Here is a 57,671-nt window from a genome sequence, read left to right as displayed (position 1 = left end):
GTCTCTCCCGCGTTAAAAACCGAACTCGAAGAAAGACCGCCGGCACGCACGCTTCACTTTGCCGCTAACCGCGATTGCTTTTTTCTGCATGCTGAGCCGCAGTCATGAACCGAGTCCCCACAATCCAGCCCTTGAGGTCGCGAGCCAACTCTTGCGCGGCGCACATGCCGCGATCAATTACAGACGCCAACGACTCGTCATCCGCAGCGACAATCGGGGAGTGCCACACTTCGTCGACAATTTCCTCGCCCAATACATCATTGAATTCGTACCTGCCGATGTTCACTTCGAGCGTATCCCAATTGAGCGTGGGACAAAACCGTATTGCCAATCTATTTTCCACTCGGCGCTCGAAAACTAGAGATAACTGGTGGTGGTGTGCGATGACTACGTCAATTGCACCTGGGACGTATCGATATTCGGATGGTAGCTCTCGAGCCGATACTGCAAGATAGAGGTCCGATTTGAGACGGCTCTCGGCTTGGTGCGCCTCGTTCAAGTCCTGTTCTGTGACCCGACTGTTGTATGTCTCGTTCGGATCGCGACGAAACAGGGCCTGCGGAAAACAGGCTTCATACGCCCGCATCCAATCCAAAGCCGGAAGATGAGCGAGTTCCATCGGATAGCCGTTGGACTCGTCTTCGGCATGCGAACCGCGTGAGGTCGGGAGGGCACCGGCTCTGTCGCGTGTGTTCATGTCGGCGGCAAGCGCATTCCAGTCCGCGTAGCCGAACATTCTTGCAACGCCTTCTTGTGCTACCGACAGTCGGACGTTCATCCCCATTGAGTCGAGATATTTGCGGAGAACCACGGCGGCTTGGCTCGGTGCAGGTCGGACAACCTTCATTTCCCACTCCTTGTCTTTGCGCAAGGCGGAAAGCCATGCTGTCCTCATTGCACGCTTGGTCCTCGCGCTCAGTTGGGAAGTAAGTTGGCGGACACAGAAAGCTTGCCCCGTTTCACCAGACCCTTTCGTTAGGGTTGAGGACGGCGCGCTGGGGCGGCGCGTAGGGAATTATAACTTCCGAAAACGTCGAGTCGACGCTTTGGGGCGCCGTGGCTCAAACTCTAGGCACATACTTATCCATCGCTTCGCCGCTGCCATCCTTTTGCCCTGTGACGATCACGGTCGAATGTATTTGACCGAGCGCGGATTCGGCGTCAGGAGATGACAGTCGCCGAGCTGCGATCACATTTTCGATTTCAGGCGCCTGTCCGCCGCGAGCACATAACCGAGCGAACCTTGGGAGACCTTTCGAAAACCTCATTTGGAAGTGTCCGCGGGAGCTGTAGGGCGCTGGAGGGCGCCATGGGGTGGGCGCAAGACTCCCAAGGGTGCCAACGAGCTCAGACCGCCCCGAGCCCAACTAGATGAAACCCGACTAAACCCAACTCAAACCGTTTGACATGGCACCGGATCCGCTGATATAAACCAGCGGCCCGTACACTCGGGGGCATTATACGCAGGCACCCCCTCATCGTTTGGAGAGGTCCTGAATGGACGACCGGTGGCTTTCAGTAGAAGAGATCGCAGAACATCTCGGAGTCAGCAAGGACACCATCTACACTTGGGTCTCCTCCAAGTGCATGCCGGGCCACCGCGTCGGGCGCCTATGGAAGTTCAAGAAGGAAGAGATAGACGAGTGGGTCCGAGCAGGCGGAGCAGCTAGCGTAAGCACCGGAGCCGGTGAGGAGGGGCAGCAGTGATTACAACGCCGACACTTGATATCTTTTCCCTCCGAGACTCAGTGGTCGACGAGTACAAGCACTTCGCCACTTCGTTTACCGCCATCCATGCTCAGGACATCAAGGAGCAGGTCGAAGCCATCTACGCGAAGAATCGATACTGGCCCGAACCGCTTATCCAGATCAATCCTAGCTACAAGCGCTCCACCGACGTCCGCTGCTTGGTTGAAGCAGGCGTGCTTGAACCTGCCTGCGCTGACATTTTTCAGGTCAAGGGCGAACCGCTAACGCTCTACAAGCACCAGGAACAGGCAATTGCCGTGGCTGCAGCAGGCGAGAGCTACGTCGTTACAACGGGAACTGGCTCCGGCAAGTCGTTGTGTTTCTTTATCCCCATCGTCCACCACGTTCTGGCAGAGAAGCGTAATAAGTCTCGAGCACGCACTCGCGCGATCATCATTTACCCAATGAATGCCTTAGCGAACTCGCAACTCGAGGAATTCAGCAAGTTCGTCAGCAACGTCGCAGGGACGCCACCGATTTCCTTCGCACGCTACACGGGCCAAGAAGACGCCGAAGAGCGGGAGCGAATCGCTGACAATCCGCCCGACGTACTCCTGACCAACTTCATGATGCTCGAACTGCTCATGACTCGGCAGGAAAAGGTTGACCGGCGCGTCATGGATAACTGCGCAGGGCTTCGCTTCCTGGTGCTTGACGAGCTACATACATACCGCGGGCGCCAAGGGGCGGACGTCGCTCTACTTGTTCGCCGTGTGCGAGAACGACTCCGTCCCGAAAACCTTCAATGCGTGGGAACTTCGGCCACAATGGCTAGTGAGGGGTCGCTCGAGGATAAGAGCCGAGTGGTGGCGCGAGCTGCCTCAAAGCTGTTCTCAGTGCCGATCCCGGAAAGCAACGTCATCGTCGAGACCTTGGAGCGGATCACCGATCCGTCGGGGAGCGCGACCTCGGTTGGCCCCGTGCTAGGACCTGCGATCGATACTGGCATCTCGTCAACGATCACCAATGCCGAACTCGCTTATCATCCGCTGTCCGTGTGGGTGGAGACGCGTCTCGGCGTATCCTTTTCCGAGGTGGATCAGCGCTGGATACGCGCGCGTCCGATGACCGTAACCGAAGCAGTGCGGGCGCTTTCGGCGGACGCGTTACGTTCTGAGGAGGCCTGTCTCACAGCCCTCCGCGATCTCCTCCTTGTATCCAGTGTCCCAGAGCGTGACCGGACCGGACGCGGGACCGATAGCGGGCGAAGCTTCTTCGCGTTCAAGCTACATCAGTTCATCTCCGGCGCCGGCCATGCCTATTCGACGCTCGAGCCTGCGGGTCGGCGAACCGTCACGGTGGAGGGGCAGCAGTTCCTGCCGGGCCAACCCGACAAGCGCTTGTACCCTGTGCACTTCTGCCGCGAATGTGGACAGGAATACCATCCAGTTCGGCTCGTCGACGAGGACGGGCAGCCCCTCGTGCTGCCCCGCAGCATCGACGACGCCCCGCCCTCACTAGACGACGAGAAAGCCTCCGACGGAGACTCGGTCGACGGCGAGCAGTTCGGTTTCGTCACCCTAAACCCGCCCGACACGGATTTTACCTTCGACGACCGCGAGGAGGACTACCCTGAGACGTGGCTGGAGCACGACGCAGCGGGTAACCCAAGGCTCAAGCCGTATTACCGCGGCGCGCGCGCGCGGAAGTTCAGTGTTACCTCGGACGGTAAGATCGGCTCGGGCGCACGCGCTTGGTTCCTGCCAGGTAAGTTCCGCTTTTGCCTCCGCTGCGGTAACACCCAGGGCGGCGCTTCGCGCGACCGCACGCGACTCGCTTCGCTGTCCGCAGAGGGACGAAGCTCAGCGACCACGGTGCTTGTCGCGAGCGTCCTGCGCTGGATGCACGGCGAGCAGTCCGGCGTGCAACCGTTCACCCGAAAGCTACTCGGGTTTACCGACAACCGACAGGACGCCGCCCTCCAGGCGGGTCACTTCAACGACTTTCTGTTCGTAAGCCTCATTCGGGCGGGGTTCCTCGGGGCGTTGCGGGCAGCCGGCGACAAAGGGCTCCGCAGCGAGGAACTGGGCGCCGCTCAGCAGAAGGTGCTCGGCTTCGACCGCCCGAATGCCGCGATTCGCGCGGAGTGGCTCCAAGAGCCAAGCTTGAAAGGCTTCAACCTGCAGGAAGCAGAGGCGACGCTGCGTCAAGTTTTGACGTACCGGGTCTGGTTCGACCAACGCCGTGGCTGGCGTTACACGAACCCCAATCTCGAGCAGCTCGGCTTGGTGGCAGTCGAGTATCAAGGCATCGACGCCTTGGCGGCCGATGACGAGGAGTTCGCCGACGCTCACCCGCTGCTGAAGAGTGCGAGCGCCGAGGTCCGCGCTAATCTGTACAGGGAACTCCTCGACCATCTGCGGAAGTGGATGGCAATCAAGAGCCAGGTACTCGATCCGACCGTCATCGAGCAAATGGTCGCTCGATCGCACAGCCGCATCCGCTCCCCTTGGGGCTTCGGTAACGACGAGAAGCCACACGGCGCAAGGTGGCTGATGGTAGCGGCACCAAGGCGCCGGGAGAGTTCTCTGCGCGACATGGATCTCGTCGTGCGTGGCGGCTCTCGTAGCGCGCTCGGCAAGGCACTCCGGCAAAGGAAGCTTTGGAATGGGGACGGTGCCGCGCGAAATCTGAAGTCGAAGGAGTTCGACAGCCTCATCAATGACCTGCTACGCGCGGCGTCGGTGCACGGCCTCGTCTCGGAGGAAAACACACCCTTTGATCAGCCGGGCTGGCGACTCAGCGACGCCTGCGTGCTGTTTCGCTTGGGTCAATCGCGCAGCGCTGCACATCGCACCACCGAGAACGCTTTCTTTCGTGACCTCTACGCCAATCTCGCGGCTATGCTCACCGCGCCCATCCACCCGCTGTTCGGCTTCGAAGCTCGCGAGCACACTGCCCAGGTGGACGGCGAGCGCCGGGAGGTGCGCGAAAAGCGCTTCCGCTACGGCGAGAAGGAACGGGAGAATCTTGCGAGAGAGGAAAAACGCCTCCGCGAGATCGGTGAGGCCAACCGCTTCCTCCCGGTACTCTTTTGTTCGCCCACGATGGAGCTCGGAGTTGATATCTCTGCGCTCAATGTCGTACACATGCGTAACGTGCCCCCGACGCCAGCGAACTACGCCCAGCGGAGTGGTCGTGCTGGCCGGAGCGGGCAGGCGGCGCTCGTCGTCACTTACGCGTCGTCCCAGAGCCCGCATGACCAATACTTCTTTCGCGATCCACGCGCAATGGTGCATGGCGAGGTGAAAGCGCCTCTGCTCGACCTCGCCAATCGAGATCTTGTCGACAGCCACCTCCAAGCGGTTTGGCTCTCCTGCGTTGAGGAGGCTCTTGATCCGAGTATCGCCGAGATGCTTGTGCTCGCCGACCCGCAGCGTCCGCTGGTGGACCACCTCATCACCGCGATGCGAGAGGAGCAGGTCGCTCGGGCGTCTACCGAGCATATCCGCCGCGTGCTCGACTTGGTGGCCGACGATCTGACACCCGAACTCGCACCTTGGTACACCAGCCGCGAAGCTTACGCGGACGAAATCGTAGCGGCGGCAATCGACCGTTTCAGCAAAGCATTCGACCGTTGGCGCGACCTTTTTGCCGCAGGCGAAGAGCAGCGCGACGCCGCGCGGCGAACGATGGACGACTACTCGGCGCCCTACCAAGAGAAGCGGGCCGCGCAGGTCCGGCACGCGCAGGCGATCGATCAACTCAACCTCCTTCAGCGCGGTACAAGTAGCATGTCGAGCGACTTCTACACGTACCGCTACCTAGCAACCGAGGGCTTCCTGCCCGGATACAACTTTCCGCGGCTACCGCTAATGGCCTACGTCCCAGCCACATCTGATGGGCGCGGGAAGCAAACCTATCTCCAGCGACCGCGCTTTCTCGCGCTATCGGAGTTCGGGCCACGCAGCCTCGTTTACCACGAGGGCCGCGCCTATCGGGTCGTTCGCGCGTTGCTCTCGCTGGGCCAGCGCGACGCCGCGACGCCCGACGTCCAGCTCCCTACCAAGTCCGTTCGCATCTGCGCACACTGTGGGGCGGGTCACTTCGAGGACCAAACGTCCGTCTGCCATGCTTGCGGCGCTTCGCTTGGCACCGCCGAGATCGTGAACCACGTCTACCGCATCGAGAACGTGGCCACGCAACCTGCGGAGCGTATTACCGCGAACGACGAAGAGCGTCAGCGACAGGGCTTTGAGCTGCAGACGACCTTCGAGTGGGCGATCCGCGAGCACGACCTCGACGTGCGGCGTGCCACTGCGTCCGACGCTGGGGGCAACGTGGCACGTCTCGCCTATGGACCGGGAGCCAACATCACCCGATTGAACAAGGGACTGCGGCGTCGCGCCGACAAGAAGACGCTCGGTTTCCTCATCGACCCGGTGTCTGGCTACTGGGCGAAGAATGAGAACGAGGACGACAACTTCGACCCAACGGCGTCTCCGCGCCAATGGATCGTGCCATGCGTCCAGGACCGGAAGAATGCGCTGCTGTTCACGCTCACCGACTCGACGCTTACGCAGGCTGGAGTCACGACAATTCAGCATGCGCTGCTTCGCGGAATAGAGGCTGTGTTCCAGCTCGAGGAGGGAGAAATCCTCGCCGAACCGATGCCTACCCGAGAGGTTCGCAATGGCTTTTTGCTTTACGAGGCAACAGAGGGCGGCGCGGGCGTGCTTGTCCGCCTGGTCGCCGAGCCCGACAGCCTCGCTTCCGTCGCACGAAAGGCACTGCAGGTCATGCATTTCAACATCCCTGACGATCAACCACTACCTCAAGATCCGGCGTCGCTTGCAGATCAGCCTGGCACCGCTTGTGTCGCCGCCTGCTACCGATGCATCATGTCGTACTACAACCAACCGGACCATGAGCTCATTGACCGACGGGACGAAGGTGCCCGGTGGGCACTGCTGCGACTTGCGGGCGCCCGCACGGATGTTCAACAGATCGCACCGCCCGAAGATCGGATCGACTCAATTGGAGCGCGGCCTCACGAAATGTGGTTGACCGAGGCGATGCGCCAGGGGATCCCGCCGCCGGACGGAGAGCCATTAGTGGTTGCCGACCGGAGCGTACCGCTTGTTTGGCGGAAGTACTACGTCGTCGCTGTGTTGACGGGGGATAGCGACGCCGCGACCGATGCACTTGGGGACCTCGGTTTCGAAGTTGTTCGCTTTGACGATGCAGCAGTCTGGGACGTCGGCTTCCGGCGGCTCGCCGCAATGCTCGGGAGGGCATCGTGAGCGAAGCAAAGTTTAGCCCCGGGACCCTAGTGTCGGCACGAGGCCGAGGGTGGATTGTGCTCGCAGGCAGCACGGACGACACGTTACGGGTTAGGCCTATCTCTGGCTCTGAAGAGGACCAAACACTCCTCTACCTGCCGCTCGAGCCTGAACCTGTCCGCCCGGACTATTTCCCGGCCCCTGATCCCCGACAGCTCGGCGGACACGACGCGGCGTTACTTCTCCGCGACGCGCTGCTGCTCTCCCTTCGTCGCGGTGCCGGCCCTTTCCGCAGCTTCGGCCAGATCGCCGTAGAACCTCGCGCCTATCAACTCGTGCCGCTGCTCATGGCACTCAAGCTCGACCCAGTGCGGTTGCTCATTGCGGATGACGTTGGCGTCGGCAAGACAATCGAGGCAGCTCTCATCTTGCGTGAGTTGCTCGACCGCGGCGACGTCGATCGGAGCGTTGTTTTGTGCCCACCGCACCTCGTTGCTCAGTGGGTGACCGAGCTGGAGGCGCGCTTCAACCTCCAGGCAGTTGCTGTGACGGCCTCGAGCGCGAAGCGGCTCGAGCGGGGCATTCCGCCAGGCATGAGTCTCTTCCAAGTCTACGCACACACCGTGGTGAGCCTCGACTACATTAAGAGCCAAGATCGCCGAGCACATTTTCTTCATCATTGTCCTAACTTCATTATCGTGGACGAGGCGCATACCTGTGCCGGCAACGGACAGGGCCGTCATCAGCGCTATGAGCTGCTTCGTGCACTTGCCGACGAGCCGAATCGACACCTTGTGATGCTGACCGCCACACCGCACAGTGGCGATGACGCGTCGTTTTACCGACTTCTCGGCCTTCTTGACCGCGACTTCGAACGATTAGAGGACGCGGCGGGCGCTGATCGCGATCGGTTGAGAAACCGGCTCGGAAACCACTTCGTCCAGCGTCGCCGACCCGATATCTCCGAGTGGCAGGAGTCTGATCTATTCCCGAGGCGCGAAACGAAGGAGCTAACGTACTTGCTCACCGGCGACTGGGAGGTGTTCTTCAACTCGGTGCTCGACTACTGCGCTCAGATTGTGGCAAGCGGCGAGGGGGATGCTGAACGGCAGAGGTTGAACTTCTGGGGCACGCTTGCTCTGCTACGGTGTGCAGCATCGAGTCCAATGGCGGCCGTTTTGGCGCTGCGCACGCGAGCAGGCGAGGAGCTCGGACCCGACGAGCGGACCCAGATCCTCGACCGCCTTTTCGATGGCGACGCGGATGGCTTAGTCGACGACGATGTCGAGCCGCCCGTGGCGACCGGTGATTCTGCGCTCGCCGCACTCGTTACCCAGGCTGAGCGTCTCGCCGGCCAGGCAGGGGACCCGAAGCTAAAGGTTGTATCTGACCACGTGGCCGATCTGCTGAGGGACGACTTCCATCCCGTGGTGTTCTGCCGCTACATCGCCACCGCGCATTACCTCGCCCGCCACCTCGCGAAGAGGCTGCCTACCGCCGCGGTCGAAGTCATCACAGGCGAGCTTCCACCTGAAGAGCGGGAGGCTTGCGTGGCACGGCTCGGTGACGTGGAGGGGCCGCGCGTTCTTATCGCTACCGACTGCTTGTCTGAGGGCATCAACCTTCAGGAGCACCTCGATGCCGTCGTGCACTATGATCTCTCGTGGAACCCGACGCGGCATGAACAACGGGAAGGGCGCGTAGACCGCTTCGGCCAGTCGAGGAGCGTCGTGCGGGCAACGCTGATGTACGGCGTCAATAACCCGGTCGATGGAGCGGTGCTCGAAGTGATCCTCCGAAAGGCGGAGCGCATTCGAAAAGAACTGGGCGTGCCGGTCCCGGTACCCGACCAGGGCCACACGTTGACGCAGGCACTGCTCAAGGCCGTCTTACTCCGTCGTCGGGGTGCGCCTGCGAACGCCGAGGGCAAGCAGCTCGACTTGTTCGAAGCCGAGTGGAATAGCGCTGAGGAGAAGGCCAAAGCCAACCGCACCATGTTCGCTCAGCGGCGTCTGAAACCCGACGATGTGCTGCCCGAGTGGCACAAAAGTCTCGCTGCCATCGGTAGTCAAGAGGATGTTCGCCGTTTCACAGACCGCGCTCTGACTCGACTGGGATCGGGGCTCGAGCCCATGCGCCGCGGATTCAAGGCGGCCACTGCGTCGCTGCCGGAGGATCTCCGGGAACGACTCGAATCCGTGGGTCTTACCGGTACCCTCCGGATTGACTTCCGTTACCCGGCCCCTCCGCCTTGCCGGCCGGTGCAGCGCAGCCATCCCCTTGTGACTGTCCTCGCCGAGACGCTCTTGGAGCGGAGCTTGACCAGTGCTGTCGCCGACACCGGCGACCCATCCGTCCTTGGACGCGTGGGATGCTGGGTCTCGGCTGCCGTGCGCGCGAGGACGACACTCGCGCTTGTGCGGCTCCGCCACCAACTCGTGACACGGCAGGGACGCCGTGAAAACACCCTCCTGGTTGAAGAGGCGACCGGCATTGCTTGGGTCGGCCAGATCGGTGAGCGCATGTCCAGCCCAGAAGCCTTGGCGTTGCTCGCTTCCCCGCCGATCGACGACGTCCCACCTCACGTGAGGGAGCGCGAGGTGACTCGGGCACTGACTTGGCTAGCAGACCAGGAGAGCCAGCTCGAGCAGTTCGCGGCCGAGCGCGCGAACGCTTTGCTCGACGACCACATTCGGGTGCGGGCCGCAGCCTTTCGCGACGAGAAATCCGATACGCGCGAGCGTAGTACCCGCGTAGATGCGTTTCTACGGCCGGACGTCATCGGCGTCTTCGTGCTGTTACCGAAGGTGAGCTGACGATGGCGATCAGTACGCTACGCAACATCCGCGGCGCCGAACTCGCCTTCGACGCCATCTCCATCGAAGGTGGGTTGCTCGCCGCTGACTGGCTTACCCGCGTGGCCCAGCTCCGCGCATCCCATCAGGACCCGAGTGACTACGGCATCCACAAGGGCCTCGAACTGCGCGACGAGATCGGGCGCTATTGGCGCATCGCTCAGGCACACTGGTCGGACTTTATCGCCGGACGAGAAGCGAAAGCCGAGCCCTTCGCGGTGGCGCGGCGCTTCACCGTGGCGCTGCTTCGTGATGCCTTTGGCTTCACGGATCTCGCGGAACTGGCACCATCGTTGGAAGTCGCGTTGGTGCCCGGTGTCGCCGACGTCAGAGCCCGAGAAGCCGTGCTGCTCGGTGGCCACATATGGCCGCTGGCTGGGATCGACTCGGCGGGCAGGGTGCCGCTGGTCTGTGCGCCGGCCGGGGCCGGCCTCGACACGCCCCACCACGCCTTCGGTGACGGACACCGGAAGCGGAGTGCATTTGGGCTCGTCCAGGAGTTCCTGAACACCTCCGATGATGCGTTGTGGGGCGTCTGTGCTGACGGACTCACGCTGCGGCTCGTGCGTGATAATGCGAGCCTCACCCGACCTGCGTGGGTGGAGTTCGATCTCGGACGGATCTTCACCGAGGATCTCTATCCCGACTTCGCAGCCGCTTGGCTGCTCCTCCACCGTTCACGCTTCGGGCGTGCGGCGGACGAGCCCGAATCATGCCCGCTCGAAGTGTGGCGCTCGGCCGCTCGAGAAGAGGGTACCCTCGCGCGCGCTCGTCTCCGAGAAGGGTTCGAGGAGGCTTTACTCCTGCTCGGTCAGGGCTTTCTCGCACACTCGGCAAACCAAGCGCTCCGCAAGGCGCTCCACGATGGCACGCTAAAGAAACAAGACTATTTCGGCCAACTGCTTCGGCTGGTTTACAGACTGATCTTCCTGCTTGCGGTTGAGGAGCGCGGCTTACTGCATTCGAAGGACGCATCTAAGGATGTCAAGGAGCGTTACGCTATTGGATACAGCCTGCAGCGTTTGCGGGACCGGTCCGCGCGACGAGCAGCCCACGACCGCCACAGCGACGTGTGGACGGCGGTCAAAATTGTGTTTGGCGGACTCGCAACGGGCGAGCCGGGCCTTGGATTGCCCGCCCTCGCGGGCCTGTTCGTGCCCTCCCAGTGCCCCGACCTAGACGCGGCTCGACTCGAAAACCGGGCTCTGCTCGGAGCACTGTTCCGGTTGTGCTGGTTGCGCGAGCCGACAGGTCTCGCTCGCGTCAATTGGCGCGACATGGGTTCCGACGAGCTCGGGTATGTCTATGAAGGGCTGCTCGAGCTCGTCCCGCAGATCACACAGGACGGCCGTACCTTCAGCTTCGCAGGCCGAGACGAGAGTCGCGGCAACAACCGAAAAACCACGGGCAGCTACTACACGCCTGACAGCTTGGTCGATATCCTTCTCGACAGCGCGCTCGACCCCGTCATCGCCGCGACGGTAGCACGTAATCCTGATCGGCCGATCGAGGCGTTGCTGTCCCTTGCGATTGTCGACCCTGCCTGCGGGTCGGGCCACTTCCTGCTCGCCGCTGCTCGCCGCCTTGCAGAACGTGTCGCCCGTTTGAAATCCAACGGCACGCCGACGCCCGAAGACTATCGACACGCCCTGCGGCAAGTCGTCGGACGGTGCATCTACGGCGTCGACCTTAACCCTCTCGCGGTGGAGCTCTGTAAGGTCGCCCTTTGGATGGAAGCGGTGGATCCGGGTTTGCCACTGACGTTCCTCGATTCGCACATCCGCCAGGGCAACGCCCTACTCGGCACCAGCCACGCACTCATGAGTGACGGCGTCCCCGATGAGGCGTGGGTGGCGCTGGAAGGGGATGAGCTAAAGGTCGCTAACTCCCTGAAGAGGAGAAACAGGGCGGAACGAGGTGGACAACGCCTCCTACCGCTCGGCACCGGAACGGAGGAAGGCAGCGTCCGGGAGGCGGTCAATGAGCTCGAATCGACACCCGACACTGACACGGCGTGGCTCGCTCAGAAGGAGGCTCGTTGGAAGCAGCTCCTTGAGTCCGAGCCATGGCGTCATACGAAGCTGGTTTACGACGCGTGGTGCGCTGCCTTCCTATGGCCGAAGACCGAGGCCGGTTCTTTCACTGAAGCTGCACCTACCGCCGCTACGTGGCGGACACTTGCCGACGGTGAACGCCCTTCGAAGCCGCTAGTCGAAACCATCGACTTCCTTGCGCGCGACTATGCGTTCTTTCATTGGGAGTTGGCGTTTCCTGGAGTCTTCGAGCGCGGCGGCTTCGACGTCGTTCTTGGTAATCCACCTTGGGAGCGGGTCAAGCTGCAGGAGCTGGAATTTTTCGCCTCCCGCGATGACGCTATCGCGGGCGCACTCAACGCGGCCGAGCGCAAGAAGGTCATCGCCGAGCTGCCGGTACGCGACCCCGATCTCTGGGAGGAGTGGAGCCGCGCAAGCCGCGTAGCCCAAGGCACCAGCCATTTCGTGCGGCAGTCCGGACGTTACCCACTTTGTGGTAAGGGTGACGTGAACACTTACGCGCTGTTCGCGGAGCACAACTGGCACCTGCTCGGGCCACGAGGCCGGGCAGGCTTTATCGTGCCGAGCGGCATCGCAACCGACGATACGACCAAGGACTACTTCCAGGCGGTCGTGCGCACCCGTGCACTGCACGCGATGTGGGAGTTCGAGAATGAGGGCTTTTTCACCGCGGGCAAGGGCCACATGTTGCGCTTCGCCCTGACCACGCTTTCGGGGCGGGAGGAGCCCTCGGAGGTGGCTGACTTCATGTTCCAAGGGCAGTCGGTGGACGACCTCGACGACCCGCTGCGCCACTTCGCGTTGAGTGCCGAGGACATCGAGACCATCAACCCAAACACTGGCACTTGCCCGATCTTCCGCACCCAGCGCGATGCACACCTCTCGCTGTCCATGTATCGTCGGGCCGGGGTGCTTTGGCGAGAGGGCGATCCGGACGGCAACCCGTGGGGCCTACGCTTCATGACCATGTTCCACATGGCCAACGACTCCGGATTGTTTCGCACCCGCGGGGAGCTGGCGCAGGCGGGTTGGGATCTAGAGGGCAACCGCTTCATGAAGGACGGGCAGGTTATGCTGCCGCTGTACGAAGCAAAAATGGCATATCTCCACACGCATCGTAGCGGGACGTTCGAGGCCGCTGCGCCAGGCGAACGGCCGCATCGACTTCCAGTCCCGTCTGATGCGCAGCTTGAGGATCCGTACTATGCGCCACTGCCGTTCTACTGGGTGCGTGACGCGGATGTAAAAACTCGGCTGGACGCTAACTGGGATCGCGAATGGCTGCTCGGCTGGCGTGACGTCACCGATGCTCGTGCTAGCGTTCGTGCGGTAATTGCCTTCGTCTTGCCGAAAACGGCCGTTGGGCATACAACCCCGCTTTTCTTGCCAAGCCACTCACCTCGGCTTTGTGCAACATTTCTTGCAAACCTTTCGTCTATTCCGCTAGATTTCGCGGCTCGTCAGAAGATTGGTGGATTGCATCTCACCTATAGCTACCTCCGGCAGTTTCCAGTCCTAAAAGCGGGTGAGTACGCCGATCCGGCAAACTGGGACAGATCCCAGTCACTCCAGGATTGGATCGCGCTCCGGTTCGTTGAGCTCGCCTACACCGCTTGGGACCTCCAACCCTTCGCCCGCGACTGCGGCTACAACGGGGCGCCTTACATCTGGGACCCCATCCGCCGTTTTCAGCTCCAGTGCGAGCTCGACGCCGCCTTTTTTCACCTGTATGGCATTTCGCGGGACGATGCCGAGTACATCCTCGGCACCTTCGACGTGCTGGAGCGGGCCGACCTGCGCGTCCACAAAGAGTTCCGGACGCGTCGCGTAGTGCTGGAGTGCTACGACGCGTTGGCATATGCCGCCGCGACCGGCCAGCCCTACATCTCACCCCTAGCACCGCCGAAGAGGGCCGAATGTCAGAATTTTGGTTAAGACACCTCCACCTCGAGCAGTACCGGTGCTTCGAAGCGCTGGACCTCGATCTCGAGCCTAATCTCACCGTGCTGTTCGCCGAGAACGGCGGCGGCAAGTCCGGGGTGCTGAATGCGCTCGCCATGGGACTGACCGCGTTTCAGTCGGGGGTACCCCGAGGCTTGAGGCTCGACCCGCAGCGTGATGCGCGCAAGGTCTCCCTCGATGAGCGCGGGCGCCGCGAGCCGGCGGGAACGTGTACCGTGAAATGGACAGCTCAAATCGGGGCCCTGTCGCCCGTTTGCTGGTCCAGCACTGCGAATCCCGCCTCGAATCGCAAGTCGGCCGATCATCGACAAGTACTCGACGCGATGGAGCAAGTGCGCGTGCCTGGCGCGCGCTGGCCTTTGTTCGCGTTCTACGGCGCAGACCGCATGGGGCGCGCCAAGGCATCGACGAAGCCCGCGCCAATCCGGCCCGACCGCTGGGAGGGTTACGCGGGCTCGCTCAATCCGTCGCAGGACGACTCGGCGCTCCTTACCTGGCTATTGGAGGAAATCCTCGCAGACACGGTGCGCCGACAGGAAGGTGAGGTTGAAAGTTTCCTTGCAACAGCCGTCATGGACACTGTCGCCAAGGCTACCCCGGGCGTTTCGCGGGCGTGGTACGATCCGCGGGAACGAAGCCCGGTAGTGCGCTTCGAGACCGGCCATGTCGCGCCCTGGCAAGAGCTATCCGATGGCTTCCATGTCTACCTCGCGCTGGTCGCTGACATAGCGCGTCGAGCGGTAATGCTCAACGAGCAGGACGGTGGCGAAGCACCGGCGCTTGTTGAAGGCGTCGTGATGATCGACGAGATCGACCTGCACCTGCACCCGCGTTGGCAGCGCGTCGTGCTGGACTGCCTCCGCGAGACCTTCCCGCGACTTCAATTCATCGTAACGACGCACTCGCCGCAGGTGCTGAGCAGTGTCGAGAACCGACAGGTCCGGCGCTTGGTCATGGGCAAGTTGCAGGAGCAAGGCCTGTTCGTCGAGGGCCGCGACAGCAACGCCATCCTCCGAGAGCTGATGGGCACCAACGACCGCGACGCCGAAGGCCAAGCGAAGTTGCGCGCACTCCACGACGCCATCGACCAGGGCGCGAAGGAGCAGGCCGAAGCGCTATATGCCGAGCTCCTCGCCCTATGGGGAGACCTCGACCCCGCCCTCATTCGTGCGCGTGGGCTGATGGAGTGGGACGACTAATGCGGGGCCTGAGAAAGCCGTGGCCACCCAGCAACGTATCGCCGGACGACCAGCAGCCACGGACCATGCAAAAGGCCGAGACTGACCTCCTCGCAGCCCTGCCCCCTGCGGCGGACAAAGCTGCTGCATTCGCCCGCCTGGCCTTCGATTGTCTGGATAAGCGAAAGCTGCGAGCAACGCTTTACGACGAACAGGGGGCGCTCTGTGTATACTGCGAGCGTCGCGTCGCCGAGGGACATCCATCCCCACGCATCGACCATTGGCGGCCGCTCGCTGCGAATCCAGATCTCGCGCTGCATTGGCGCAATCTCTATCTGTCCTGCGCGAGCGAAACAACGTGCGACTGCCGTAAACACGATAGCCCTTTCCGAGCTGACGACCGAGATCCCGATCTTCCGTGGCCGGTCGAACACCCTTACGAGCGGTGCGTGGGCTTCACGAGTCTGGGCGAGATCTATGTCCGGTCGGATGCGCCCCTCGACGACGCGCAGCGCCAAGCGCTTAAGGTTGCCGTCGGCGTCCCGCACGACAAAGAGACGAACGACAATGGCACCCTCAACCTGAACCACCCGGCAATCGTGGCTGCGCGTGCGGCCGCCGTGGACAGCGAGCGTAGCCGCTTGAGGCGTGACTATAAAGACGCAAGAGCTAGCCAAGCAGATCGGGACGATCGCTCCGAGCAGTTGCTCAGAGAGAGGCCACTGAAGGAGTTCGTGAGTATCCGGGTTCGCTGGCTTACACAATCCCTTGGAAAGGCAAGATGATGCAGTTGCCGACCGTTTGGACGCGCCTCGAGAAGGCGGCCGTTGACAACGGCTTCGACCTCGAAGGCGCGCAAATAGATGAATGGCGAACTTTCGCGAGCAGCCAGACCAACCTCCGCTTGTGGTTGAACTCCCCAAGTGAATCGCTCTACATTGTCGCGTTCTCTCGATGGGACGTCTTCGAGTCCCTGGCCGATCTGGGCGTTCCATGGGAAAACCCGCCACCACCGGATTCTGTTGCGGCGCGGAATGTCGGCGACGTCGCATCGCTCCACCGACTCATCCGCCGTGCCTTTCAGCTATCGCGGGCACTCCCTGATGAGCCATTAAGGGTCTTTCTTAAGCAGGTTGCATCCCTACCGAGAACGACAGAGGCGGAGCGACTAATCGTGCAGCGGGTTGGGCAGGACGTCTTTCGTAACGGTCTGATGGACTACTGGCAAGGCACCTGCGCGGTGACCGGCCTCGCGCTTGCGGAGCTCTTACGGGCGAGCCACATTAAGCCTTGGGCCGACTGCGAGACCGATGCCGAGCGACTGGACGTGTTCAATGGCTTCCTGCTCGCGCCGCATCTCGACGCAGCGTTCGATCGAGGTTTCATCAGCATCGGTGACGCCGGCCAGGTCGTCGTGTCGGACAACCTCGGCGCCGCCGCTCGATCCGCGCTGAATCTCCAAGCACCATTGCGGGTGAGCCGGCTCGACGACAGGCACCGCGTGTTCCTTAAGTGGCATCGTGAGCGTGTTTTCCGCAGGACTGCAGATTAAGTGGCAGCGGGCGGCATGCGTTCAGTGTGATGTCGGGGAAATTTTTTACCACCTTCTGCTAACTTCAGCAACTAACTTTTGGGGGTAACTTTGGGGGTATGTTGCCAATACGCAATCGAAGAAGCCTTACTGGGCATGGTTTTTCAGGAATTGTTTTGTAGCCCTCCTCACCAACAAGGTTTCTAGCAACATCAAAGTTTTACCAGAAACCCCGCCGAGCTTGGCTCCGTGGGTTTTTTTGTTGCTGTCAATGCCCAGATTTCCCCGGTGACAACAACTAAAAGTGGGGGCGCGCTTCGGGGTATCTTGCTTACCCCATATGTGATACCCCATGGCGCTTACTGAGATTGCTGTCAGAAATGCAAAGCCCACCGGCAAGCAGTTGAAGCTATTCGACGGCCGCGGCATGTTCATGCTCGTGACCCCGGCCGGCCAGAAATACTGGCGGCTCAAATTTCGGTTTGCGGGTAAGGAGAAGCTCCTGCCGCTCGGCGTCTACCCGGAGATTGGCCTGAAACAGGCGCGAATCCGGCGGGACGGGACCATCGAGCGCGCCGCTAACAGTTTTGAGGCGGTGGCGAGGGAGTGGTTTACGCGGCAAGCGCCGGACTGGGCAGCCAGCCACGCCGACAACATCATGTGCCGCCTTGAGAACGACGTGTTCCCGTGGCTTGGGGGCCGGGCGATCGCGGATTTAAAAGCGCCAGAACTACTGCGCTGGCGCGCGGTGCGCGAGGAGCGCGTGCTCGCCGAACAACTCCACAGCTATACCGGCTACATGGCGCGCGTGCGCTTTCGCTTCGTTCCTTTCGTCTGGTAGACGCAACAGCCCTGCACTTTGCGGGGCCTGCATCAACCTGTCTAGACATAACGCGCCGTTCGAAGCATCCCGCCTCGCTGCCGGAATGCGCACAGTCGTGCGCAACCATCTCCACGAGCCGCGTCGTACAGCCACATCTAGGGGCTTACCCGATAATCGATGCAATTTTTCGCGAATCCGCTTGCGACAGCTTTTTGACTCATGCAGTCTTGTCTATACAAATTGGCGACGGTTAAACATTCGACTCGACGGTTTCCTCAATTAAGGAGTTTCGACGTGAAAATGAAATGCACCACGGCAGCAACAGCATTGATCGGCGCCCTGCTTGGCGCCGCGGCGATTTTCGCGGCACCGGCACCGGCGCAGGCAAGGGACTGGAAGACGGTGACGATCGCGCTCGAAGGCGGCTACGCACCGTGGAACCTGACTTTGCCGGGCGGCAAGCTCGGCGGCTTCGAACCGGAACTGGTCGCCAACCTCTGCGAGCGCATCAAGCTGCAATGCAATCTGGTTGCGCAAGACTGGGACGGCATGATTCCGGGCCTGCAAGCGGGCAAGTTCGACGTGCTGATGGACGCGATCTCGATCACGCCGGAGCGCGAAAAGATCATCGCGTTTTCGAAGCCGTATGCGGCCACGCCGGCCACGTTCGCCGTTTCCGACGCGAAAGTGCTGCCCAAGGCGGCGTCCGGCGCCGCCGTCGTCAGACTCTCGGGCGACCCGAAGGCCGATCAGCCGACTGTCGACGCGTTGCGCAAGCAGTTGAAGGGCAAGACCATCGGCATTCAGTCGGGCACCGTCTATACGAAGTTCATCAACGACGGCTTCAAGGACGTTGCCACGATCCGCGTCTACAAGACCTCGCCGGAGCGCGATCTCGATCTGGCGAACGGCCGCATCGACGCTTCGTTCGACGATGTCACGTACTACGCCGCGAACATCGACAAGAAGGAAACCGCGTCGATCGCGATGGCGGGTCCGAAGATCGGCGGCCCGATCTGGGGCCCGGGCGAAGGCCTCGCGTTCCGCAAGCAGGACGCCGACCTGAAGGCCAAGTTCGACGCGGCGATCAGCGCGGCGCTCGCCGACGGCACCGTCAAGAAGCTGTCCGCCAAGTGGTTCAAGACCGACGTGACGCCTTGATTCGCGAGGCGTTGAACGAATGCGGCACGTGCGGGGCGAGTTCGCGCGTGCAGCCGTTTCATCGGCCGTGATGAATGAGAGGTAAGGAATGGCTCTGATACAGATGCTCGGCTTCGGGCGGGAAGGCTGGGGCGGCGTAGTGCTGCTCGCGGCGTTGATGACCGTCGCGCTCACGCTGGCCGCGCTCGCGCTCGGCGCGGTGTTCGGCGCGCTGGTCGCGGCGGCCAAACTGTCGCGCCTGCGCACGCTGCGCGTGATCGGCGATATCTATACGACGGTGTTTCGCGGCGTGCCCGAACTGCTCGTCATCTATCTCTTCTACTTCGGTGGCTCGACGCTCGTGACCACGGTCGGCCAGTGGTTCGGCGCCGAGGGTTTCGTCGGCGTGCCGCCATTCGTGATCGGCGCGCTCGCGGTCGGTATGATTTCCGGTGCGTATCAGGCTGAGGTGTATCGCTCGGCGGTGCTCGCGGTGTCGCGCGGGGAACTGGAAGCAGCCCGTTCCATCGGCATGCCGACCTTGACCATGGCGCGTCGCATCCTCATTCCGCAAGTGCTGCGTTTCGCGCTGCCCGGCATCGGCAACGTATGGCAATTGAGCCTGAAGGACTCCGCGCTGATTTCGGTCACGGGTCTCGCCGAACTTTTGCGCACGAGCCAGGTGGCGGCGAGCTCTACGCATCAGTACTTCACGTTCTTCGTGGTCGGCGGCGCGCTGTATCTGCTGATGACCAGCATCTCGAACCGCGTTTTCAACCACGCCGAGGCGCGCGTGGGCAGGTCCTTCAAGCGCAACTTCGCGCGCAACTGACGGCGACGGCATCATGAACTTCGACTTCGACTTTCTGTTCGATACGGTCAAGCAGCTGCTCGCCGCCGTGCCGACCACGCTTGGCCTCTTCTTTTGTTCGCTGATTCTCGGCGGTCTGCTCTCGCTCGTGATCGTCACGATGCGCGTGTCGCCGCACTGGCTGCCGAACCGCTTCGCACGCGCGTATATCCTCGTATTTCGCGGCTCGCCGCTGTTGATCCAGATGTTCCTCGTGTACTACGGCATGGGCCAGTTCGGCGTGATTCGCGAGAGCTTTCTGTGGCCGGTACTGCGCGAGCCTTATATGTGCGCCGTCTTATCGCTTGCGCTGTGCACCGCCGGCTACACCGCGGAGATTATTCGCGGCGGCTTGATGGCGGTGCCCGTCGGGCAGATCGAGGCCGGCTATTCGATCGGCCTGTCGGGTTTCGCGCTCCTGCGCCGCGTGATCGGCCCGATTGCAGTGCGTCAGTGCCTGCCCGCTTATTCGACGGAAGCCGTGCTGCTCGTCAAGTCGACGGCGCTCGCGAGTCTCGTTACCGTGTGGGAAGTGACCGGCGTCGCGCAGCAGATCATTCAGCAAACATATCGCACGACGGAAGTGTTTATCTGCGCCGCGCTGATCTATCTGTTTCTGAACTTCATTATCGTGCGCGCCCTGGGCCTGCTAGAGACGCGTCTGTCGCGGCATCTGCGCGCGGCGCCGAAGTCGTCCGCGCAGAGCCGCCGGGCGTCCGCCACTACCGAAGCACGCCGCGCCGCGCCCTGAGCGCCGGCCATTTCGGATGAACTGGAGAATTCCATGAACGCTACGGCACCCGTTGCACTGTCGGTCAAGAACATTCATAAATCGTTCGGCGATCATCACGTGCTCAAAGGCATTTCGCTCGACGCCCATCAAGGCGACGTGATCTCGGTTCTCGGCGCGAGCGGCTCGGGCAAGAGCACGTTCCTGCGCTGCCTGAATCTGCTCGAAACGCCGGACGACGGTTCGGTCGCGCTCGCCGGCGAAGAGCTGAAAATGAAACGTCGCGGAGACGGCAAGCTGCAACCGAGCGACCGCCGCCAGGTGGACCGCATTCGCTCGCAACTCGGCATGGTGTTCCAGAACTTCAACCTCTGGTCGCATATGACGGTGCTCGAAAACCTGATCGAAGGGCCGATGCGCGTGCAGAAACGCAGCCGCGCGGAGTCGGTTGAAGAAGCCGAGGCGCTGCTCGCGAAAGTCGGTCTCGCGGAAAAGCGCGGCCACTATCCGGCGCACCTGTCAGGTGGCCAGCAACAGCGCGTGGCGATTGCGCGCGCGCTGGCCATGCATCCGAAAGTGATGCTGTTCGACGAACCGACTTCGGCGCTCGATCCCGAACTGGTCGGCGAAGTGCTGCGCGTGATGCGCTCGCTTGCGGAGGAAGGCCGCACGATGCTGGTCGTCACGCACGAAATGGGTTTTGCGCGTCACGTGTCGAATCGCGTGATGTTCCTGCATCAGGGCCAGGTGGAAGCGGATGGTACGCCCGACGAAGTCTTCGTCGAGTGCAAGTCGGAGCGCTTCCGGCAATTCGTGTCGAGTCACCAGGACCGCACGACGAACTGACGCGCGCAAAGACGCTGCGTCGCCACCTCACATCACGTTACTTACCGCGCAGAGCACTATCATGGCCGTGATCCGTTCCGATCGTCCTCTCAACTGGGCACAGGTGGCGGCGGTCGCCGCCGGCGAGCCGCTCGAACTTTCCGCCGACGCCCGCGCGCGCATCGCAGCGGCACGCGTGCTCGTCGAACAGATCGTCGAGCGCCGCATTCGCGCGTATGGCGTGAATACCGGAGTCGGCGCATTGTGCGACGTGATCGTGTCGCCGACCGAGCAGCGCACGCTGTCGCGCAACATTCTGATGAGTCATGCGGTCGGCGTCGGCGCACCGCTCGGTGTCGCCGAGACGCGCGCGATCATGGCCGCTGCAGTGAACAATTTCGCGCATGGGCATTCGGGCATCCGTCTCGAAGTCGCGGATCAACTCGTAGACTTACTTAACGCCGATTGCTTGCCCGAAGTGCCGGCGTTCGGCTCGGTCGGTTATCTGAGCCATATGGCGCATATCGCGCTGGTGTGCATCGGCGAAGGATATGTGCGGTATCGCGGCGAGCGTCTGAAGGGTCGCGAAGCACTGCGCATGCTTGGCCGCGAACCGCTCGTGCTTGAAGCGAAGGAAGGGCTCAGCCTCATCAACGGCACGCCATGCGTGACCGGACTTGCCGCGTTGGCGCTGGCGCGCGCGGTGCGTCTGCTCGATTGGACCGATGTGGTCGCGGCGATGAGCTTCGAGAATCTGCGCGGCCAACTCGCCGCATTCGACGAAGACTCGCTCGCGTTGCGCATTTCACCGGGCCTCAACCTGGTCGGTGAACGCATGCGCACCGCGCTCGCCGACAGCGGCATTCTCGCGGCAGTGGTCGGCCAGCGCACGCAGGACCCGCTCTCCATGCGCACCATCCCGCATGTACACGGCGCCGCGCGCGATGTGCTCGCCGCGACCGCAGACGTGGTCAACCGCGAACTGGCGTCGATTACCGATAACCCGATCGTCGCCGGCACGCCGGAAGATCCGCGCGTCTATTCCCAGGCGCATGCGGTGGGCGCATCCATCGCGCTGGCCATGGACAGCCTCGCCACCGCGATCGCCCAGGTGGCCGCGATGGCCGAGCGGCGGCTCGACCGTCTCGTCAATCCGCTCGTGAGCGGCTTGCCCGCGTTTCTCGCGGAGCCGGGCGGCACGTGTTCCGGCTTCATGATCGCGCAGTACACGGCCGCCTCGCTCGTCGCGCAGAACCGGCGCCTCGCGCTGCCCGCCAGTCTGGATGGCGGCATCACGTCGGGCTTGCAGGAGGACCACCTGTGCCACGCGACCCCCGCCGCGCTGAAGGCGCTGGAGATCGTCGACAACGCGGGGCGCATCGTCGCGATCGAACTGTTGGCCGCGGCGCAGGCCTACGATCTGCAAGCCACGGACGCGCCGCGCGCGCCGCATACGCAGGCACTGTGGCAACGCGTGCGGCAGATCGTGCCGACTTATCGCGACGACCGTCCGCTCGCCGACGACATGAGCGTCGCCTTCCGGATGATCGCGGGCGAGGCGCCGCCGCTGTTGCCGCGCCCCGGTAAGATGAGGCCGCGCGACGCGACGCCGGGCAGCGGCGCGGAGTTTGGTGCGGGTGCATCCACTGCGAGCCTGGCGGCTGCGGACAAATTTCCTGCAGCCGCGAACAGCGCGAGCAACACACTGGGCGCAGCGCGCGTGGCCTGAGGCAGACATAGCCGGTGCGCGGGCCGCAACCCACCCACGAGGTCGGAATGAACACAATTACAGATAATCAAAAACAAGGGCAAATGCAGGCGCAACCCGGCGCGCAAAGCGCCGGCACCGCGGAGCGCGCCGCTTGCAAGGAGACCCCGGCGAGAGCAATGCCCGCTTACGAGCAGATCAAGCGCTACGTGATCCGGCGCATCAGCGAGGGCGATTGGAAGCCGGGCGGTCTGATCCCATCAGAAGCAGAACTGGTGAAAGAGTTCGGCGTCGCGCGCATGACGGTCTCACGCGCGCTGCGCGAATTGACCGCTGAACGCGTGCTGGCGCGAGTGCAGGGTTCCGGTACGTTTGTCGCGCCGCAGCGGTACGAATCCACCGTGCTCGAAATCCGCAATATCGCCGATGAAATCGCCGCGCGCGGTCATCGTCATTCGGCGCGCGTGTTGACGCTCGAACCGAGCGGCGATCCGCAGGCGCTCGAAGCGCTCGGTCTCTCGAGCGGTCCGGCCTTTCACTCGTGCATCGTGCATAGCGAGGAGGGCGAGCCGATTCAGTACGAGGACCGATACGTCAATCCCAAGGTGTTCCGCGAGTATCTGCAACAAGACTTCACCGTCGAGACGCCGAATCACTACATGGTGCGTCTCGCGCCGATTCAACGCGCGGAGTTCCGCATCTACGCTCAAAAGCCGGATGCGTATGTGCGGCGTCATCTGTCGATGGAAATCGGCGAGCCGTGCTTGCAACTATGGCGCCGTACCTGGGTGGGCGACGACGTCGCGACGTCCGTGCAGTTGTGGCATCCGGCGTCGCGTTTTCATCTGGCGGGGAAAGTCTAGCGGGGAATGCGCAACCAGTACGCGGCGGAAGCCCTTCTCAATGCGAGCGCAACAGCGACTTGTCGGAGGACAACATTTCATTCATCCGCCCGCAGCGCCCACGGTTGATGTAGTCTTAGCGAACCCCACAAATGTCCCCGTTTTGCGCCCCGATGAACGGCCTTGGGGCGCGCATCCTCGGTACTTCGCTTTCTACGTATGCGATCAACTTCGGACCCCGGCAATCGCGATCTCCGCGCCGCATTAAGCGACCTCGACGGCGCGCGCGACTGGATGGCCTCCATCTGCGGCCCGCACGGGCTGCAGGTCAGTCATCCGGAGCGGCTGCGGTTTCATCAGTCCGGCACGGTGCTGCGTTCGATGGCGACGACGATCGGCTACGTCGAGTACGGCACCGACGTGACGGTCGCGGTGAGCGAGAACAGCCCGCTGAACTGCTACAGCGTGAGCCTGCCGATGGTCGGTCAGCAGGAACTCGCCGTGCATGGCAAGAGGTGGTTATCGGATCAGGATCGCGGTTTGATCGTGAGTCCGCAGCAATCGCAGGATCTCGCGATCACCGGCAATTGCCGCAAGCTGCACGTCGCGATTCCGCGCTCCGCGCTTCAACAGGTGCTGCAGACGATGCTGCAACGCCAGCTCGAAGCGCCGCTCGTGTTCCAGCCCGACATGGATGCGGCCGCCGGCGACCAGGCCTCGTGGTGGCGCATGGTCAAGTTCCTGGCCGGCGAAATGGAACGCTCGGGACCGTCGCTGGGGCAGCTCTACATGTCCAGCGAACTCGAACTGACGTTGCTCAAAGGATTGCTGCTGTCGCAGCCGCACAACTACTCGGAGCTGCTGGCCAACGCGTCCGCGCCGACGCCACCGCATTATCTGACCCGCGCGCGCCAGTTCATTCACGACAACGCGCGCGAGCCCATCACGCTCGAAGACATCGAGCGCGCCTCAGGTGTGTCGCGCTTCAAGCTGTTCGATGGATTCCGGCAGTACTTCGGCTGTGCGCCCATCGCGTATCTGAAACGCTATCGGCTCGAATCGGTGCGGCGCGATATTCTCGAAGACCGCTCGGTGCGCAATATTTCGTCGGTGGCGCTGGGCTGGGGAGTGTCGCATCTCGGCCGTTTCTCGACCGAGTACAAGGCGTTGTTCGGCGAGTCGCCATCCGAGACGCTGAAGCGCACGGCGCGGCGTTAGAACGTCCTATCGAGCGTTGCTTTCGCCGAACTTCTCGTAAAACAACCGGTAGTCCTGAATACCTTGCTCGGTGAGCCAGGTCTTGATTGCTTCGACCATCGGCGGCGGTCCGCACGCGTACATGTCAAAGCCGTTCGATTCGAGCAACAAGCGGTCGAAATGCTCGGGAATCAGTCCGGTCTTGCCGGACCATTGCGGCGCCGGATTCATCACGACCGTCTCGACCGCGAATTCTTCGATGCTCGCCTTGTAGCCGTTGATGCGCTCGGTCTCGCATAGATCCGCCGCGTTCGTGACGCCGTAGTACAGATGCACCGGATGCGCGACATTGCGTTTCGCCGAGATGTCGTCGAGCATGCCGAGGAAGGCGGAGAGTCCCGTGCCGCCCGCGACCATCACGACCGGTCGTTCGACCTGGCGCAGATAGAACGCGCCGAGTGGCGCCTCGAACTCGACCGTGTCGCCGACCTTGCAACGCTCGCGCAGATAGTTGCTCATCACGCCGTCGGGCAGCAGGCGGATCAGGAATTGCAGCGCGTTGCGCGCGTTCGGATGATTCGCGAACGAATACGATCGCCATTCTTCGGTGCCCGGCACTTTCACGCGCGCATACTGGCCCGGCAGAAAATCGAGCTGACGGGCATGCGCGCTCGCATCGATACGCAGGATCGCGGTCGTCGCCGACACCAGCTCGACGCCGGCCACGCTCGCGGACACGGTGTTCGTGCCGGCACCTTCACACAGCGTCGAGTCGAAGTCGAAATAGAACGACGCGTCCGACTTCACGCGGGTCTGGCACGACAGGATCTTGCGCTGCGCGAGGTCTTCTTCGCTGAGCGTTTCCTCGTCGACGTAATCGAGCGTGTAGTCGCCCGATTCGCAGCGCCCTTGGCAGGTGCCGCACACGCCTTCCCGGCAGTCGAGCGGAATGTTGACGCCGTTGCGCAGTGCCGCATCGAGCAGCAGCTCGTTCGGGCTCACATCGACAAACGCGGTTTTGCCATCGGCAAAGCTCAACGCGACTTTATGTTTCATCGCCGTGCTCCCGGCTCACAGATGGTAGAAATCCAGCACCGCGTTGATGTGGTCGTTCAGCAGCAGCACGTGCTTGCGCCTGATCTTCCAGCTATCGCCCGACGGTTGCAGGTCGTACACCGCGCGTCCATAGAAGTAGTCGGTCGAGCCGTGACGCGTGTAGAGCGTCGACCAGTTCACGCTCGCTTCGACGCTCGAATCTTCGCGCTCGCTCAGGCGCACGTTGCTGATCTGATGCATCGTGCGCGGCAGCGGTGTCGACGCGGCCGATTTGCCAGTACGCAGCCGGAACACGCGGTCTTCGAGACCGGCGCGATCCGGGTAGTAAATCAGCGACATGCCCTGCTTCGGATCGGTCGTGTACACGTGCTCCGAATCCCACTGCGGCACATGGAACACGCTCTGCGGATCGAACAGGTCGAGATATTCGTCCCATTGCTGCTGGTCGCACAGATCGGCCTTCAGATACAGAAACTGCTCGACGGAGTGTTGGAGTTGGCTCATGCCTGCTCTCCCTGCGATTCGATGGATTTATCCAGTCCCTTGAGGATCGTGTCGCGCCAAGTGCCGTGCTGGTTCACGTAAAGCCCTTCGTGGGTCAGCTCGGTACCGGTCAGATTCGGCGCGATGCCGAGCAGCGTGGTGTTCGCGGTCGCGCCACTGGCCCACTTGTGATGCCCGCGCGAGATGTCGCTCCAGCGTTCGAGGCGCGCCTGGAAGCCGCGCTGCTGCTCGCGGAATTCGACGAGGTCGTCGGGGGTGCCCATGCCGGACACGTTGAAGAAGTCTTCGAACTGACGGATACGGTTCTCGCGGTCCTTCGCCGCCTCGCCCTTCACGCCAATGCACTGGCTGATGATCTCGGTCTTGTTCCACGCGACAGGACGCACGATGCGCAACTGCGAGCTGATCTGGTCCATGAAGAACAGGCTCGGGTAGACATTCAGGTTGCGCAGCCGGTGCATCATCCATTCAGCCTTGTCCTGACCATAGGCCTCGACGAGCCGCGGCATCACGCTTTCGTAGCCGGGACGCACTTGCGGATTCGGCATGTCGCTGAACAGCACGCTGTGGCCGTTCCTGAATGCGAACCAGCCGTCGTCGGTTTCGCCGTCGCCGGCGCCGAGCTTGCTGTAGTCGAGCGTGCCGCTCGGGCTATCACCCTTTTTCGCGTTCGACTCGTGGCGGTGCTGCACGGTCGCCACGTAGTTGTAATGCACGGTGCTCACGTGATAGCCGTCGAGACCGTTTTCGTTCTGCAGCTTCCAGTTGCCGTCGAACGTGTAGGTCGACTTGCCGGGCAGCACTTCGAGCTCGCCGGTCGGCGACTGGGCCACCATCATGTCGAAGAAGATGCGCGCGTCGCCGAGGTAGTCTTCGAGCGTATCCGAGCCGTCGACGTCGAGGCTCACGAACACGAAGCCCTTGTAGCTCGCGATGCGCGCTTTCTTCAGGCCGCGCACCGACTTGTCGAAGTCGTCGCGGTATTCGCCGGGCGCCTTCACCTTCACGAGGCGACCGTCGTTCTTGTAGCACCATGCGTGGAACGGGCACGTGAAGGTCGACTGGTTGCCCTTGGTCATACGTGTGAGCGTCGCGCCGCGGTGCTGGCACGCGTTGATCATCGCGTTCAGGTTGCCGGCGCTGTCGCGCGAGATGATCAGCGGCTGGCGGCCCGCGCGCATCGTCAGGAAATCGTTGTTGTCGGGGATTTCGCTTTCGTGGCACGCGTAGATCCAGGCCTTCTCGAAGATGTGCTCCATCTCGAGCGAGAACAGCTCGGGCTCCGTGAACATTTCGCGGGCGATCCGGTACACGCCTTCCGCGGGGCGGAAGTCCAGACAGCCGCTAACGAATTCGCGCCATTCGGCGGCGCTGCGCTTCTCGCTCATGTTGTGTCTCTCCTTGTATCCAATCGTTTGAACGTGACAGGTTCGATTGAATACCCAAGTGGCGACGCGAACTATCCAGCCAATTTGCATTCGCTATCCGAATAATTGGGCGGCGGCTGAGGCACCGGGTCTGCTACCCTAGCGTTTCGTAGGTCGCGTTTTTGACGGTTATTACCGAGGCGTGGCCGCTTTTCACGCGCGACATTCAGCGCACGTCAAACGAAAAACGCATGGTGACGCGCCGACCGAATACCGTGATTGCGATCAGCATCGTGCTGGCTGGCGCGATCCTCGCGATCGCCGTGGCGCTGCTCGCACAGATGCGCGAGGACGCGTTGCGGCGCGCGCAGGACTCTGTGGGCAACATCTCGCTGCTGGTCGAGCGCGACGTGTCGCGCAATCTCGAGATCTACGACCTGTCGCTGCGCGCGGTGATCGACGGACTGAAGCAGCCGGGCGTGCTCGATCTGCCGCCGCAGATCCGCCAGATGGTGCTGTTCGACGGCTCGGTCAGCGCAAAGGACATGGGCTCGGTGTTCGTGCTCGACGAAAACGGCAACGTGCGTTTCGATTCACGCGCGTGGCCGCCGCGCGCGAATAGCCATGCCGGGCGCGATTACTTCAAGGTGCAGCGCGCTTCGCCCGACGTCGGCCTCTTCATCAGCCATCCTTTCAGCCCGAGCGGCACCGACGAAGACTTGCGCATCGCGCTGAGCCGGCGCATTTCGAGGCCAGACGGCAGCTTCGGCGGCGTGGTGGTCGGCACACTGCGCCTCACGTATTTCCATCGGCTGTTCGACGGCATGAAACTCGGGCCGAGCGGCTCGATGGCGTTGATGCTTAGCGACGGCACGATGTTGATGCGTCGTCCGTACGATCCGAAAACGATCGGCATCAACCTGACCGGCACCGCCAACTACTCGCGCTTCATCACGCAGCCGAGCGGCGAGTTTTTCGGCACCGCGGCAATCGACGGCGTCTTGCGCTGGTACGCGTTCCGCCATATCGACGACTATCCGCTGATCCTCGACGTCGCGCTGTCGACGCACGACATCTACGTCGAATGGCGGCGGCGCGCATGGATCATCGGCACGCTGATCGGCGCGCTCGACGTGACGATCATCGCGCTGGCGTTTCTGTTCTCATATCAGTTGCGCCTGCGCCGCGCGGCCGAGGAAGAACTGCGCGAACTGGCGCGCACGGACGGGCTGACCGGCCTGTACAACCGTCGCGCGTTCGAGGAGCACGCGAACGACGCATGGCGGCGCGCGCAGCGCAACGGCCGGCCGCTGTCGCTGCTCCTGATCGACGTCGACAACTTCAAGGGCTTCAACGACCTGTACGGCCATTCGGCCGGCGACGAAGCGCTGATCGGCGTCGCGCGCTGCATCGCGCAGAACGTCCGGCGTCCGGGCGACACGGCCGCGCGCTTCGGCGGCGAGGAGTTCGCGGTGCTGCTGCCGGATACCGATGCGACGGGCGCGCGGCGGATCGCCGAGCAGATCCGCGCGGCTGTGCAGGCGCTGCAATGCCGCCATGTGGCAAGCGCGCATCACGTGCTGACGGTGAGCGCCGGCGTGGCGACCGCGCAGGGCGCGGCGATCGCGACGAGCCGCGCGCTGGTCGACGCCGCCGACCAGGCGCTGTATCGCGCGAAGGATGCCGGCCGCAATCGGGTGATCGCGTATGGCGCGACGACGGACACCACCTCGCGGGACGGCGCCGCGCTGACGCCGGACACGGACTCGCGCGGCGCGAATTGACCCGCTTGCCAGCCCTTATTGCTCTCCGTAGACTCGCGCGTGACTTTGCCGGACCCACGCCGCAGCGCGGGATCGGCACACCTCGCCGCATACACCACGCCGACCCTGAGGAGAATCCCCGCGATGGCCGCATCCTATTTCCCCCGCTGGCGCCGCCAGCCTGCCGCCGCCGAGGGCGGCATCGTCGGCATCGACGAACGGCTCGCGTGGCCGCCGATGTTCGCGATGGGCATCCAGCACGTGGTCGCGATGTTCGGCGCGACCGTGCTCGCGCCGCTGCTGATGGGCTTCGACCCGAACCTGTGCATCTTCATGTCGGGGATCGGCACGCTGCTGTTCTTCGTGCTCGTCGGCGGCCGCGTGCCGAGCTATCTCGGGTCGAGCTTCGCGTTCATCGGCCTCGTCATCGCGGTGACCGGCTACGGCGGACACGGCGCGAATCCGAACATTCCGGTCGCGTTGGGCGGCATCATCGCGTGCGGCGTCGCGTATGGGGTGATTGGCCTGATCGTGTCGGCGGTCGGCACGGGCTGGATCGAAACGCTGATGCCGCCGGTCGTGACCGGCGCGGTCGTTTGCGTGATCGGCCTGAACCTCGCGCCGATTGCCGTGCATGGCGTGAGTGGCAGCAATTTTGAGTCGTGGATGGCGCTGGTCACAGTGCTGTGCGTCGGCGCGGTCGCGGTGTTCACGCGCGGCATGCTGCAGCGTCTGCTGATCCTGGTCGGCTTGCTGCTCGCCTACGTCATCTACGCGATCGTCACGAACGGCCTCGGCATGGGCAAGCCGATCGATTTCTCGATCGTCGCGAACGCCGCGTGGTTCGGCATGCCGCACTTCATGTCGCCGGTGTTCGAGCCGCACGCGATGACGCTGCTCGCGCCGATCGCGGTGATTCTCGTCGCCGAAAACCTCGGCCACATCAAGGCCGTCAGCGCGATGACGGGCCAGAACCTCGACCGTTACATCGGCCGCGCGTTTCTCGGCGACGCGCTCGCGACGATCGTGTCCGGCTTCGCGGGCGGCACCGGCGTGACGACCTACGCGGAGAACATCGGCGTGATGGCGGTCACGAAAATCTATTCGACGCTGGTGTTCGTGATCGCCGCGTTGATCGCCCTCGTGCTCGGCTTCTCGCCGAAGTTCGGCGCGGTGATCCAGACGATTCCGGGACCGGTGCTGGGCGGCGTGTCGATCGTCGTATTCGGGCTGATCGCGGTGACGGGCGCGCGCATCTGGGTCGTCAACAAGGTCGACTTCTCCGACAACCGCAACCTGATCGTCTCGGCCGTCACGCTCGTGCTCGGCGCCGGCGACTTCTCGCTGAAGCTCGGCGGCTTCGGGCTCGGCGGCATCGGCACCGCGACGTTCGGCGCGATCATCCTGTACGCGCTGTTGAGAAGAAAGCCGACGCAAGGGCCGGTGGCCTGAGCGTCGATCGGCATCGGCGTTTCAGGCGCCGGTGCCGATGTCGATGCAGCAGCCAACTCCTACCCTTTGCGCGCAGTCAGCGCCGTCTCCGACAGATCCACCTCACGCATCAGCTTGTTCAACGTCTCGTCGTTGATCCGCTGCGTGTCGCGCAAATCGAGCAGCGTCTTGCGCTCGGCACGCATCGCCGCGAGCTTCATGCGGAATTCGATCGCATCGGCACGGCGCGCGAGTTCGCGCGGCGCCTGCTCGTCGTCGAGCGTCGCGAGGCGGCGGCGGTACACATCCATCACGCGCGCGGTCACATCGGTCGCGTACGCCTGAGCCGATTCATCGAGGTCCGCGCACTCGATGTCGTGCAGATGATCGACCGCGCGAATCGCCGACTGCGCGGCGAGCGTACGCGCAAGTGCTTCCTCGGCCGCGTGCGGGTCCTTGCCGCGCCGCCAGCCGCGCAGCAGCAGCGGCAACGCGGCCACCGCCACCAGCAGCGACAGCAGGATCACGCCCGATGCGATGAAGATCGCGAGATCACGTCCCGGCAGCGGCGTGCCGTTGGGCAGCAACTCCGGCAGCGACAGCACGCCCGCGAGCGTCACCGCGCCGCGCACGCCGGCCACCGTCGTCACCGACACCATGCGCAGCCCCGGCACCGCGTTCGCGACGCCGTGCTTCGCCGCGCCACGGCTCGCGAACCAGCGCAGCAGCCACACCCACACGAAGCGCATTGCGTATAGCGCAATCGCCACCGCGACGATATAGCCGATCAACAGCGCAACCTGTGCGTCGTTGGTTTGGTGCGCGTCGAGCAGCGCGCGGCCGAGGATGTGCGGAAACTGCAGCCCGAGCATGATGAACACCATGCCGTTGAACACGAACTCGATCATCGTCCACGTGCTGGTGGCCCGCACGCGCGAGGCGACCTGCCACTTTTCCGCGATGCTCGCGTAGTTCATCATCATGCCGGCGGAGACCGCGGCGAGAATGCCCGACAGTTCGAAGCGCTCGGCGCTCAGATAGGCGGCGAACGGAATCAGTAGCGTCATCACGACGCCGGGCGCGGGATCGCCTTCCTCGGTGAGATTGAGAAACCGCGCGGACACGAAGCTGAACACCGCGCTCACCGCCGCGCCGACCGCGAGGCCGCCCACCGCGATGATCACGAAGCTCACCGACGCTTGACGCAGCGAAAAGGCGCCGGTCAGCGCCGCGGCGATCGCAAACTTCAGCGCGACGAGGCCCGACGCGTCGTTCATCAGCGCCTCGCCTTCGAGGATATGCATCAGCTGCCCCGGAATCTTGCCCTTGCCGGCGATGCCGGACAGTGCGACTGCGTCGGTCGGCGACAGCACCGCGGCGAGCGCGAACGCGACCGGCAACGAGATCTGCGGCACCAGCGCGTGCACGAAGTGACCGACCACCAGCACAGTCATGAACACGAGGCCGAGCGCGAGCATCAGGATCGCGCGGCGCGCCATGAAGAACTCGCGCTTCGGCATGCGCCAGCCATCCGCGAACAGCAGCGGCGGAATGAACAGCAGCATGAAGATTTCCGGATCGAACGCGACGTGCAATTCGAGGCGCGGCCACGCGAGCATCGCGCCGATCGCGATCTGCACGAGCGGCAGTGGCAGCTTGAACGGCAACGCGCGGGTCAGCATGCCGGACGCGGCGACGGCGAGCAGCAGGATCAGGACGGTGAAGACAATTTCCATCGTGTGTTCCGGGTGGATGAAGGGGTGTCCTGGGAAGGGGCGCGATGCGCAGCGTCGAGTGTAGCCCGGCGTCGCGCGCACTTGCGGCGCGCTTCGCAGCGAGGCTCACGGCGAACATCACTGAAGCGACGCACCGCAACGGTGCGCGCCATGCCCTCTGACGGCGCATCAGCGCTGTCTCCGGTGCAATCTTTCGGGCGAGTTACAGCGCAGTGTGCGCCAGCGTGCGCATGGACCTTGCTTAACCGGTAACGATGACGCACATTTTGAGGACCAGCGTCGGTTTCGGCGCTTTTCGCGTTCGGAACGGCTGGCTCTCGCGTGAGAGGACTGGATGAGGATTGCGCAACAACAGGACAGGTCGGCGAGCGTGCCGCACGGCTTCGAGGTCGAGGTGACCTCGGGCCTTCAACGCTATTCGGTGCAGCATGGCGAGGTGACGCTGACGAGCGTGTTCCAGCCGATTTTCAGTCTGTCGCACCTGCGCGCGGTCGGCTATGAGGGCTTGCTGCGCGCGCACGACGCGCTCGATCGCGCGGTGTCGCCGCTCGACGTGTTCGGCGAGGCCGCGCGCCTCGGCGACGCGCTGCAGATCGACCGGCTCGCGCAGACGTTGCATCTGGAGAACTTCAAGATGCTCGGCGCCGAGCACGAATGGCTGTTCCTGAACGTGCATCCAGGCGTGCTGACCGACCCGTATCTCGCGGCGGCGCTGCTCGCGAATCTGCGGCGGCTCGATCTGTCGCCGCGACGCGTCGTGCTCGAAGTGCTCGAGCAGAGCGCCGGCGATCTCGACCGACTCGCCGACGCGGTGCGCGAGTTCCGCGAGCGCGGCTTCCTGATCGCGCTCGACGACTTCGGCGCCGGTCATTCGAACATCGAGCGCATCTGGCAGCTGAATCCCGACATCGTGAAGCTCGACCGCATCATGCTGTCGCACGCCGCGCATCGCGCCGACATGGCGACCATCCTGCCGGGGCTCGTGGCGCTGCTGCATGAGGCGGGCAAGCTCGTGCTGATCGAAGGCGTCGAAACCGAGCACGAAGCGCAGATGGCGCTCGCCTGCAATGCCGATTTCGTGCAGGGCTTTTTCTTCGGCCGGCCGAATCCGGGTGTCGTCGATGCGATCCACGCGGCGGCTTGCATCGGCGAAGTCATCGAACGTTATCGCGAGCAGGCCGAGGCGCGCGAGCGGCGCAACGCGAGCCGGCTCGCGCCGTATCTGCGCGCGTTCGAGCGCGCCGCGGAGCGCCTCGCCGCCGGTGAGCCGCTCGACGAGGTGTGCTGGAATTTCCTCGCGCTCGATCACGTGGCGCGCTGTTTTCTGCTCGATGCGAAGGGCCGCCAGGCGGGCCGCAACATCGTGCTGCGCGCCGATCGCGCGGCGCGCGAAACCCGCTTCTTGCCGCTTGCCGACGCGCAGGGCGCGAACTGGTTGCGTCGGCCGTACTTCAGCGTCGCAATCCATGCGCCGGAGCGTGTGCATGTAACGCGGCCGTATCTGTCGATCAACGAAGCGTTGCCGTGCGTGACGCTGTCGGTGGCGACGCGCGTCGGCAGCGAAACCTGCGTGCTGTGCGGCGATATCGATTGGGTCGAGGACGAACGCGACGCGCGCATCTGACATGATGCCGTTTTCAATGACACCAGGTTGCGCTCATGTCCGTGCTACTCGAAGTGATTGCCACGACCGTCGCGGATGCGCGCGCCGCCGCGCAGGCAGGTGCGGATCGTCTGGAACTCGTGACCGCGATGGGCGAGGGCGGTCTGACGCCGAGTGTGGGATTGATCGAGGCGGTGGTTTCTGCGGCCGGCGTGCCGGTCAACGTGATCGTTCGACCGCATAGCCGCACGTTCGTCTACGACGCCGACGACTATGCGGTGATGCTGCGCGACATCCGTGCGGTGAAGGCGGCCGGCGCGAACGGCATCGTGATCGGCATGCTCGATGCCGAGCGCGCGATCGACCGCGAAGGTCTCGCGCGCGTGTGCGAGGCCGCCGATGGACTCGCGATCACCTTCCATCGCGCGTTCGACGAGGCGCGCGATCTGCGCGAAGCGCTCGATGTATTGCTCGGTTTCGAGGCGGTGACGAATGTGCTGACGTCGGGCGGAAAGCCGTCGGTGCTGGAGGCGCGAGCCGTGGTCAGCGAACTGGTGCAGCAAGCGTCGGGATCGCATTGCACGGTGCTGGCGGGTGCCGGTTTGACGGTCGAAGCGGTCGCGAACTTCGTCATCCAAACGCACGTCGAGGCGGTGCATTTCGGCTCGGGCGTGCGTGTGAACGGCAACGGTCTTGCGCCAGTCGATCCCGCGAAGGTCGCGCAGGTGAGGGCGCTGCTCGATGCGACGTAACGCCGGGCAGCGCAGCGAACGACTTACTTCGCGACCACCACCGGAATGCCGCGCAACTGCCCGGCGCCCTTCATCTCTTCCAGCGACTTCTTCACCGCCGTACCCGTCGCCGCATCGATGCCGAGACGCGCTGCGAGCTCACGCTCACCACGCTTGACCCCCGCCAGGTTCGCCAGCTTCACGTGTCCATAACCGCGCACGCGCGCATGCAGTTCGGCGAGTTTCGCGGCGTCGTCGAGATGGCTCGCGTCGAGCTTCGCTAGCGCGCGTTGCAGCGTGGTTTCGTAATCGCTCGCGAGCTCGCGCTCCATCTTGCGCTCGAGCGTGCGGCCGAACGGATCGAGCGCCGAGCCGCGCAGACCGCGCCACTTCGCGAGCAGGCCGAGCACCGACCACATCCACTGACCATAAGTTTTCTTCGTGGGTACGGCGCCGGCTTGCGCGCGCGTGAGCGTCGGCGGCGCGAGGTTGAAGCGAATCGTGAAGTCCTTGCCCGCGACGCCCTCGAACTGCGCTTCGAGCGCTTCACGAAACGCGGCATCCGTATGCAGACGCGCGACCTCGTATTCGTCCTTCACCGCGAGCAGCCGATAGAACGTCGTGGCGACCGCGCGCGTCACGCGCTCGCTCGTCGCGTCGACGGCGGTTTCCGCGCGCCGCGCCGCATCGACGAGCGCGCGATAGCGCTTCACATAAGCCGCGCCGCCATACCCGAGCAAGCGTTCTTCGCGATGGGCGATCAACTCATCCAGCGTATCGACGCGCACGCCCGGCTTCGGCGCATGACGCGCCTGCCACAGCGATTCGAGCGCGGTGGGATCGGCCGCGGCCATGCGGCCGATCGAGAACGCGAGCTGGTTCATCTGCACGGCGACGTTGTTCAGTTCGATCGCGCGCATCATCGCGGCGAACGACACCGGCACGAGACCGAGCTGCCACGCGAAACCGAGCATCAGAATGTTCGCGCCGATCGTATCGCCGAGAAAACGCGTCGCGAGCGCTTGCGCGTCGCACGTCGACATGCGCTCGGCGCCCGCCGCGTGACGCATCTTGTCGATCAGCGCATCGGCATGCAGCGTCGCGTCCGGGTTCTGCACGAAGCTCGCGTTCGGAATCGCATGTGTGTTGACGACGATGCGGGTACGGCCGTGGCGGACCGTTTGCAGCGCATCGGCGCTCGCGCCGACCACCATGTCGCAGGCGAGCAGCACGTCGGCCTGCTGCGTGTCGATGCGTACCTGGTTCAGCCATTCGTCACGCGCGGCAAAGCGCACGAACGACAGCACCGCGCCGCCCTTTTGCGCGAAACCCATGAAGTCGAGCACCGACGCGCTCTTGCCTTCGAGATGCGCGGCCATGCTGATCAAAGCGCCGACCGTCACGACGCCGGTACCGCCCACGCCGGTGACGAGGATGTCGTACGGCGCGGCATCGAGATGGGTCGCGGGAATCGGCAACGCATTGACGTACGTGGCGAGCGCCTGCGGATCGAACGCGGCGCCCGCGGCCTTTTTCAGCGTGCCGCCTTCCACGGTGACGAAGCTCGGGCAAAAGCCGTTCACGCACGAGTAGTCCTTGTTGCACGACGACTGATCGATGCGGCGCTTGCGACCGAGCGCGGTTTCCACCGGTTCAACCGACAAACAGTTCGACTGCACGCCGCAATCGCCGCAGCCTTCGCAGACCTCCTCGTTGATGAAGAGCCGCTTGTTCGGATCGGGGAATTCGCCTTTCTTGCGGCGCCGGCGTTTTTCGGCCGCGCAGGTCTGGTCGTAGATCAGCACGGTCACGCCGTCGGTATCGCGCAACTCGCGCTGCACGGTGTCCATCTCGCTGCGATGGTGAAACGTCGTGCCCGGCGGAAACTGGCTATGATTGCCGTCGTATTTCTCGGGCTCGTCGCTGACCACGACGAAGCGCGACACGCCTTCGGCTTCGACCTGACGCGCGATCTGCGGCACCGAGATGCTGCCGTCGACGGGCTGGCCGCCGGTCATCGCGACCGCGTCGTTATAGAGGATCTTGTAGGTGATCGTCGCTTTCGCGGCGACCGCCTGGCGGATCGCGAGAATGCCGGAGTGAAAGTAGGTGCCGTCGCCGAGATTCTGAAACACGTGGCGCGTCCTGGTGAACATCGAATGCGCGGCCCAGTCGACGCCTTCGCCACCCATCTGGATCAGTCCGGTCGTATCGCGCTCCATCCACGATGCCATGAAATGACAGCCGATGCCCGCCTGCGCGATCGAGCCGTCCGGCACTTTCGTCGACGTGTTGTGCGGACAGCCGGAGCAGAAGTACGGCGTGCGCTTCACGCTGTCCGCCGCGTTCGACAGGATCTGCGGCGCGACCAGATCGACGACGCGTTCGCGGCGATCGAGCGCCGGCTTGTGCTTCGCGAGCCAGTTCGCGAACACGGGCAGGATGCGCGACGGCCGCAATTCGCCGAGCGACGACAGCAGCAACGTGCCATCTTCGGCGTGCTTGCCGATCACGACCGGCCGGGTGCCTTGCGTGCGGTTGTACAGATAGTCCTTGATCTGTTGCTCGATGACGGGGCCCTTCTCTTCGATCACGAGTACTTCGGACAGACCCGACACGAACGCATCGATGCGCGTCATCTCCAACGGAAACGACAGCCCGACCTTGTAGATGCGCACGCCGGACGCGTCGAGATCGGCGAGCGTCAGGTCGAGCCGGCGCAGCGCTTCCATCAGATCGAGATGTGCTTTGCCGCACGTGACGATGCCGACGTTCGCGTGCGGGCTCGGCGCGATCCATTTGTCGATGCTGTTCGTGCGCGCGAAGTGACGCACCGCGTCGAGCTTCGCATGCAGACGCGCTTCGATGGTCAGGCTTGGCAGATCGGGCCAGCGGTTATGCAGACCGCCGGCCGGTGCATCGAACGCCTGAGGGATGGTCCATTCGGTTTGCAGCGCGTCGAGATCGACGGTCGAGCCCGATTCGACGGTCTCCGAAATGGCCTTGTAGCCGACCCACGCGCCTGAGAAGCGCGACAACGCCCAGCCGTACAGGCCGAATTCGAGCATGTCTGCGATGTTCGACGGATTTACGACCGGCATATGCCACCCGATCATCGCGAAGTCGCTCTGATGCGGCATCGACGACGACACGCAGCCGTGATCGTCGCCCGCGACGACCAATACGCCGCCGTGCGGCGACGAGCCGTAGGCGTTGCCGTGCTTCAGCGCATCGCCCGCGCGGTCGACGCCCGGGCCTTTGCCGTACCACATGGCGAATACACCATCGACGGTGCGCTCGGGATCGGCTTCGACGCGCTGGGTGCCGAGCACGGCCGTGCCGCCGAGTTCTTCGTTGATCGCGGGCAGGAAGCGGATGTCACTCGCGTCGAGCAGTTTGTTCGCTTTCCACAACTGCAGGTCGACCATGCCGAGCGGCGAGCCGCGGTAGCCGCTGATGAAGCCGGCGGTGTTCAGGCCGCGGGTCTTATCGAGTGCGCGTTGCATCAGCGCGAGGCGCACCAGCGCCTGGGTGCCGGTCAGAAAGATCCGGCCGCGCGTCGCGGTGAGATTGTCGGACAGCTTGTAGCCGGCGAGAGCGGGCGTGCCGTCGATGGGCAGGCGGGCGGTCATGGGCGAGTCTCCAATGTTCTGGCTTCGCGCGCGGGTGATGGGCTCACCGAGACCACGCAGCGAAAGAGACTCTATTTTTTAGCGCTCGTGAGAGTGATTTATTTCTTCTTTAATCGGGCGTGCGCGAATGGGCGCGAAGAGTCGCGCCTTTTGGCCCGCTTTTGAGCCGGATTTGCCGTGCGGCGGCGCGCTTCGGGTATGCCCTGGGGTGTCGACGAGACAGATGGGGCGGCAAATGGACTGTGGCGATTGCTATTGCGCCGTGTTCGCCGCGATGTCCGGTGCGAGCGGTGCCGCATCGAGCGGCGCGATTTCGTCGAAGTGCGCGTAGTCGATGTGGCTCACGCCGTCGCGCTCGCTCATGATGTCGACGAACCGGTGCTGCCAGACGATCTGGTCGCAGGTCCACATGTGGCGCGCCTGCATGGTCTGCGACGTCGATTCGTCGATGCCTTCGAGCGTCAGCAGCAGCGACACGTCGCGGCCCTTCAACGATTCGGCGGTTTCGCCGAACAGCGGACTCGCTTCGTCGATGATGTGCATCAGCGTCCAGCCGAGCTTGAACACCGGATGCTGGTCGCGCACCAGCGCGAGGTCGTAGAGCTTGCGCAGCGTGTAGCCTTCGATCGACGTCTCCTGACGCATGATGCGCAGCCGCGCGCGCGCCTCGGCGATCACGTTCTGACGCGCGTTGGCCGAGCGCACCATCAGCGTCATGCGGCCGTCGATCGGCCGGATCACCGCATAGCGCGCGAACATGATCTTCGCGTGCGGCCGCGAAAAGCGCGCGAAGATCAGCCCGGTCGCCAACGCGATGCTCGACATCCCGACGAAGATTTCGAGCGTCGCGATCCAGTGCGCGTACACGGTTTGCGGATGCATGTCGCCGTAGCCGACCGTCGCGAGGGTTTCGACGCTGAAGAAGAACGCGCCGCCGAAGCCCTTCGGAAACTGATTCGCGATCGGTGCGTCGCCGAGCACGTAGAGCGTGGCGAACACGATGTTGAGCAGCAGGAACAGCAGCGCGAGCGACACGAAGAACACCGGCCAGCGCACGCCGAGCGCGCGGTGATACAGGTCCTGCCACAGCGGCGTCGGTATGCCGTGCGCGATCACCACGCGATCGTCGAGACGCATCTCGCGGCTGCCGCGCGCGCGGCGCTTCCGCGCGCGCGGCGCTTCCGCGCGCTCGTGCCGGTGTCGGCATCGTCGAGCGTGGAAAAACGGTCTGACGGTTCGCTTGCCATCACGCGCTCGTGTGGATGAAAACGCGTACAGCGTAGCATGGCGCGTTGCGCGCGCAGAGGGTTCGGAGCGGCGTGGCAGGGCGGGGGGCATTGGCCTTTTGACGTGTTATGACAACGCTCGTGCAATTGACTGGCGCGTGCTGATTACCTTGAATTTTTTGTCTTAAAAATTAGTGCGACGCGGACTGTCTTTTTATTCAAAATAACTATCTCATTTTAGATGATATTCGGATTAGTTAGAAATTAGGTCTTTTGTTTAATTTACTTTTTTCTGTTGTATCATGCCAAAATCAAAACATGATTGAGATAATTTAATATGTCGTGGGATCAGAACGCTGCCTAATGCATCTGCAATCACATGCCAAACTTCTATCCCGGTCCGGATTATCGGTCTGCGCGACCGAATTACAAAATCTATCGCCACGACTGAGGGTTGCATCCATGCGCAAATATCTGGCGGTTTTCGTTGCCATGCTGTTGCTGACTTTCAACGGCGTGTCATATGCGGGCAACGCGACGCACGCCCAACAGGCAACTCCCGAGACCCGCGTAAAAGATTTCTATACCTGGTTTATTCCGCGCCTGGCCGCAGATGAAGCCTATCCAATCACGGACAAGGAAATATACAGGCACGTTGCAAAAGAAACAGTTAATTTTTTAAGAAGCCAATATCAGGCCAACAAATTACCGGAAGATGCGGAGTACTTCACGAAAGTGCAAGACTTCGACGAGAAAGATTGGGGCGCGCACATTGAAGTGCATCCAGCCGTCATGCTCGGTAGCGTGGCGCTCGTGCCCGTTACCTTCGGCTCGAAAGACAAACAGACCAATATCGTGTTTTTGCGCCAGGAAAATGGCATCTGGAAGATCACTAAGGTCGTGGATACACTCGACTATCGGTAGCTACTCATACTTTGCCTCGCCTGGCGGCGCGCAAAGCTGAACCGCGCCGCGCCGCGCCGCGTCGCACCGAATCCCGCTGCGCCCGAAAAAGCCCGTCGCCAATCGCTCACGGAAACGCGTGTGGCTTCGGAATTCCCGCGCCGTGCTCGATATCGTCGACTGCCTGGCGGTGCGCGCTATCCACCGCTTCGGCCTGATCGGCATAGCCCGCGTCGCCGCCGACCGTGGTCCACGCCTTGACGGCTTTCTCGCGATGACGGATTTCGTACTCCGCGTCCCAGCGCGCGCCGCTGAGTTCGAGCGGACGAACGTGAATCGAATACACGCCGTATTGGAACAGCTGTTCAGCCATGATCGCCTCCAGCCGGTCGAGCCGGCAGCGGCGCGCCGATGCGCGAGCGCGCGCGACGCGCTGCCCCAGCTTCGGCCTACAGTTCGATTTCCCCGAGGATACGATGTGCGAGCGCTTTGGCTTCTTCGAGCGCTTCTAGCGGCGTCGACGACGTCGAGTCGACTTCATAGACCGTGGTTTCCTGTTCGTCGCGGGCTTCGCCTTCGTCGCGCGCGAGAGTGACGACACCCTGCCAGGCGTCCTGTCCGACTTCCCTTATCGACGCAGTAGCCGTGTAAAGCCCTTTGGTGTAGGTGACGTCCTCCATGGCCTCGCTCCTTTTCGCAAAGGTTTCGATGATTTTCATCCTAGCACGGCGTGGCGAGATCGGTTGCCCGATGGGGCAGTTTCGCGCGACGCCATGTGCCAGATATCCGTCACGCTACGCGCGCCCCAAGGCAGCAGAATTACAGCGACGCGGTTTACAGCAGCGCGACCACTTCGTCGAGCGTCGGCGCGTGCGCGCCGGCGTGGCCGCACGCCGCCGCGCCGGCCGCGAGTGCGAACGCGAGATGCTCGGGCCACGCGCGCTGCGGCGCGCTCATCAGGCTGAACAGCAGACCGCCGATCGACGCATCGCCCGCGCCGACCGTATCGACCACTTCGACGCGCGGCGGCTTCGCCTCGATTACCGCGTCGCCCTCGAGCAGCATCGCCGATGCGGGGCCGCGCGTGACGAACACGGTGGCGGCCGGGTTCATCGTGCGCAATTGCGCGAGCGCGGCGGCTTCGTCGCTGGTCTTGAAGATCATGCGCAAGTCTTCGTCCGAGACCTTGATCAGATCCGCAAGCGCGGCCATCTTGCGCAGCGTCGACTCGTAGCCGTGCTCCATCAGGTTGCGATAGTTCGGATCGAAGCTGATCTTCACGCCGTGCGAACGCAATTCGGCGGCGAGCGTCGCGAGCGTATCGCCGAGCGGCTGACGCACGAGGCTGATGCAGCCGAAGTGCGCCCACTTCACCGCTTTCATCCAGCCGGCCGGCAGCCTGGTCGGATCGAACGCGAGATCGGCGCTGTTCTCACCCATGAAGAAGTACGCGGGTGGATGCGTCTGATGCACGATCGCAAGCAGCGGCGGGCGCGCGACGCGCTGCAGGAAGCGCATGTCGAGACCGGCGGCGACGCTCGCATCCCACAGTTCGTCGGAGAAGTTGTCGACGCCGAGCGAGCCCGCGCACGCGGTCGGCAGGCCGAGCCGCGCGACGCAGCGCGCGACGTTCCAGCCCGCGCCACCCGGGCGCGACAGCCAGTGCGATGCGCCGGTGCGCACGAGATCGGTGAGGATGTCGCCGGCGGATACGAAAACGGGGAGGTCGGTCGTCGCGTTCATTGTGTTTTCTCCGCGGAGGCCGCTGCGGCGGGAGCGGCCGGTTCTACCGCCGCTTTTTCGCCGAGCGCATGGGCGAGCACTTCGTAGCACGCGCCCATCGTGTGATAGTCGGTCTTGCCGGCCGGGCTCTTTTCGTCGCTGTACTTGCGATTGTCGCAGGTGAGGATGCGATACCAGGCGCCGAACTTGTGGTCGACGAAATGCGTCCAGCTATAGCGCCAGATCTCGTCGTACCAGTCCCAGAAGCGCTCGTTGCCGGTGCGCTTGCCGAGCAGCGCGGCCGCGGCGAACGTCTCGGCCTGCACCCAGAAGTACTTGTCGTGATCGCACACGGTGCCGTCGGGGCCGAAGCCGTAATAGAGGCCGCCGTGGTCTTCGTCCCACGCGTGCGTCATCGCGGCGTCGAACAGTTCGATCGCGCGCGGCAGCAGCCACGGCAGCGGCCGGAAGCGTTCGAGAATCAGCAGCAGCTTCGCCCATTCGGTCTGATGGCCCGGCTGGAAGCCCCACGGACGGAAGATGTTCGAGCTGTCCTCCTCGTTGTAGTGCCAGTCGACCGACCAGTCCGCGTGAAAGTGCTCCCACACGAGCCCTTGCGACAGCTTCGCCTGGCGCAGCGTGATGTTCGACGCGACGCGCTCGGCGCGGTCGAGATACACCAGATGACTGGTCGCCTCGTGCGCGGCGAGCAGCGCCTCGGTGGTATGCATATTCGCGTTCTGCCCGCGATAGGTGCTGACGCGCCATTCGGGCGACGCGTCGTCGGCATAGAGGCCGGCGGCGGCGTCCCAGAAGCGGCGCTCCATCAGCTCGAAAGTCGCGCCGATCATCGGCTTCGCTTCCTCGATGCCGGCCATCGCCGCGTGCGAGTACGCGAGCAGCACGAAGGCGAGGCCGTAGCAGTGGCGCGTCGCGTCGAGCGTGCGCTTTCTGCCGTCGCGCCATTCGATTTCCCAGTCGTAGCCCTCTTGCTGCGAGTCCCAGTGCGCGTCGCGCAGAAAGCGCAGGCCGTGGCGCGCGTATTCGAGGTGCTTCGGGTCGCCGAACTGCCGGTATGCCATCGCGTAGTTGAACACGTAGCGGCAGGTGCTGACCAGGTGGCGGGTGGTGCGGTCGTAGATCGAACCGTCGTCGCGGAAGAAATGGTAGAAGCCGCCGCTCGGGTCGAGCACGTTCGGCGCGTAGAAGCGCAGCGTGTCCTCGATGTGCGAGAGCAGGAACTCGCGATTGCGGAAACTGGCGACAGGCGGCGCCTTCACGGCGTCGACGGAAGAGTTGAGCGGATCGGTTAGCGTCATGGCGTTTTCACCAAAGTACTGGCACGGGCAACAAGTTGAACGGGCAAGCGGACTTCGAGCTCGGCGGGGGAGTCTTCCAGCAGCAGTTCCACGCCGCGTCGGCCGAGCGCTTCCTTGTCGACCGCGATCGTCGATAGCGGCGGGGTGGCGTGGGCGGCGGCGGGGATGTCGTCGAAACCGATGATCGCGATGTCGTCGGGCACGCTGAGGCCGCGCGCGAGGCACACGCGCAGCGCGGCGAGCGCGGCGGCGTCGTTGAACGCGAACACGGCGTCGGGGTGCGGACCCGGCGCGTCGAGCAGGCGCTGCATCGCGCGCGCGGCGCCGGTGTCGGGATCGAGCCCGGCGCCGATGTTCACTTCGAGCGACGGATCGAACAGCAGCCCCGCTTCGAAGAACGCGCGCCGGTAGCCGAGCGCGCGCTCGGCAATGCTGAAATGCGCGAGCGAGCCGCCAATGAACGCGACCCGCTTGCGCTGCTGCTCGAACAGATGGCGCATCGCGAGCGTGGCGCCGGCGGCGTTGTCGAGATTGACCGAGCGCAGGCCCGGCGACCACAGATCGATCAGCACCAGCGGGCGCTGCATCGCGACCAGCGTGGCGAGCGTTTCGGGCTCGACGAAGCCGGCGATCGCCACGGCGTCGGGCGCGTGCAGGCGCATCTGATGAATTACGTCCTCGGTCGGCCCGGCGGTCAGCACCGACGGCACGATGCCGCGCTCGCGGCAGGCGTCTTCGACACCGTGCAGCACATGCGAGAAGAACGGGCTCGCGGCGAAGTTGTTGTGCTGACGATGCAGCAGGAAAGTTAGCCGGCGGATGCGCGGACGCAGCTGCGCCGAGTCGTAGCCGAGCTGGCGCGCCGCTTCGACGACGCGTTCGCGCGTGGCCTCGGAAAGGCCCGGCTGATTTTTGAGCGCGCGCGATACGGTGCCGATCGAAACGCTGGCCGCGCGGGCGACGTCGCGGATGGTTGTGGCCATCGAATAAAGCTGCCGCGCGAGGCGGAGCAGCACGGTTCAGGTCGGGCGATTGTATAGTAAAACGCAGCTAAAACAGCCCGGAAAACGCCTATGTGACACCGGTAAATACCCGTATTTTATGGGATTATTGGCAATCTAATTGTTTAGTAAAAATCACTAAACAGTAGGCGGGACGTCGTTTTCGAGACATTTCCGGAATCTTCCTATGCCATCCGGCCGAGGCGACAGCGCGAGCGTTTGCGCGTGAAATAACGACAAGGCCAATCACGAGCCGAATGAAACAAGCCGCCCCAAGGCGGCTTGCTCCACTCGATCAAAACGACGCTCAGGGAGGGCGCTTATGAATGTCCTGTTTGCATTGCGCGTGTTGTCAACGGCGCGCGACGGCGGCGGGGGGTCGCCGTGCCGCGGTGTCGCTCTCGCCGCTGAGGTCGCGGGCGCCCCAGCGTTGCGCGAGCGCGGCGCAGACCATCAGCTGGATCTGGTGGAACAGCATCAGCGGCAGCACCACGGCGCCGACCGCGTGCGACGCGAAGATCACCTTGGCCATCGGCACGCCGGCGGCAAGGCTCTTCTTCGAGCCGCAGAAGATGATCGTGATCTGGTCCGCGCGGCTGAAGCCGAGCCGCTTGCTCGCGAAGATCGTCGCGGCCAGCGCGAGCGCGAGCAGCACCGCGCTCACCACGACGAGGCCGCCGAGCGCCGACAGCGGAATCGTGTGCCACAGGCCTTCGGTGACGGCCTCGCTGAAGGCGCCGTACACGACGAGCAGGATCGAGCCTTGGTCGACGAACTTCAGCACGCCGCGATTGCGCTCGATCCACTTGCCGATCAGCGGGCGCAGCAACTGGCCGGCGACGAACGGCACCAGCAACTGCAGCACGATGTTGCCGACCGTATGCCACGGCGACGCGCCGCCGCTCGCGGCCTGATTCGTGACGGCGACGCTGACGAGTGCTGGGGTGATGAAGATGCCGAGCAGGCTCGAGGCGGACGCGCTGCATACCGCGGCCGGCACGTTGCCCTTGGCAATGGACGTGAACGCAATCGACGACTGGACCGTCGATGGCAGCGTGCAGAGGAACAGGACGCCGGCGTAGAGCGACGGCGTGACCAGCGGCGAAAGGACCGGTTTAAGCGCGAGGCCGAGCAGCGGAAACAGCGCGAACGTGCTGAGCAGCACTACAACGTGAAGGCGCCAGTGCGTCGCGCCCGCAATGATCGCTTCGCGTGACAGCTTGGCGCCGTGCAGGAAGAACAGCAGGCCGACCGCGATGTTCGTCACCCAGTTGAACCCGACGGCGGCTTGCCCGTGAACGGGCAGGAAGCTGGCGAGGATTACGGTGCCCACTAGGGAAAGGGTGAAGTTATCGGGCAGGAATTTCGGGCGAGCCATGTCGGAATCTCGAATTCAATGACGCTGTGTAAGCACGAGACGCGTCTGTTGGGCGCGGTCTGCGGCAATGGAAAACGGCTATTGTTGTCAAAAGTCGATTGAAAAGGCAAATTCATTTACCGAATCGATTAATGATGTTTGCGCATTGACTTGCCAGGTCGTGCGACGTCCATCCACGCGACACCCAGGTTTCAGTATTGGTGACGCAATTCGCCGCGACAAACCGTTTAACCGTTGACGGTGCAAGCGGCGTTTATCTGCAACAAACCGCGCTTGCGCGGTATAGGGGAAAACGCCCGCCAGCAGTCCGCCGCGGCGCGCCCGCGGAGCGGCTCCGGCGTCGAAAAACGCCGCAGTAACAAGGTGTTACATCCGCCGACGAGACCTAACACTTTTTGGCTCGACACCCTCTGCCGGCGACCATAAATTACCTCTTCAAAGGCCGTAGGGATTTCCTGCGCCGCGACAGGAACGCGGTGTTTTTCGTCCTCCCGCAACAGGTCCATCGCAGCTCGAACGGTGGATTTCAGGCAAGTCTTCGGGCATGAGAGTCACAAGGTGGACGGGTTGTCGAGAACGAAGCACTGGGCGTGGGGCGCGGTCATCGCCGTGCTGTGCTCGTTCGCCTATGCGAAGGGGCTCGGTGCGGGCGGCGCGCCTGATCATCGCGCCTCGCGCAATGAGATGGCTTCTCGTGATGCGCGCGTGCAGCGCGGCAACCCGAATCTCGCGGATGCCAACTTCAGGTATGGCTTCGGCAACTCCAAGTCCGGCGTGCGCCGTATCGGCAATCCATCCGCCTACGCCGGCGCGATCACACGGGTCAGTGCGGAGTCGCGTCCGGTGCCGCATCCCCCGGCCAATATGCCGATGCGCAACGGCTCGATCCGCGCCGACGTGGCCCGCTACAACGAAGAGCGCGGCGCCGCGCGTCCGATGCAACGCCCAGCGGATGATCCGCGGCAGCCGGAAGGCTCGCCGTACCGGAATTAGCTGAGCGCGATTTACCTGATCGTTCTGCGTCACGTGGGGCAGGTTCGCCGCCAGCTGAACGATCCCTTCTCCAGTTCCCCTCCCGCGATTCCCGCACGGCTCCCTACGCCTTCCGCTATAGCCGAATCCCGAATCTGACGTTTCGACGCCACACTTTTTTGAAAACGCTCGGCATCGAAGTGTCGGTCAGCGTCAAATCTTGGCATTCCGCCGCGTCGCGTCATCGGCCTGTCATTTGAGGCGTTCATGCGCGCTGCGGCGCGCCGTTCGCCATATCCCGCATTGCGTTCGAGGGGCCGGCGGCAGTCCGGCCAATAGCGCCGTATCAGGCCGATAACCGACCAAACTAATCAGACCGATATACCGGCAATAAGCAGCGATATTTTTGTTTATAAAAATGGTCCGCAAAGATAGACCAGCCCCAGATTGACTCGACGGTCGAACGGATAACAACAACGTTTCGCGCGAGCGCCCCCTTTCGCACAGCCACACCCTTTTGACAAAGATTGGAGAACCCATGAACAAAAGCCTCAGCAGCGCGCTGAAGACTACTCTGAAGGTCACCGCATGCGTCGCCGCGCTGGCGGGTGCATCGTCGGCGCTCGCGCAATCGAGCGTGCAACTCTACGGCCAGGTCGACGAATGGGTCGGCTCGCAAAAGTTTCCTGGCGGCAAGACCGCGGTGGTGGTGTCGGGCGGCGGCATGTCGACGTCGTACTGGGGCTTCAAGGGCACAGAGGATCTGGGCAACGGCTACAAGGCGATCTTCACGATCGAAGGCTTCTTCCGTGCGCAAACCGGCGAGTACGGCCGCTTCACCGGCGACACGACGTTTTCACGCAACGCGTACGTCGGCATCGAATCGCCGTACGGCACGGTGACCGCCGGCCGTCTGACGACGCCGCTGTTCGTGTCGACGATCCTGTTCAACCCGTTCGTCGATTCGTACTGGTTCTCGCCGATGGTCTATCACGTGTACCTCGGCCTCGGCACGTTCCCGACCTACACGACCGACCAGGGCGTGACCGGCGACTCGGGCTGGAACAACGCGGTGTCGTATGCGTCGCCGAACTTCAACGGTCTGTCGGCGACCGCGATGTACGCGCTCGGCAACACGACCCAGAACGGCGCGAAGAAGTGGAGCGGCCAGGTGCTGTACTTCCACGGCCCGTTCGCGGCGACAGCCGTGTACCAGTACGTGAACTTCAACAATGTGCCGGGCGACCTCGGCAGCTTCGAAACGTCGGGCGTGCCGGGCCTGCGCAGCCAGAGCGTCGCGCAGGCGGGCGTGTCGTACGACCTGAAGTTCGTCAAGCTGTACGGCCAGTATATGTACACGTACAACGACCAGCAAGTCACGAGCTGGCACGTAAACACGGGACAGGGCGGCGTCACGGTGCCGTTCGGGCCGGGCACGGTGATGGCGTCGTATGCGTATTCGCGTAACGGCGGCGGTTCGAACCAGACGCGCCAGACGGCGGCGCTCGGCTACGACTATCCGCTGTCCAAGCGCACCGATGTCTATGCCGCGTACCTGTATGACCACATCACCGGTCAGTCGAGCGGCAACACCTATGGCGCGGGGTTGCGCGCGAAGTTCTGAGCTCGGCCCACGGTGTCACCGCAAAGCCCGCGTTCCGCCCGGAACGCGGGCTTTGTTGTTTTCGGGTGCCGTCGAAAACGCGCGTTTGTTGCCGTGTTTTTGATAAACCCGGCAAAATGGCGTCGATTGATTCCCGAAGCGAGCGATCGAGATGGACACCCTCGTCAGCATGAAAGTGTTTCGCCACGTGGTCGAAGCCGGCAGTTTCGTCGGCGCGTCGGAAAAGATGGAGATGTCGGCGGCGATGGCGAGCAAGCACGTGATGCATCTGGAGCAACAGCTCGGCGCGCGGCTCCTGAACCGCACCACGCGCCGCGTCGCGCCGACCGAGGCGGGCCGTGAATACTACGAGCGGCTGAGCCAGGCGCTGACCGAACTCGACGAAGCCGGCCAGGCGGTCGGCGCGGCGAGCGTCGTGCCGCACGGGCGGCTGCGGGTGTCGTCGCTATCGGCGTTCGGCCTGAATCACGTGATGGCCGCGGTCGCGGACTACGCAGCGCAGTATCCGCAAGTAACAGTCGACATGACGCTGTCCGACCGCGTTGTCGAGCTGATCGACGAGGGCTTCGACGTTGCGATCCGCGCGTCGCCGGGCGGCCTCAAGTCGTCGTCGCTGATCGCGCGGCAGATCGCGACCGCGCATCTGGTGCTGTGCGCGTCGCCCGCCTATCTGCGCAAGCATGGCACGCCGAAGCGCGTCGCCGATCTCGCCCGCCACAACTATCTGCAGTACGCGGGCGTGTCCGCGCTCGAAGTCGCGACCGGCGACGCGGGCTCGCGCGTGCGTCTGTCGGGCAACCTGATCGTCAATCAGCTTGAGGCGCAGCGCGTGGTCGTGCTGCACGGCGCGGGCATCGCGATGCTGGGCACCGAGGTGATCGGCAGCGATCTCGCCGACGGGCGGCTCGTGCCGCTGCTCGTCGACGAAGTGCCGCCGCGCGAACTGCCGATCCACGTGGTCTACACGAGCCGGCGGCATCTGTCGGCCAAGGTGCGCTCGTTCGTCGATTTTCTGGCGGCGCGGTTCGCGAACGAGTCGCTGTGGCCGTCGCTCGACCAGATCAAGGCGTTGGCGGTGCGCTAGGGTTTCGCGGAGCACCGAACAAACGCCGCCAATCGCCCGCCCCGCGCGGCGCTGCCGTCTTACCCCGTTTCTATATACTGACTGTCACACCCGTCAGTTAAATGATCTGGGGGAGACATGACCGATCTGTCCACGCCGCAGCGTGCCGGCAGCCACGAACTGCCCGCGGGCCGGCGCCTGCGCTTCGTCACCGCCGCCGCGCTGTTCGACGGCCACGACGCGTCGATCAACATCATGCGGCGCATCCTCCAGGCAAGCGGCGTCGAGGTGATCCACCTCGGCCACAACCGCTCCGTCGCTGAAGTCGCGACCGCCGCGCTGAACGAGGACGCCGACGGCGTCGCCGTGTCGAGCTACCAAGGCGGCCACAACGAATACTTCCGCTACCTCGTCGAGCTGCTGCGCGCGCGCGGCGGCGAGCGCATCAAGGTGTTCGGCGGCGGCGGCGGCGTGATCGTCCCCGAGGAAATTGCCGCGCTCGAACGCGACGGCGTCGAAAAAATCTACTCGCCTCACGACGGCCAGCGGCTCGGTCTGCAAGGCATGATCGACGACATGATTGCGCGCTGCGTCGAAGCCACGCGTGCGGCCGACGCGGCGCGGCCGACGCCGGTGCGCGAATGGCTCGCCGAACTGGCCGCGCGGCCGTTGCCGCGTTGCGATGAGGCCAATGCTGCGCGCGCCGGCACGGCGCCTGGTTCGCACGCCGCCGATCCTGTCGCGCCGATCTTCCGCCGCCTCGCGCAACTGATCAGCGCGTTCGAAACGAACACCGTCGACGCCGCCGCGCGCGACCAGCTATCGACGCTCGCAGAAGCGTCGCGGGTCCCCGTGCTCGGCATTACCGGCACCGGCGGCGCGGGCAAGTCGTCGCTGACCGACGAGCTGATCCGCCGCTTCCGGCTCGACTACCGCGACACGCTGACCATCGCCGTGCTCGCGATCGATCCGTCGCGCCGCAAATCTGGCGGCGCGCTGCTCGGCGACCGCATCCGCATGAACGCGATCGGCGATTGGAGAGACGGCGCCCGCATCTATATGCGCTCGATGGCGACGCGCGAGGCATCGAACGAAATTTCCGACTCGCTGCCCGCCGCGCTAATGCTGTGCAAGGCCGCGGGCTTCGATCTGATTGTCGTAGAGACATCGGGGATCGGCCAGGGCGATGCGGCGATCGTGCCGTTCGTCGACGAGTCGCTGTACGTGATGACGCCCGAGTTCGGCGCCGCGAGTCAGCTCGAGAAGATCGACATGCTCGACTTTGCGAGCTTCGTTGCGATCAACAAGTACGATCGCAAGGGTGCGCAGGATGCGCTGCGCGACGTGGCGAAGCAGGTGCAGCGCAATCGCGGGGACTTCGCGACATCGCCCGACGCAATGCCGGTGTTCGGCACGATCGCGTCGCGCTTCAACGACGACGGCGTGAGCGCGCTGTACCGGTGCATCGCTAATGCGCTGCGTGCGCACGGCCTGCGCGAGGGTGGCGCACGGCTCGGCGCGACCGAAGGTCTGCGCTTTTCGAGCAACCTGCACGCGATCGTGCCACCCGCGCGTGTGCGCTATCTGGCCGACATTGCGCAGACGGTGCGCGGCTATCGCGAGCGGGCCGACGCGCAGGCGCAAATCGCGCGCGAGCGCTGGCAGCTCGTCGAGACGCGCCGCATGCTCGGCGAAGCGGGCAACGGCGCGGCCTCGCTCGATGCGCTGATCGATCAGCGCAGCGCCGCGCTCGGCGAGCGCGAACGCAAGCTGCTCGACGCGTGGCCGCAAACGGTGGCCGCGTATTCCGGCGACGAACATGTGGTGCGCATCCGCGAACGTGAAATCCGCACCGCGCTAACGGTCACGACGCTGTCCGGCTCCGCAGTCCGCAAAGTGTCGCTGCCGAAATTCGTCGATCAAGGCGAGATTCTGCGCTGGCTGATGCTCGACAATCTGCCCGGCTATTTCCCGTTCACCGCTGGCGTGTTTCCGTTTCGCCGCGAGACCGAAGACCCGACGCGCATGTTCGCGGGCGAGGGCGACCCGCAGCGGACGAATCGCCGCTTCAGGCTGCTGTCGGAGGGAATGCCGGCCAAGCGGCTATCCACCGCGTTCGACTCGGTGACGCTATACGGCGAGGAGCCGCATGAGCGCCCGGACATCTACGGCAAGGTCGGCAATTCGGGTGTGTCGGTCGCGACGCTCGACGACATGAAGGCGCTGTACGACGGCTTCGACCTGTGCTCGCCGAACACGTCGGTCTCGATGACGATCAACGGCCCCGCGCCGACGATCCTCGCGATGTTCTTCAACGTCGCGATCGACCAGCAGATTGCGCGAAAGGAAGCGGAGCAAGGCCGAGCGCTGAACGCAGGCGAACTCGCCGCAACCCGCCGCGCCGCGCTCGAAAACGTGCGCGGCACCGTGCAGGCCGACATCCTGAAGGAAGACCAGGGGCAGAACACCTGCATCTTCTCGACCGAATTCAGCCTGAAGGTGATGGGCGACATCCAGGCGTATTTCGTCGAGCATGGCGTGCGCAATTTCTATTCGGTGTCGATTTCCGGCTATCACATCGCCGAGGCGGGCGCGAACCCGATCTCGCAGCTCGCGTACACGCTCGCGAACGGCTTCACGTACGTCGAGGCGTATCTCGCTCGCGGCATGTCGATCGACGACTTCGCGCCGAATCTGTCGTTTTTCTTTTCGAACGGCATGGACCCGGAGTACACGGTGCTCGGCCGCGTCGCGCGACGCATCTGGGCGATCGCGATGCGTGAGCGCTATGGCGCGAACGAGCGCAGCCAGAAGCTCAAGTATCACGTGCAGACGTCGGGCCGCAGCCTGCACGCGCAGGAGATCGATTTCAACGACATTCGCACGACGCTGCAGGCACTGATCGCGATCTACGACAACTGCAACTCGCTGCACACCAACGCGTTCGACGAAGCGATTACGACGCCGACCGAGGAATCGGTGCGCCGCGCGGTCGCGATCCAGCTGATCATCAATCGCGAATGGGGGCTCGCGAAGAACCAGAATCCGAATCAGGGCAGCTTCGTGATCGACGAACTGACCGATCTGGTCGAGCAAGCGGTGCTCGCCGAGTTCGAGCGGCTCACCGAGCGCGGCGGCGTGCTAGGGGCGATGGAAACCGGCTATCAGCGCGGGCGGATTCAGGACGAGTCGATGCTGTACGAGCATCGCAAGCATGACGGCTCGTATCCGATCGTCGGCGTCAATACGTTCCTGAGCGCGCATCCGCGTGAAGCGCCGCGGCCGTTGGTGCTCGCGCGTTCCACCGACACGGAAAAGCAGAGTCAGCTGCGGCGGTTGCGTGACTTCCAGACGCGCCACCGCGACGCCGCGCCCGAGGCGCTCGAACGCCTCAAGCGCGCGGTGATCGACGACGGCAACGTGTTCGCGGTGCTGATGGACGTGGTGCGTGTGTGTTCGCTCGGGCAGATCACCCACGCGCTATTTGAGGTGGGCGGGCAGTATCGGCGCAATATGTAGGCCGCGAGCGGGCGGCCCGGCCCGCCCCGTTCTTCACCTCAGCGCGCGATGCCGAGCCGCGCCTTCGCGTCGTTGTATTCCTGCTTCAGACGCCGCACGAGTTCCGCGACGTCCGGCACGTCGTCCATCAGGCCGACGCCCTGGCCCGCGCCCCAGATGTCCTTCCACGCCTTGGCCTTATCGCCGCCGAAGTTCATCCTGGTCTTGTCCGATTCGGGCAGCGCATCGGGATCGAGCCCTGCGTTCGTAATGCTCTCGCGGATGTAGTTGCCGTGCACGCCCGTGAACAGATTCGTGTAGATGATGTCCGACGCCTTCGCGTTGATGATCGCCTGCTTGTAGCTGTCGACCGCGTGCGCTTCTTTGGTGGCGATGAAGCGTGTGCCCATGTACGCGAGGTCCGCGCCCATCGCCTGCGCGGCGAGAATCGAGCCGCCGTTCGCGATCGAGCCCGACAGCACGATCGGGCCGTCGAAAATGCGCCGCACCTCACCGACCAGCGCGAACGGCGAGGTCGTGCCCGCATGGCCGCCCGCGCCCGACGCGACGAGAATCAGCCCGTCTACGCCGGCTTCCAGCGCCTTCTGCGCATGGCGCAGATTGATCACGTCGTGCAGCACGATGCCGCCATAGCTATGCACCGCATCGACGATTTCGCGTGCCGGCGCGCGCAGGCTCGTGATGAAGATCGGCACCTTGTGCTCGACGCAGACGCGCACGTCGTGTTCGAGCCGCGCATTCGACTGATGGACGATCTGATTGACCGCGATCGGCCCGATGACCGTATCGGGGTTCGCGGTCTTGTGCTCTGCGAGTTGCGTCTGGATCTGCGTCAGCCACTCGCCGAGTAGCTCTGCCGGGCGCGCGTTGAGGGCCGGAAACGAGCCGACGATACCGGCCTTGCACTGTGCCAGTACGAGTTCGGGATAGCTGACGATGAACATCGGCGAGGCGACGACGGGCAGCGCGAGGTTTTGCAGAGCGGCGGGCAATGCCATGGTGCGGGTCTCCTGTGTCGACCCGAGTCAGCGCCTTAACGCTGACTCGGGTCCCATGAATTTTCAACTTGCCGGTGCGACGCGCGCCCGGCCTGAGGTGAGTTTAGCGGCACGCGGCTTGCGGAATGTGGACCGACGACTGCATCATGCAATCGCACGAAACCGGCATGCCGAAGCCCCGCGAATATTTAAGAACGATCGTTCGATTATAGGCGAAGCGTGAGGCTCGCGAGCGGCAGGCCCGTTTGAAACGGTTCGAAGAAGTATTCAGGTTCCACGTTTGCGTGGGTTATCCCACCTCGCGTGGACTTGTCGGCCTCCTACAATGCACGAACCCTCAAACGACCAACGAGATGTCATGGCCTTCGAGAATTTCACGCCTTTTCGCGTCGCCGTGGGCGATGTCGATATTTTCGGAGTGAAGGGCGGCGCCGGGCCGCCTCTGCTGCTGCTGCACGGCCATCCGCAATCGCATCTGATCTGGGAGCGCTGCGCCGCGCGGCTCGCTCGGCACTTCACCGTGATCGCGACGGATCTGCGCGGCTACGGCGCGTCCGGCAAGCCGCCGAGCGATGCGGCGCACACGCCGTATTCGAAACGCGCGATGGCCGCCGACCAGGTCGCGGTGATGCGCCACTTTGGCTTCGAGCGCTTCCTCGTCTGCGCGCACGATCGCGGCGCGCGGGTCGCGCACCGAATGGCGATCGATCACGCCGACGCGGTCGAGCGTCTGATGCTGCTCGATATCGCGCCGACGCTCGCGATGTACGAGGCCACCGATCGCACGTTCGCGACGCATTACTTCCACTGGTTCTTCCTGATTCAACCTGAACCGCTGCCCGAAACGTTGATCGGCGCCAATCCGGCCGCCTATGTCGACGCGGTGATGGGCGGCCGTCACGCGGGCCTCGCACCGTTCGATCCCGGCGCGCTCGACGCCTACCGGGCGGCGCTCGCACAACCGGGCGCGGTGCATGCGATGTGCGAGGACTATCGTGCGTCGGCGGGCATCGACCTCGAACATGATCGCGCCGATATCGAGCGCGGCAACAAGATCGGCTGTCCGCTGCGGGTGCTGTGGGGGGACAAGGGTGTGATCGAAAAATGCTTCGATGCGCTCGACGAATGGCGACATGTCGCGCGCGACGTGAGTGGCCGCGCGCTGTCGTGCGGGCACTATCTGCCCGAGGAAGCGCCGGACGAACTGGTCGCCGAGATGCTGTCGTTTTTCGAAGCGGTCGAACGATAAGCGACGGGCCGCTTCGCTCGGCCTTCGTTGGACCTTCGATGGATCTTCGCTAGCCGAGCGGCGGCAGCCGCCGCGCAACCGGCGTCGACTTGACGATCGCGGTGCTGGTCTCCGCGCGCTCGGTCACTTTCGACAGGATCTCGTCGAGCTGCTCGATCGAATGCAGGTACAGGCGGCAGATGAAACAGTCGTCACCGGTCACCTTGTCGCATTCGACGAACTCCGGAATGCGCCGGATCACCTCCTCCACCAGATGCAACTGGCCGGGCAGCGGCTTCACACGCACGATCGCCTGCAGCGCGAAGCCGAGCGCGCGCGCATCGATTTGCACGGTGAAGCGCTCGATCACGCCTTGCGCTTCGAGCCGTCGCACGCGTTCGGCCGTGCTGGGCGCCGATAAGCCGACGATGCGCGCGAGTTCGCTGACCGGTTGGCGCGCGTCCTGCGCGAGCGCGGCGAGCAGCGCGCGGTCGGTGTCGTCGAGGGCGATCGGTGCGGTCGACGCAAGGCGTTTGCTCATGATGGCCTTCGTTTATCAGGTGAAAACGCGGAAACGCTTAAGTTTAGCCATGTATTCGCGCGGGCGGATTAATTACACTGCCAGTCATGCAGGCATCAATCCCGGATCGAATCATGGCTTCGAACAAGGCTTCCGCGCCCACCGCGAACGGTACGTCCAGCGACATCCGCCGCGGCGCGGCGGAGATGAGCATCGCGATGCTGATGTCGGGCACGATCGGCTGGCTCGTCGTGTCGTCACAGCAAAGCCCTTTCAACGTGGTGTTTTTCCGCTGCATCTTCGGTGGCGCGACGCTTGCGCTCGTGTGCGCGGTGCTCGGACTATTTCGCCGCGAGCTGTTCTCGTGGAAGACGCTCGGCCTCGCCTTACTCGGCGGCGCGGCGATCATCGTGAATTGGGTGTTGCTGTTCGCCGCGTATTCACGCGCGTCGATTTCGATGGCGACGGCCGTCTACAACACGCAGCCGTTCATGCTGGTCGGGCTCGGCGCGCTGGTGTTTCGCGAGCGCATCAGCGCATCGACGATCGCGTGGCTCGTGGTCGCGTTCGTCGGGCTCGTGTTCGTCGTGAAGGTCGAGCCGGCCGTGCTCGCGGTGCCGGGGCAGTATCTGGTCGGCGTGGCCTACGCGGTCGGTGCGGCGGCGATGTACGCGGTGTCGTCGATCATCACGAAGCGGCTGAAGGGCACGCCGCCGCATCTGCTCGCGCTGATCCAGGTCTCGCTCGGCGTGCTGTTGCTCGCGCCGTTCGTGCGCTTCGATGCGTTGCCGGCAAGCGGCGCGCAGTGGCTCGAACTCGCCGTGCTCGGCGTCGTCCACACCGGGCTCATGTACGTGCTGCTGTATGGCGCGATTCAGAAGCTGCCGACGTCGATGACGGGCGCGTTGTCGTTCATCTATCCGGTGGTCGCGATCATTGTCGACCGGCTTGCGTTCGGACAGACGCTTGCATGGATTCAGGTGCTCGGCGCGGCGCTGATTCTGCTGGCGGCGGCGGGCGTCAATCTCGGGTGGCGGATCGTGCCGCAGAAAAAGCGTTTGCCATCCACGTGATGCCGATTCGACATTCGATCGTATATTGCTACGGATTCCGGAATAACGTGTACACATTCGAGCGCCTAACGCCGTTCGATGACAGATCGTGTGTGCATTGGTAAAACGTGGCGTCAAATTTCCGTAGGGAAATCACCGATGCGATGCAAAAACCCACACGCGTATCATTGATAGCGACGCTGATCACGTCCAACAGATGTTCCGCCGCTCGCTTCGTCGAGCGGTTTTCTTTTTGGGCGCACGGTTTTGCGTTCCGGTGCGCTGTTCCGCCGCGCCGGCCGAACCGGTCACATCATGGTTCAACGCCGCGCGAGAATGCGCGTGCCGTCCACTTCGAGCGGCCCATCGTTCGCCGCGAGTTCCCCGATCATTCCCTTCAGCAACGCGGGCCATTCGCCGCGCGGCTTCAGCATCGACGCGGCCGCGCGCATCACGGTCGCGTCGTCGAGCATGCGCAGCAGCGCGTCCTCACTCATCTCGCGGACTTCGAGTAGCCTGAATACGATTAGCAGGCTGCGGAAATACACCCCTCCAAAAGCAACGTCCATCGCTCTGCGCGGCTACCGCCGCGCAATTTTCTGCATTACGAAATTTCAACGTGAATCCAGCTTATTTTTCGACAGTTTGAGGCCTGTT

41 protein-coding genes and 2 pseudogenes are annotated in these 57,671 nt (G+C 63.6%); 26 read left to right on the top strand and 17 right to left on the bottom strand.

Going from position 1 to position 57,671, the window contains the following annotated elements; translation table 11 throughout:
- Window positions 1-64 precede the first annotated feature (64 nt).
- A complete protein-coding gene (locus F6X42_RS00215) occupies window positions 65-871 on the bottom strand; it encodes a glyoxalase superfamily protein (RefSeq protein WP_187632277.1) in 807 nt (268 codons plus the stop codon).
- 626 nt (window positions 872-1,497) lie between these two features.
- Between F6X42_RS00215 and mads1 the strand changes: the two genes are divergently transcribed.
- The 15 genes from mads1 to F6X42_RS00140 all read left to right on the top strand — a co-directional run bounded on the left by mads1 (window position 1,498) and on the right by F6X42_RS00140 (window position 24,687).
- The gene (mads1, locus tag F6X42_RS00210; protein ID WP_187632276.1) at window positions 1,498-1,707 is read left to right on the top strand and encodes a methylation-associated defense system helix-turn-helix domain-containing protein MAD1; all 210 of its coding nucleotides are present in this window, start codon (window positions 1,498-1,500) and stop codon (window positions 1,705-1,707) included.
- A 41-nt stretch (window positions 1,708-1,748) separates the two neighbouring features.
- The gene (locus F6X42_RS00205; protein ID WP_312892352.1) at window positions 1,749-6,992 is read left to right on the top strand and encodes a DEAD/DEAH box helicase family protein; all 5,244 of its coding nucleotides are present in this window, start codon (window positions 1,749-1,751) and stop codon (window positions 6,990-6,992) included.
- A 56-nt stretch (window positions 6,993-7,048) separates the two neighbouring features.
- Window positions 7,049-9,787: a DUF8741 domain-containing protein gene (locus tag F6X42_RS00200; RefSeq protein ID WP_312892351.1), complete on the top strand. Its 2,739-nt coding sequence runs from the start codon at window positions 7,049-7,051 to the stop codon at window positions 9,785-9,787.
- A gap of 2 nt (window positions 9,788-9,789) precedes the next feature.
- A complete protein-coding gene (locus F6X42_RS00195) occupies window positions 9,790-13,815 on the top strand; it encodes an Eco57I restriction-modification methylase domain-containing protein (protein WP_187632274.1) in 4,026 nt (1,341 codons plus the stop codon).
- Window positions 13,797-15,041 carry an AAA family ATPase gene (locus F6X42_RS00190; RefSeq protein ID WP_187632273.1) on the top strand — a complete coding sequence of 415 codons (1,245 nt, stop codon included), beginning with the start codon at window positions 13,797-13,799 and terminating at the stop codon, window positions 15,039-15,041. Before F6X42_RS00195 ends, F6X42_RS00190 begins: the two co-directional genes overlap by 19 nt.
- A gap of 65 nt (window positions 15,042-15,106) precedes the next feature.
- Window positions 15,107-15,805, top strand: a complete 699-nt coding sequence (locus F6X42_RS00185; protein WP_187632272.1) for an HNH endonuclease family protein — start codon at window positions 15,107-15,109, stop codon at window positions 15,803-15,805.
- Entirely contained in the window at window positions 15,802-16,572 is a 771-nt protein-coding gene (locus F6X42_RS00180) for an HNH endonuclease (RefSeq protein WP_187632271.1), read from the top strand. The genes F6X42_RS00185 and F6X42_RS00180 overlap by 4 nt, the downstream gene beginning before the upstream one ends.
- 331 nt (window positions 16,573-16,903) lie before the next feature.
- Window positions 16,904-17,392, top strand: coding sequence for a tyrosine-type recombinase/integrase (locus F6X42_RS00175; protein ID WP_187632270.1), 489 nt, complete (start codon window positions 16,904-16,906; stop codon window positions 17,390-17,392).
- A gap of 282 nt (window positions 17,393-17,674) precedes the next feature.
- Window positions 17,675-18,535 carry a transporter substrate-binding domain-containing protein gene (locus F6X42_RS00170; protein ID WP_187632639.1) on the top strand — a complete coding sequence of 287 codons (861 nt, stop codon included), beginning with the start codon at window positions 17,675-17,677 and terminating at the stop codon, window positions 18,533-18,535.
- Between the two features lie 88 nt (window positions 18,536-18,623).
- Window positions 18,624-19,346, top strand: coding sequence for an ABC transporter permease (locus F6X42_RS00165; RefSeq protein ID WP_187632269.1), 723 nt, complete (start codon window positions 18,624-18,626; stop codon window positions 19,344-19,346).
- 13 nt (window positions 19,347-19,359) lie between these two features.
- Window positions 19,360-20,115, top strand: a complete 756-nt coding sequence (locus F6X42_RS00160) for an ABC transporter permease (protein WP_187632268.1) — start codon at window positions 19,360-19,362, stop codon at window positions 20,113-20,115.
- A gap of 33 nt (window positions 20,116-20,148) precedes the next feature.
- Window positions 20,149-20,940 carry an ABC transporter ATP-binding protein gene (locus F6X42_RS00155; RefSeq protein ID WP_187632267.1) on the top strand — a complete coding sequence of 264 codons (792 nt, stop codon included), beginning with the start codon at window positions 20,149-20,151 and terminating at the stop codon, window positions 20,938-20,940.
- 61 nt (window positions 20,941-21,001) lie between these two features.
- The gene (locus F6X42_RS00150) at window positions 21,002-22,648 is read left to right on the top strand and encodes an HAL/PAL/TAL family ammonia-lyase (protein ID WP_187632266.1); all 1,647 of its coding nucleotides are present in this window, start codon (window positions 21,002-21,004) and stop codon (window positions 22,646-22,648) included.
- Between the two features lie 47 nt (window positions 22,649-22,695).
- Window positions 22,696-23,490, top strand: a complete 795-nt coding sequence (gene hutC / locus F6X42_RS00145) for a histidine utilization transcriptional repressor HutC (protein WP_376776246.1) — start codon at window positions 22,696-22,698, stop codon at window positions 23,488-23,490.
- Window positions 23,491-23,688: 198 nt separating this feature from the next.
- Window positions 23,689-24,687: an AraC family transcriptional regulator gene (locus F6X42_RS00140; protein WP_187632265.1), complete on the top strand. Its 999-nt coding sequence runs from the start codon at window positions 23,689-23,691 to the stop codon at window positions 24,685-24,687.
- Between the two features lie 6 nt (window positions 24,688-24,693).
- Here the strand turns inward: F6X42_RS00140 and antC are convergent, their stop codons facing one another.
- The 3 genes from antC to antA are packed head-to-tail and all read right to left on the bottom strand — an operon-like array spanning window position 24,694 to window position 27,614.
- Window positions 24,694-25,722 carry an anthranilate 1,2-dioxygenase electron transfer component AntC gene (antC, locus tag F6X42_RS00135; protein ID WP_187632264.1) on the bottom strand — a complete coding sequence of 343 codons (1,029 nt, stop codon included), beginning with the start codon at window positions 25,720-25,722 and terminating at the stop codon, window positions 24,694-24,696.
- Window positions 25,723-25,737: 15 nt separating this feature from the next.
- Complete coding sequence (gene antB / locus F6X42_RS00130) at window positions 25,738-26,226, bottom strand: anthranilate 1,2-dioxygenase small subunit (RefSeq protein WP_187632263.1); 489 nt, start codon at window positions 26,224-26,226, stop codon at window positions 25,738-25,740.
- Entirely contained in the window at window positions 26,223-27,614 is a 1,392-nt protein-coding gene (gene antA, locus F6X42_RS00125) for an anthranilate 1,2-dioxygenase large subunit (RefSeq protein ID WP_187632262.1), read from the bottom strand. The genes antB and antA overlap by 4 nt, the downstream gene beginning before the upstream one ends.
- 230 nt (window positions 27,615-27,844) lie before the next feature.
- On the opposite strand from antA, the gene F6X42_RS00120 reads away from it, so the two are divergent.
- Both F6X42_RS00120 and F6X42_RS00115 read left to right on the top strand, forming a co-directional pair.
- A complete protein-coding gene (locus F6X42_RS00120) occupies window positions 27,845-29,377 on the top strand; it encodes a sensor domain-containing diguanylate cyclase (protein ID WP_187632261.1) in 1,533 nt (510 codons plus the stop codon).
- A gap of 123 nt (window positions 29,378-29,500) precedes the next feature.
- Window positions 29,501-30,808: a solute carrier family 23 protein gene (locus tag F6X42_RS00115; RefSeq protein ID WP_187632260.1), complete on the top strand. Its 1,308-nt coding sequence runs from the start codon at window positions 29,501-29,503 to the stop codon at window positions 30,806-30,808.
- Window positions 30,809-30,867: 59 nt separating this feature from the next.
- Here F6X42_RS00115 and F6X42_RS00110 read toward each other — a convergent pair whose 3' ends face one another.
- Complete coding sequence (locus F6X42_RS00110) at window positions 30,868-32,523, bottom strand: Na+/H+ antiporter (protein ID WP_187632259.1); 1,656 nt, start codon at window positions 32,521-32,523, stop codon at window positions 30,868-30,870.
- A 334-nt stretch (window positions 32,524-32,857) separates the two neighbouring features.
- Here F6X42_RS00110 and F6X42_RS00105 point away from each other — a divergent pair, with 334 nt between their 5' ends.
- Both F6X42_RS00105 and F6X42_RS00100 read left to right on the top strand, forming a co-directional pair.
- Window positions 32,858-34,147, top strand: a complete 1,290-nt coding sequence (locus tag F6X42_RS00105; protein ID WP_187632258.1) for an EAL domain-containing protein — start codon at window positions 32,858-32,860, stop codon at window positions 34,145-34,147.
- Between the two features lie 35 nt (window positions 34,148-34,182).
- Window positions 34,183-34,878: a copper homeostasis protein CutC gene (locus F6X42_RS00100; protein ID WP_187632257.1), complete on the top strand. Its 696-nt coding sequence runs from the start codon at window positions 34,183-34,185 to the stop codon at window positions 34,876-34,878.
- A 23-nt stretch (window positions 34,879-34,901) separates the two neighbouring features.
- Here F6X42_RS00100 and F6X42_RS00095 read toward each other — a convergent pair whose 3' ends face one another.
- Window positions 34,902-38,489 carry an indolepyruvate ferredoxin oxidoreductase family protein gene (locus F6X42_RS00095; protein ID WP_187632256.1) on the bottom strand — a complete coding sequence of 1,196 codons (3,588 nt, stop codon included), beginning with the start codon at window positions 38,487-38,489 and terminating at the stop codon, window positions 34,902-34,904.
- A gap of 252 nt (window positions 38,490-38,741) precedes the next feature.
- Window positions 38,742-39,736: pseudogene (locus tag F6X42_RS00090) on the bottom strand (ion channel).
- A 441-nt stretch (window positions 39,737-40,177) separates the two neighbouring features.
- Here F6X42_RS00090 and F6X42_RS00085 point away from each other — a divergent pair.
- Window positions 40,178-40,639, top strand: coding sequence for a DUF3828 domain-containing protein (locus F6X42_RS00085; RefSeq protein WP_187632255.1), 462 nt, complete (start codon window positions 40,178-40,180; stop codon window positions 40,637-40,639).
- A gap of 106 nt (window positions 40,640-40,745) precedes the next feature.
- On the opposite strand, the gene F6X42_RS00080 is transcribed toward F6X42_RS00085, so the two are convergent.
- From F6X42_RS00080 to F6X42_RS00050, 7 genes are all read right to left on the bottom strand, one after another.
- Window positions 40,746-40,991, bottom strand: coding sequence for a hypothetical protein (locus tag F6X42_RS00080; protein ID WP_187632254.1), 246 nt, complete (start codon window positions 40,989-40,991; stop codon window positions 40,746-40,748).
- A gap of 76 nt (window positions 40,992-41,067) precedes the next feature.
- Entirely contained in the window at window positions 41,068-41,298 is a 231-nt protein-coding gene (locus F6X42_RS00075) for a hypothetical protein (protein WP_027199492.1), read from the bottom strand.
- 154 nt (window positions 41,299-41,452) lie between these two features.
- On the bottom strand, window positions 41,453-42,361 hold the full coding sequence (locus F6X42_RS00070; protein ID WP_187632253.1) for a carbohydrate kinase family protein: 909 nt from the start codon (window positions 42,359-42,361) through the stop codon (window positions 41,453-41,455).
- A complete protein-coding gene (locus F6X42_RS00065; RefSeq protein ID WP_187632252.1) occupies window positions 42,358-43,659 on the bottom strand; it encodes an AGE family epimerase/isomerase in 1,302 nt (433 codons plus the stop codon). The genes F6X42_RS00070 and F6X42_RS00065 overlap by 4 nt, the downstream gene beginning before the upstream one ends.
- Window positions 43,656-44,642 (bottom strand): LacI family DNA-binding transcriptional regulator, encoded by a 987-nt coding sequence (locus tag F6X42_RS00060; RefSeq protein ID WP_187632251.1) that lies wholly within the window; start codon window positions 44,640-44,642, stop codon window positions 43,656-43,658. The genes F6X42_RS00065 and F6X42_RS00060 overlap by 4 nt, the downstream gene beginning before the upstream one ends.
- Window positions 44,643-45,012: 370 nt before the next feature.
- Window positions 45,013-46,038, bottom strand: a complete 1,026-nt coding sequence (locus F6X42_RS00055) for a bile acid:sodium symporter family protein (protein ID WP_187632250.1) — start codon at window positions 46,036-46,038, stop codon at window positions 45,013-45,015.
- Window positions 46,039-46,265: 227 nt separating this feature from the next.
- Window positions 46,266-46,544 (bottom strand): hypothetical protein, encoded by a 279-nt coding sequence (locus F6X42_RS00050; protein WP_187632249.1) that lies wholly within the window; start codon window positions 46,542-46,544, stop codon window positions 46,266-46,268.
- A gap of 52 nt (window positions 46,545-46,596) precedes the next feature.
- Between F6X42_RS00050 and F6X42_RS00045 the strand changes: the two genes are divergently transcribed.
- The 4 genes from F6X42_RS00045 to icmF all read left to right on the top strand — a co-directional run bounded on the left by F6X42_RS00045 (window position 46,597) and on the right by icmF (window position 53,216).
- Complete coding sequence (locus F6X42_RS00045) at window positions 46,597-47,031, top strand: hypothetical protein (RefSeq protein ID WP_312892401.1); 435 nt, start codon at window positions 46,597-46,599, stop codon at window positions 47,029-47,031.
- Between the two features lie 517 nt (window positions 47,032-47,548).
- Entirely contained in the window at window positions 47,549-48,634 is a 1,086-nt protein-coding gene (locus tag F6X42_RS00040; protein ID WP_187632248.1) for a porin, read from the top strand.
- Window positions 48,635-48,785: 151 nt separating this feature from the next.
- Window positions 48,786-49,718, top strand: coding sequence for a LysR family transcriptional regulator (locus tag F6X42_RS00035; protein ID WP_187632247.1), 933 nt, complete (start codon window positions 48,786-48,788; stop codon window positions 49,716-49,718).
- A gap of 117 nt (window positions 49,719-49,835) precedes the next feature.
- A complete protein-coding gene (icmF, locus tag F6X42_RS00030) occupies window positions 49,836-53,216 on the top strand; it encodes a fused isobutyryl-CoA mutase/GTPase IcmF (RefSeq protein WP_187632246.1) in 3,381 nt (1,126 codons plus the stop codon).
- 38 nt (window positions 53,217-53,254) lie between these two features.
- Here icmF and F6X42_RS00025 read toward each other — a convergent pair whose 3' ends face one another.
- Complete coding sequence (locus F6X42_RS00025) at window positions 53,255-54,214, bottom strand: NAD(P)H-dependent flavin oxidoreductase (RefSeq protein ID WP_187632245.1); 960 nt, start codon at window positions 54,212-54,214, stop codon at window positions 53,255-53,257.
- A 358-nt stretch (window positions 54,215-54,572) separates the two neighbouring features.
- On the opposite strand from F6X42_RS00025, the gene F6X42_RS00020 reads away from it, so the two are divergent.
- Window positions 54,573-55,463: an alpha/beta fold hydrolase gene (locus F6X42_RS00020; RefSeq protein WP_187632244.1), complete on the top strand. Its 891-nt coding sequence runs from the start codon at window positions 54,573-54,575 to the stop codon at window positions 55,461-55,463.
- Between the two features lie 49 nt (window positions 55,464-55,512).
- On the opposite strand, the gene F6X42_RS00015 is transcribed toward F6X42_RS00020, so the two are convergent.
- A complete protein-coding gene (locus F6X42_RS00015) occupies window positions 55,513-55,983 on the bottom strand; it encodes an Lrp/AsnC family transcriptional regulator (RefSeq protein WP_187632243.1) in 471 nt (156 codons plus the stop codon).
- Window positions 55,984-56,096: 113 nt separating this feature from the next.
- Between F6X42_RS00015 and F6X42_RS00010 the strand changes: the two genes are divergently transcribed.
- Window positions 56,097-57,035 (top strand): DMT family transporter, encoded by a 939-nt coding sequence (locus F6X42_RS00010; RefSeq protein WP_187632242.1) that lies wholly within the window; start codon window positions 56,097-56,099, stop codon window positions 57,033-57,035.
- 299 nt (window positions 57,036-57,334) lie between these two features.
- On the opposite strand, the pseudogene F6X42_RS00005 reads toward F6X42_RS00010, so the two are convergent.
- A pseudogene (locus F6X42_RS00005) lies at window positions 57,335-57,547 on the bottom strand (MBL fold metallo-hydrolase); the annotation flags it as partial.
- Between the last annotated feature and the right edge of the window lie 124 nt (window positions 57,548-57,671).

The sequence above is a fragment of the Paraburkholderia podalyriae genome (genome assembly GCF_014397785.1).
Classification (GTDB): Bacteria; Pseudomonadota; Gammaproteobacteria; order Burkholderiales; family Burkholderiaceae; genus Paraburkholderia; species Paraburkholderia podalyriae.
This window is presented reverse-complemented; position numbering and strand designations above follow the sequence as displayed.

What these genes read in the sequence shown, in the direction of transcription:
- F6X42_RS00020 (WP_187632244.1), top strand. Translation starts at nt 54,573, where the DNA reads ATGGCCTTCGAGAATTTCACGCCTTTTCGCGTCGCCGTGGGCGATGTC.
- F6X42_RS00070 (WP_187632253.1), bottom strand. Translation starts at nt 42,361, where the DNA reads ATGAACGCGACGACCGACCTCCCCGTTTTCGTATCCGCCGGCGACATC.
- F6X42_RS00025 (WP_187632245.1), bottom strand. Translation starts at nt 54,214, where the DNA reads ATGGCATTGCCCGCCGCTCTGCAAAACCTCGCGCTGCCCGTCGTCGCC.
- mads1 (WP_187632276.1), top strand. Translation starts at nt 1,498, where the DNA reads ATGGACGACCGGTGGCTTTCAGTAGAAGAGATCGCAGAACATCTCGGA.
- F6X42_RS00040 (WP_187632248.1), top strand. Translation starts at nt 47,549, where the DNA reads ATGAACAAAAGCCTCAGCAGCGCGCTGAAGACTACTCTGAAGGTCACC.
- F6X42_RS00190 (WP_187632273.1), top strand. Translation starts at nt 13,797, where the DNA reads ATGTCAGAATTTTGGTTAAGACACCTCCACCTCGAGCAGTACCGGTGC.
- F6X42_RS00150 (WP_187632266.1), top strand. Translation starts at nt 21,002, where the DNA reads ATGGCCGTGATCCGTTCCGATCGTCCTCTCAACTGGGCACAGGTGGCG.
- F6X42_RS00110 (WP_187632259.1), bottom strand. Translation starts at nt 32,523, where the DNA reads ATGGAAATTGTCTTCACCGTCCTGATCCTGCTGCTCGCCGTCGCCGCG.
- F6X42_RS00165 (WP_187632269.1), top strand. Translation starts at nt 18,624, where the DNA reads ATGGCTCTGATACAGATGCTCGGCTTCGGGCGGGAAGGCTGGGGCGGC.
- F6X42_RS00120 (WP_187632261.1), top strand. Translation starts at nt 27,845, where the DNA reads ATGGTGACGCGCCGACCGAATACCGTGATTGCGATCAGCATCGTGCTG.
- F6X42_RS00035 (WP_187632247.1), top strand. Translation starts at nt 48,786, where the DNA reads ATGGACACCCTCGTCAGCATGAAAGTGTTTCGCCACGTGGTCGAAGCC.
- F6X42_RS00160 (WP_187632268.1), top strand. Translation starts at nt 19,360, where the DNA reads ATGAACTTCGACTTCGACTTTCTGTTCGATACGGTCAAGCAGCTGCTC.
- F6X42_RS00075 (WP_027199492.1), bottom strand. Translation starts at nt 41,298, where the DNA reads ATGGAGGACGTCACCTACACCAAAGGGCTTTACACGGCTACTGCGTCG.
- F6X42_RS00010 (WP_187632242.1), top strand. Translation starts at nt 56,097, where the DNA reads ATGGCTTCGAACAAGGCTTCCGCGCCCACCGCGAACGGTACGTCCAGC.
- F6X42_RS00115 (WP_187632260.1), top strand. Translation starts at nt 29,501, where the DNA reads ATGGCCGCATCCTATTTCCCCCGCTGGCGCCGCCAGCCTGCCGCCGCC.
- F6X42_RS00140 (WP_187632265.1), top strand. Translation starts at nt 23,689, where the DNA reads ATGCGATCAACTTCGGACCCCGGCAATCGCGATCTCCGCGCCGCATTA.
- icmF (WP_187632246.1), top strand. Translation starts at nt 49,836, where the DNA reads ATGACCGATCTGTCCACGCCGCAGCGTGCCGGCAGCCACGAACTGCCC.
- F6X42_RS00175 (WP_187632270.1), top strand. Translation starts at nt 16,904, where the DNA reads ATGGCGCTTACTGAGATTGCTGTCAGAAATGCAAAGCCCACCGGCAAG.
- F6X42_RS00080 (WP_187632254.1), bottom strand. Translation starts at nt 40,991, where the DNA reads ATGGCTGAACAGCTGTTCCAATACGGCGTGTATTCGATTCACGTTCGT.
- antC (WP_187632264.1), bottom strand. Translation starts at nt 25,722, where the DNA reads ATGAAACATAAAGTCGCGTTGAGCTTTGCCGATGGCAAAACCGCGTTT.
- F6X42_RS00055 (WP_187632250.1), bottom strand. Translation starts at nt 46,038, where the DNA reads ATGGCTCGCCCGAAATTCCTGCCCGATAACTTCACCCTTTCCCTAGTG.
- F6X42_RS00180 (WP_187632271.1), top strand. Translation starts at nt 15,802, where the DNA reads ATGATGCAGTTGCCGACCGTTTGGACGCGCCTCGAGAAGGCGGCCGTT.
- F6X42_RS00100 (WP_187632257.1), top strand. Translation starts at nt 34,183, where the DNA reads ATGTCCGTGCTACTCGAAGTGATTGCCACGACCGTCGCGGATGCGCGC.
- F6X42_RS00195 (WP_187632274.1), top strand. Translation starts at nt 9,790, where the DNA reads ATGGCGATCAGTACGCTACGCAACATCCGCGGCGCCGAACTCGCCTTC.
- F6X42_RS00155 (WP_187632267.1), top strand. Translation starts at nt 20,149, where the DNA reads ATGAACGCTACGGCACCCGTTGCACTGTCGGTCAAGAACATTCATAAA.
- F6X42_RS00170 (WP_187632639.1), top strand. Translation starts at nt 17,675, where the DNA reads ATGAAATGCACCACGGCAGCAACAGCATTGATCGGCGCCCTGCTTGGC.
- F6X42_RS00105 (WP_187632258.1), top strand. Translation starts at nt 32,858, where the DNA reads ATGAGGATTGCGCAACAACAGGACAGGTCGGCGAGCGTGCCGCACGGC.
- antA (WP_187632262.1), bottom strand. Translation starts at nt 27,614, where the DNA reads ATGAGCGAGAAGCGCAGCGCCGCCGAATGGCGCGAATTCGTTAGCGGC.
- F6X42_RS00185 (WP_187632272.1), top strand. Translation starts at nt 15,107, where the DNA reads ATGCAAAAGGCCGAGACTGACCTCCTCGCAGCCCTGCCCCCTGCGGCG.
- F6X42_RS00065 (WP_187632252.1), bottom strand. Translation starts at nt 43,659, where the DNA reads ATGACGCTAACCGATCCGCTCAACTCTTCCGTCGACGCCGTGAAGGCG.
- F6X42_RS00095 (WP_187632256.1), bottom strand. Translation starts at nt 38,489, where the DNA reads ATGACCGCCCGCCTGCCCATCGACGGCACGCCCGCTCTCGCCGGCTAC.
- F6X42_RS00050 (WP_187632249.1), bottom strand. Translation starts at nt 46,544, where the DNA reads ATGGACCTGTTGCGGGAGGACGAAAAACACCGCGTTCCTGTCGCGGCG.
- F6X42_RS00015 (WP_187632243.1), bottom strand. Translation starts at nt 55,983, where the DNA reads ATGAGCAAACGCCTTGCGTCGACCGCACCGATCGCCCTCGACGACACC.
- F6X42_RS00085 (WP_187632255.1), top strand. Translation starts at nt 40,178, where the DNA reads ATGCGCAAATATCTGGCGGTTTTCGTTGCCATGCTGTTGCTGACTTTC.
- F6X42_RS00060 (WP_187632251.1), bottom strand. Translation starts at nt 44,642, where the DNA reads ATGGCCACAACCATCCGCGACGTCGCCCGCGCGGCCAGCGTTTCGATC.
- hutC (WP_376776246.1), top strand. Translation starts at nt 22,696, where the DNA reads ATGAACACAATTACAGATAATCAAAAACAAGGGCAAATGCAGGCGCAA.
- antB (WP_187632263.1), bottom strand. Translation starts at nt 26,226, where the DNA reads ATGAGCCAACTCCAACACTCCGTCGAGCAGTTTCTGTATCTGAAGGCC.